Origin of the sequence: Thermoactinomyces sp. CICC 10521 (genome assembly GCF_016055135.1) — a bacterium.
Taxonomy (GTDB): Bacteria; Bacillota; Bacilli; order Thermoactinomycetales; family Thermoactinomycetaceae; genus Thermoactinomyces_A; species Thermoactinomyces_A daqus.
Genome location: NZ_JAECVZ010000003.1, coordinates 115,343 through 172,285 on the forward strand (window position 1 = coordinate 115,343; position 56,943 = coordinate 172,285).

General features: G+C 49.0%; 62 protein-coding genes (2 of these 62 only partly in view). 11 read left to right on the forward strand and 51 right to left on the reverse strand.

The genetic code is table 11. The features are described 5' to 3' along the window. The 14 genes from I8U17_RS03795 to I8U17_RS03860 all read right to left on the reverse strand — a co-directional run. Positions 1-434, reverse strand: the 5' portion of a protein-coding gene (locus tag I8U17_RS03795) for a helix-turn-helix domain-containing protein (protein ID WP_052153853.1). It extends 4 nt beyond the left edge of the window; only the first 434 of its 438 coding nucleotides appear in the window; its start codon is at positions 432-434; its stop codon lies beyond the left edge, outside the window. 5 nt (positions 435-439) lie between these two features. Continuing rightward, on the reverse strand, positions 440-1,012 hold the full coding sequence (locus I8U17_RS03800) for a DUF6932 family protein (RefSeq protein WP_483316475.1): 573 nt from the start codon (positions 1,010-1,012) through the stop codon (positions 440-442). Positions 1,013-1,263: 251 nt separating this feature from the next. Then, the gene (locus tag I8U17_RS03805) at positions 1,264-2,007 is read right to left on the reverse strand and encodes an amino acid ABC transporter ATP-binding protein (RefSeq protein WP_198055000.1); all 744 of its coding nucleotides are present in this window, start codon (positions 2,005-2,007) and stop codon (positions 1,264-1,266) included. Positions 2,008-2,022: 15 nt separating this feature from the next. Then, positions 2,023-2,703, reverse strand: a complete 681-nt coding sequence (locus I8U17_RS03810) for an amino acid ABC transporter permease (protein ID WP_198055139.1) — start codon at positions 2,701-2,703, stop codon at positions 2,023-2,025. Positions 2,704-2,842: 139 nt separating this feature from the next. Next, the gene (locus I8U17_RS03815) at positions 2,843-3,472 is read right to left on the reverse strand and encodes a cyclase family protein (protein WP_033099342.1); all 630 of its coding nucleotides are present in this window, start codon (positions 3,470-3,472) and stop codon (positions 2,843-2,845) included. Positions 3,473-3,493: 21 nt separating this feature from the next. Further along, the gene (zwf, locus tag I8U17_RS03820; protein WP_081943627.1) at positions 3,494-5,029 is read right to left on the reverse strand and encodes a glucose-6-phosphate dehydrogenase; all 1,536 of its coding nucleotides are present in this window, start codon (positions 5,027-5,029) and stop codon (positions 3,494-3,496) included. A gap of 188 nt (positions 5,030-5,217) precedes the next feature. Further along, positions 5,218-6,006: a transporter substrate-binding domain-containing protein gene (locus I8U17_RS03825; protein ID WP_033099176.1), complete on the reverse strand. Its 789-nt coding sequence runs from the start codon at positions 6,004-6,006 to the stop codon at positions 5,218-5,220. 703 nt (positions 6,007-6,709) lie between these two features. Next, entirely contained in the window at positions 6,710-7,075 is a 366-nt protein-coding gene (locus tag I8U17_RS03830) for a hypothetical protein (RefSeq protein ID WP_033099177.1), read from the reverse strand. Between the two features lie 200 nt (positions 7,076-7,275). Beyond that, positions 7,276-8,607, reverse strand: coding sequence for an anti-phage deoxyguanosine triphosphatase (locus I8U17_RS03835; protein ID WP_198059053.1), 1,332 nt, complete (start codon positions 8,605-8,607; stop codon positions 7,276-7,278). Positions 8,608-8,722: 115 nt separating this feature from the next. Continuing rightward, positions 8,723-9,415, reverse strand: a complete 693-nt coding sequence (locus tag I8U17_RS03840) for a DUF4241 domain-containing protein (protein WP_198059054.1) — start codon at positions 9,413-9,415, stop codon at positions 8,723-8,725. Positions 9,416-9,594: 179 nt separating this feature from the next. Then, positions 9,595-10,155, reverse strand: a complete 561-nt coding sequence (locus I8U17_RS03845) for a hypothetical protein (RefSeq protein ID WP_198059055.1) — start codon at positions 10,153-10,155, stop codon at positions 9,595-9,597. Between the two features lie 85 nt (positions 10,156-10,240). After that, entirely contained in the window at positions 10,241-10,693 is a 453-nt protein-coding gene (locus tag I8U17_RS03850; protein ID WP_198055003.1) for an SMI1/KNR4 family protein, read from the reverse strand. A 196-nt stretch (positions 10,694-10,889) separates the two neighbouring features. Further along, complete coding sequence (locus tag I8U17_RS03855; protein ID WP_033099181.1) at positions 10,890-11,303, reverse strand: Imm1 family immunity protein; 414 nt, start codon at positions 11,301-11,303, stop codon at positions 10,890-10,892. Positions 11,304-11,542: 239 nt separating this feature from the next. Continuing rightward, positions 11,543-12,445 (reverse strand): LysR family transcriptional regulator, encoded by a 903-nt coding sequence (locus I8U17_RS03860; protein ID WP_033099346.1) that lies wholly within the window; start codon positions 12,443-12,445, stop codon positions 11,543-11,545. A gap of 119 nt (positions 12,446-12,564) precedes the next feature. On the opposite strand from I8U17_RS03860, the gene I8U17_RS03865 reads away from it, so the two are divergent. Next, positions 12,565-13,854, forward strand: a complete 1,290-nt coding sequence (locus I8U17_RS03865) for an amino acid permease (RefSeq protein ID WP_052153856.1) — start codon at positions 12,565-12,567, stop codon at positions 13,852-13,854. An 86-nt stretch (positions 13,855-13,940) separates the two neighbouring features. Further along, positions 13,941-15,761: a translational GTPase TypA gene (gene typA, locus I8U17_RS03870; protein WP_198059056.1), complete on the forward strand. Its 1,821-nt coding sequence runs from the start codon at positions 13,941-13,943 to the stop codon at positions 15,759-15,761. A gap of 100 nt (positions 15,762-15,861) precedes the next feature. Here the strand turns inward: typA and I8U17_RS03875 are convergent, their stop codons facing one another. Further along, complete coding sequence (locus I8U17_RS03875; RefSeq protein ID WP_198055006.1) at positions 15,862-16,500, reverse strand: flavin reductase family protein; 639 nt, start codon at positions 16,498-16,500, stop codon at positions 15,862-15,864. Positions 16,501-16,506: 6 nt separating this feature from the next. Beyond that, entirely contained in the window at positions 16,507-17,673 is a 1,167-nt protein-coding gene (locus I8U17_RS03880) for a homogentisate 1,2-dioxygenase (RefSeq protein WP_033099184.1), read from the reverse strand. A 208-nt stretch (positions 17,674-17,881) separates the two neighbouring features. On the opposite strand from I8U17_RS03880, the gene lepB reads away from it, so the two are divergent. Further along, on the forward strand, positions 17,882-18,430 hold the full coding sequence (gene lepB / locus I8U17_RS03885; protein WP_198055007.1) for a signal peptidase I: 549 nt from the start codon (positions 17,882-17,884) through the stop codon (positions 18,428-18,430). Between the two features lie 311 nt (positions 18,431-18,741). Here lepB and I8U17_RS03890 read toward each other — a convergent pair whose 3' ends face one another. From I8U17_RS03890 to I8U17_RS03930, 10 genes are all read right to left on the reverse strand, one after another. Further along, positions 18,742-19,374 (reverse strand): FMN-dependent NADH-azoreductase, encoded by a 633-nt coding sequence (locus I8U17_RS03890; protein ID WP_198055008.1) that lies wholly within the window; start codon positions 19,372-19,374, stop codon positions 18,742-18,744. A gap of 201 nt (positions 19,375-19,575) precedes the next feature. After that, entirely contained in the window at positions 19,576-20,208 is a 633-nt protein-coding gene (locus I8U17_RS03895; protein WP_033099187.1) for an FMN-dependent NADH-azoreductase, read from the reverse strand. Positions 20,209-20,509: 301 nt separating this feature from the next. Then, positions 20,510-22,819: a right-handed parallel beta-helix repeat-containing protein gene (locus I8U17_RS03900; RefSeq protein ID WP_198059057.1), complete on the reverse strand. Its 2,310-nt coding sequence runs from the start codon at positions 22,817-22,819 to the stop codon at positions 20,510-20,512. A gap of 133 nt (positions 22,820-22,952) precedes the next feature. Beyond that, entirely contained in the window at positions 22,953-23,090 is a 138-nt protein-coding gene (locus I8U17_RS03905) for a hypothetical protein (RefSeq protein ID WP_160173774.1), read from the reverse strand. A 140-nt stretch (positions 23,091-23,230) separates the two neighbouring features. Beyond that, positions 23,231-23,731 (reverse strand): GNAT family N-acetyltransferase, encoded by a 501-nt coding sequence (locus tag I8U17_RS03910; protein ID WP_033099348.1) that lies wholly within the window; start codon positions 23,729-23,731, stop codon positions 23,231-23,233. A gap of 99 nt (positions 23,732-23,830) precedes the next feature. Further along, positions 23,831-24,346 carry an adenine phosphoribosyltransferase gene (locus I8U17_RS03915; protein WP_033099189.1) on the reverse strand — a complete coding sequence of 172 codons (516 nt, stop codon included), beginning with the start codon at positions 24,344-24,346 and terminating at the stop codon, positions 23,831-23,833. Next, entirely contained in the window at positions 24,285-26,702 is a 2,418-nt protein-coding gene (gene recJ, locus I8U17_RS03920) for a single-stranded-DNA-specific exonuclease RecJ (RefSeq protein ID WP_052153857.1), read from the reverse strand. The genes I8U17_RS03915 and recJ overlap by 62 nt, the downstream gene beginning before the upstream one ends. A gap of 93 nt (positions 26,703-26,795) precedes the next feature. Then, entirely contained in the window at positions 26,796-27,713 is a 918-nt protein-coding gene (gene secF / locus I8U17_RS18280) for a protein translocase subunit SecF (protein WP_232330883.1), read from the reverse strand. After that, positions 27,694-28,920: a protein translocase subunit SecD gene (gene secD / locus I8U17_RS18285; protein ID WP_232330884.1), complete on the reverse strand. Its 1,227-nt coding sequence runs from the start codon at positions 28,918-28,920 to the stop codon at positions 27,694-27,696. Before secD ends, secF begins: the two co-directional genes overlap by 20 nt. Before the next feature lie 156 nt (positions 28,921-29,076). After that, the gene (locus tag I8U17_RS03930; protein ID WP_309485150.1) at positions 29,077-29,364 is read right to left on the reverse strand and encodes a post-transcriptional regulator; all 288 of its coding nucleotides are present in this window, start codon (positions 29,362-29,364) and stop codon (positions 29,077-29,079) included. Positions 29,365-29,521: 157 nt separating this feature from the next. Between I8U17_RS03930 and spoVB the strand changes: the two genes are divergently transcribed. Continuing rightward, on the forward strand, positions 29,522-31,123 hold the full coding sequence (gene spoVB / locus I8U17_RS03935; RefSeq protein WP_033099190.1) for a stage V sporulation protein B: 1,602 nt from the start codon (positions 29,522-29,524) through the stop codon (positions 31,121-31,123). A 35-nt stretch (positions 31,124-31,158) separates the two neighbouring features. Here the strand turns inward: spoVB and I8U17_RS03940 are convergent, their stop codons facing one another. Beyond that, entirely contained in the window at positions 31,159-31,845 is a 687-nt protein-coding gene (locus I8U17_RS03940; protein WP_033099191.1) for a DUF421 domain-containing protein, read from the reverse strand. A 196-nt stretch (positions 31,846-32,041) separates the two neighbouring features. Between I8U17_RS03940 and I8U17_RS03945 the strand changes: the two genes are divergently transcribed. Beyond that, complete coding sequence (locus tag I8U17_RS03945) at positions 32,042-32,440, forward strand: TIGR04086 family membrane protein (protein WP_033099192.1); 399 nt, start codon at positions 32,042-32,044, stop codon at positions 32,438-32,440. Between the two features lie 33 nt (positions 32,441-32,473). Here I8U17_RS03945 and yajC read toward each other — a convergent pair whose 3' ends face one another. From yajC to ruvC, 7 genes are all read right to left on the reverse strand, one after another. Then, complete coding sequence (gene yajC, locus I8U17_RS03950; protein ID WP_033099193.1) at positions 32,474-32,791, reverse strand: preprotein translocase subunit YajC; 318 nt, start codon at positions 32,789-32,791, stop codon at positions 32,474-32,476. 35 nt (positions 32,792-32,826) lie between these two features. Continuing rightward, positions 32,827-33,963, reverse strand: coding sequence for a tRNA guanosine(34) transglycosylase Tgt (gene tgt, locus I8U17_RS03955; RefSeq protein WP_198055011.1), 1,137 nt, complete (start codon positions 33,961-33,963; stop codon positions 32,827-32,829). A gap of 126 nt (positions 33,964-34,089) precedes the next feature. Next, the gene (gene queA, locus I8U17_RS03960; protein ID WP_033099195.1) at positions 34,090-35,124 is read right to left on the reverse strand and encodes a tRNA preQ1(34) S-adenosylmethionine ribosyltransferase-isomerase QueA; all 1,035 of its coding nucleotides are present in this window, start codon (positions 35,122-35,124) and stop codon (positions 34,090-34,092) included. A 47-nt stretch (positions 35,125-35,171) separates the two neighbouring features. After that, positions 35,172-35,390 carry a DUF2905 domain-containing protein gene (locus tag I8U17_RS03965; RefSeq protein WP_198059058.1) on the reverse strand — a complete coding sequence of 73 codons (219 nt, stop codon included), beginning with the start codon at positions 35,388-35,390 and terminating at the stop codon, positions 35,172-35,174. Beyond that, positions 35,387-36,385, reverse strand: coding sequence for a Holliday junction branch migration DNA helicase RuvB (ruvB, locus tag I8U17_RS03970; RefSeq protein WP_033099197.1), 999 nt, complete (start codon positions 36,383-36,385; stop codon positions 35,387-35,389). Before ruvB ends, I8U17_RS03965 begins: the two co-directional genes overlap by 4 nt. Positions 36,386-36,397: 12 nt before the next feature. After that, positions 36,398-37,012 carry a Holliday junction branch migration protein RuvA gene (gene ruvA, locus I8U17_RS03975; RefSeq protein WP_198055013.1) on the reverse strand — a complete coding sequence of 205 codons (615 nt, stop codon included), beginning with the start codon at positions 37,010-37,012 and terminating at the stop codon, positions 36,398-36,400. Continuing rightward, positions 37,009-37,515, reverse strand: a complete 507-nt coding sequence (ruvC, locus tag I8U17_RS03980) for a crossover junction endodeoxyribonuclease RuvC (protein WP_033099199.1) — start codon at positions 37,513-37,515, stop codon at positions 37,009-37,011. Before ruvC ends, ruvA begins: the two co-directional genes overlap by 4 nt. Positions 37,516-37,588: 73 nt before the next feature. On the opposite strand from ruvC, the gene I8U17_RS18555 reads away from it, so the two are divergent. After that, the gene (locus I8U17_RS18555) at positions 37,589-37,723 is read left to right on the forward strand and encodes a hypothetical protein (RefSeq protein ID WP_255517781.1); all 135 of its coding nucleotides are present in this window, start codon (positions 37,589-37,591) and stop codon (positions 37,721-37,723) included. Between the two features lie 134 nt (positions 37,724-37,857). Here the strand turns inward: I8U17_RS18555 and I8U17_RS03985 are convergent, their stop codons facing one another. Then, complete coding sequence (locus tag I8U17_RS03985) at positions 37,858-38,790, reverse strand: polysaccharide deacetylase family protein (RefSeq protein WP_232330885.1); 933 nt, start codon at positions 38,788-38,790, stop codon at positions 37,858-37,860. Positions 38,791-39,023: 233 nt separating this feature from the next. Beyond that, positions 39,024-39,608, reverse strand: coding sequence for a class I SAM-dependent methyltransferase (locus I8U17_RS03990; RefSeq protein WP_033099352.1), 585 nt, complete (start codon positions 39,606-39,608; stop codon positions 39,024-39,026). 244 nt (positions 39,609-39,852) lie between these two features. On the opposite strand from I8U17_RS03990, the gene I8U17_RS03995 reads away from it, so the two are divergent. After that, a complete protein-coding gene (locus I8U17_RS03995; RefSeq protein WP_198059059.1) occupies positions 39,853-40,788 on the forward strand; it encodes a DMT family transporter in 936 nt (311 codons plus the stop codon). A 44-nt stretch (positions 40,789-40,832) separates the two neighbouring features. Here the strand turns inward: I8U17_RS03995 and I8U17_RS04000 are convergent, their stop codons facing one another. The 8 genes from I8U17_RS04000 to I8U17_RS04035 all read right to left on the reverse strand — a co-directional run bounded on the left by I8U17_RS04000 (position 40,833) and on the right by I8U17_RS04035 (position 47,010). After that, positions 40,833-41,006: a hypothetical protein gene (locus tag I8U17_RS04000; RefSeq protein ID WP_160173775.1), complete on the reverse strand. Its 174-nt coding sequence runs from the start codon at positions 41,004-41,006 to the stop codon at positions 40,833-40,835. Between the two features lie 111 nt (positions 41,007-41,117). Next, positions 41,118-41,846, reverse strand: coding sequence for a sporulation protein (locus I8U17_RS04005; protein ID WP_198059060.1), 729 nt, complete (start codon positions 41,844-41,846; stop codon positions 41,118-41,120). Between the two features lie 257 nt (positions 41,847-42,103). Further along, positions 42,104-42,640 carry a DUF1572 family protein gene (locus tag I8U17_RS04010; protein WP_033099201.1) on the reverse strand — a complete coding sequence of 179 codons (537 nt, stop codon included), beginning with the start codon at positions 42,638-42,640 and terminating at the stop codon, positions 42,104-42,106. Between the two features lie 197 nt (positions 42,641-42,837). Further along, on the reverse strand, positions 42,838-43,593 hold the full coding sequence (locus I8U17_RS04015; RefSeq protein ID WP_033099202.1) for a YebC/PmpR family DNA-binding transcriptional regulator: 756 nt from the start codon (positions 43,591-43,593) through the stop codon (positions 42,838-42,840). 24 nt (positions 43,594-43,617) lie between these two features. Further along, complete coding sequence (locus I8U17_RS04020; protein WP_081943630.1) at positions 43,618-44,469, reverse strand: NAD+ synthase; 852 nt, start codon at positions 44,467-44,469, stop codon at positions 43,618-43,620. Next, a complete protein-coding gene (locus I8U17_RS04025; RefSeq protein ID WP_198055016.1) occupies positions 44,469-45,323 on the reverse strand; it encodes a nitrilase-related carbon-nitrogen hydrolase in 855 nt (284 codons plus the stop codon). The genes I8U17_RS04020 and I8U17_RS04025 overlap by 1 nt, the downstream gene beginning before the upstream one ends. 70 nt (positions 45,324-45,393) lie before the next feature. Then, positions 45,394-46,338, reverse strand: a complete 945-nt coding sequence (locus tag I8U17_RS04030) for a phosphotransferase (protein WP_198055017.1) — start codon at positions 46,336-46,338, stop codon at positions 45,394-45,396. A gap of 18 nt (positions 46,339-46,356) precedes the next feature. Then, positions 46,357-47,010: a LysM peptidoglycan-binding domain-containing protein gene (locus I8U17_RS04035; RefSeq protein WP_033099205.1), complete on the reverse strand. Its 654-nt coding sequence runs from the start codon at positions 47,008-47,010 to the stop codon at positions 46,357-46,359. 155 nt (positions 47,011-47,165) lie between these two features. On the opposite strand from I8U17_RS04035, the gene I8U17_RS04040 reads away from it, so the two are divergent. Genes I8U17_RS04040 through I8U17_RS04050 form a run of 3 tightly spaced genes read left to right on the forward strand, consistent with a single transcriptional unit; the run spans position 47,166 to position 49,870 of the window. Beyond that, a complete protein-coding gene (locus I8U17_RS04040) occupies positions 47,166-47,984 on the forward strand; it encodes a GDSL-type esterase/lipase family protein (RefSeq protein ID WP_198055018.1) in 819 nt (272 codons plus the stop codon). Next, positions 47,968-48,906, forward strand: a complete 939-nt coding sequence (locus tag I8U17_RS04045) for an ABC transporter ATP-binding protein (RefSeq protein WP_033099206.1) — start codon at positions 47,968-47,970, stop codon at positions 48,904-48,906. Before I8U17_RS04040 ends, I8U17_RS04045 begins: the two co-directional genes overlap by 17 nt. Continuing rightward, positions 48,887-49,870, forward strand: coding sequence for an ABC transporter permease (locus tag I8U17_RS04050; RefSeq protein ID WP_198055019.1), 984 nt, complete (start codon positions 48,887-48,889; stop codon positions 49,868-49,870). The genes I8U17_RS04045 and I8U17_RS04050 overlap by 20 nt, the downstream gene beginning before the upstream one ends. Before the next feature lie 57 nt (positions 49,871-49,927). On the opposite strand, the gene ilvE is transcribed toward I8U17_RS04050, so the two are convergent. From ilvE to I8U17_RS04075, 5 genes are all read right to left on the reverse strand, one after another. After that, entirely contained in the window at positions 49,928-50,836 is a 909-nt protein-coding gene (gene ilvE / locus I8U17_RS04055) for a branched-chain-amino-acid transaminase (RefSeq protein ID WP_033099208.1), read from the reverse strand. A gap of 293 nt (positions 50,837-51,129) precedes the next feature. Then, a complete protein-coding gene (gene pheA / locus I8U17_RS04060; protein ID WP_198055020.1) occupies positions 51,130-52,032 on the reverse strand; it encodes a prephenate dehydratase in 903 nt (300 codons plus the stop codon). 11 nt (positions 52,033-52,043) lie between these two features. Next, positions 52,044-53,015: a homoserine kinase gene (gene thrB, locus I8U17_RS04065; protein ID WP_081943632.1), complete on the reverse strand. Its 972-nt coding sequence runs from the start codon at positions 53,013-53,015 to the stop codon at positions 52,044-52,046. After that, positions 52,982-54,049, reverse strand: coding sequence for a threonine synthase (gene thrC / locus I8U17_RS04070; protein WP_033099210.1), 1,068 nt, complete (start codon positions 54,047-54,049; stop codon positions 52,982-52,984). The genes thrB and thrC overlap by 34 nt, the downstream gene beginning before the upstream one ends. A 29-nt stretch (positions 54,050-54,078) precedes the next feature. Next, a complete protein-coding gene (locus tag I8U17_RS04075) occupies positions 54,079-54,522 on the reverse strand; it encodes an ACT domain-containing protein (protein WP_198055021.1) in 444 nt (147 codons plus the stop codon). A gap of 289 nt (positions 54,523-54,811) precedes the next feature. On the opposite strand from I8U17_RS04075, the gene I8U17_RS04080 reads away from it, so the two are divergent. Next, on the forward strand, positions 54,812-55,282 hold the full coding sequence (locus I8U17_RS04080) for a low molecular weight protein-tyrosine-phosphatase (protein WP_033099212.1): 471 nt from the start codon (positions 54,812-54,814) through the stop codon (positions 55,280-55,282). A gap of 53 nt (positions 55,283-55,335) precedes the next feature. On the opposite strand, the gene obgE is transcribed toward I8U17_RS04080, so the two are convergent. After that, positions 55,336-56,628, reverse strand: a complete 1,293-nt coding sequence (gene obgE, locus I8U17_RS04085) for a GTPase ObgE (protein WP_198055023.1) — start codon at positions 56,626-56,628, stop codon at positions 55,336-55,338. Positions 56,629-56,643: 15 nt separating this feature from the next. Then, on the reverse strand, positions 56,644-56,943 hold the 3' end of the coding sequence (locus I8U17_RS04090) for a Spo0B domain-containing protein (protein WP_198055024.1). It continues 435 nt past the right edge of the window; 300 of the gene's 735 nt are visible here — the last part of the coding sequence; its start codon lies off the right edge, out of view — the gene reads right to left on this strand; it ends in the stop codon at positions 56,644-56,646.

Consider the following 56,943-nt stretch of genomic DNA (forward strand, 5'->3'; position numbering starts at 1 on the left):
CCCAGAGCGCGTTCATAATTGTTTGGCACAATCAAAACATCCATCTCCAAGGCCTTCAACACCTGCTTGATCTTTTCCATGCTGGCTCCGCCATACTCATTCCGCTCATCCCGCGAAACCTGCGGCGGCGTGACCCCCAGGCGCTTGGCCAGTTCCGCCTGTGACAATCCCTTGTAGATCCGAAAAGCGATCAGCTTGCGCCCGATATTGTCAAAGGTGCAAGTCATATCGAAATCGCCCGCCTTATGCCGTTCGTATTCCCTGATCTCCTGTTTCAGCCGTTCGCCAAAAAAGCGGGACGGGGCCAACCCTCTTTCGATCTGTTCCTCGCTCAACCCCATCTGTTCCAATTCCCGCCTCTGTTCTTCCAACAGCCGCTCCTGTTCGCGAATCCTCTCCAAACTACGCTTGTATTCCATTTCCGTCTTAATCACAGTCTTCATCCTTTCACCAATTTTACAATGCCCTTTTCAATTCCAAAATCCCTGTCCTTGCGAAAAAACTCGTCAAACTTCATGTTTTTCCCCTCTTCATTGGTAATCCCGGAATATACCCCCGTACAGTGCGGAAACAGTTCCACCCGGTAGCGATACCACATCTCCAGTTGCAAGTTGCCGTATTCATCAAACCGGTGGCGATTCCATCCCCAGCATTTGTAAGGATCAAGCTGGTTTAACTTTGCGAGCAGCGTTCCGTCAAAAATTTCCTGTTCATTTCGCGGGACAAAATAACCGTCAATGTCTTCCGGCTGATACTTATCCGTGACAAAGGAACCGTCAATGTAAATCTCTTCAATTCCGCATGCCCACAGCTGACGGACACAAAACTCCAAATTATCAACCAGCCGGTTTCGCCAATATGCATCCCATGGCAAAAGCGAATTTTCTTCCCCTTTCACCAGAATCGATTGCCGGAGCTTGTCGAATGTCATAACATAATCCCCTGGATCCAATAACCCGTATTCATTAAACCTCATCCGTAAGGGTATCCTCCTGTTGTCTATCTTATTCATGAATCAAGGAAAACTCTCCTGCACACCTTTACTTATATGTTAACATACCGGACAAATAAAAGGGACTTTTTGCTGAAAACGCCGCCAGTTTCTCAAGCCGGAATGAAAGCGATATTCGGACGGGAGAGGGCTCACCGCTCTCTCAAATCCGAAATAAAAAACGATTGGCAAGCACCCCCTTTTTTAACCTTTTCCTGAATCGCTCTCGGAAAAGTAATCTCCACTTGGGCTGTGCAAACCAATCGCTATCTTCAACGTTCCAGGAGTTTGGCCAGAAATTGCCGGGTCCGCTGTTCCCGCGGAGAGGTAAACACTTCTTCCGGCCTGCCCATCTCCACAATTTTCCCGTGATCCATAAAGACGACAAGATCGGCGACATCACGTGCAAAGGACATCTCATGCGTCACAATCACCATCGTCTGTTTCTCCTTGGCCAGTTCTTTCATCGTCTTCAACACTTCGCCCACCAATTCGGGATCAAGCGCAGAGGTAGGCTCATCAAAAAGCAACACTTCCGGCTCCATCGCCAGAGCGCGGGCAATGGCCACACGTTGCTGCTGGCCGCCGGAAAGCTGTCCCGGAAATACATCTTTTTTCTCTGCCAATCCCACTTTTTCCAAAAGTCGTTCCGCCTTTTTGCGGGCTTCGGCCTTGTCCTCCCCTTTTACAACAACCGGGCCTTCCACCACGTTTTCCAAAACGGTACGGTGTGGAAAGAGGTTAAAACTTTGAAACACCATTCCCGTTTTGGCGCGCAGTTTTTTAATCTCTTTCGGCGATACTTTTCCGCCGGCAATCGAGATCGTTTCCCCGCCGATGGAGAGTTCACCCTGATCGGGAATCTCAAGCAGATTGAGGCAGCGCAAGAAGGTCGACTTCCCCGAACCGCTGGGCCCGATGATGCAGACCACTGAACCTTTTTCGATCTCCAGGTCAATCCCGGTCAAAACTTGAAGGTTGCCAAATGATTTTTGCAGATTCTTCACTTGAATCATCGCCGTACCTCCCTTCTATCCCGCATATCGGCCATAACGTTTTTCCAATTTTTGCTGTGCATAATTTAACACCGTGCAGACGATCCAATAATAGACGGCGACGAGAATATAAGGCGTCATATAATCAAATTCCCGTCCACCCACGATTTTGGCGCGATAAAACATCTCGTTCACTGTAATCATCGCCAACAGCGAGGTATCTTTCACCAGGCTCAAAAAACTGTTCATCAACGAGGGCAAGGCGACGCGTGCCGCTTGCGGAATAATGACGCGGCGCATCGTCTGCCAATAGGTCATGTTCAGCGAAGCAGCCGCTTCCCACTGCCCTTTGGGAATGGAAGCAAGCGAACCGCGAATCGTTTCGGCCGCATAAGCCCCCACGTTCACAGAAAGGCCAATCAGCCCCGCTGCTGTCGGTGTCAGGGTAACTCCGATGACCGGAAGGCCAAAATAAAGAATAAAGAGTTGAACCAACAACGGTGTTCCGCGGATGATCGAAATATAAATACGGGCAATTCCTTGCAAAATCCATCGTTTTGACATCCTGGCCATGGCGGTGAAGAGACCGATCAACAAGCCGATTGCCATCGCAGTGATGCTGATCCAAACCGTTGCCACGATGCCATTTAAAATAAACGAAGCATTTCGCTCAGCCAAATCAATATCAAACAAATTCTGCCACTGTATCGTTCCCAAAAAGTCCATGTTGGTTTCACCTAATTCAATCTTTTTTAATCGGTTTTCTTCTATTTAATAATGTTATCATCTTAAATTCAAAACATGTTCTTGTCAATAAAAATGGCGGCCACTATGGTGAATAGGGCCGCCAACATTCTTATGCACCGATTCCTTCAAAAAGCAAAACGCGTGCCGGTGCTGCTTCTGTATGAACCAACTTGATCGGGGCAGCAACCATAAAATAGGTTCCGGCTGGAACCTCTTTCAACCGAAGCCCTTCCATGATTAAAATATCTGCACGGAACAGGCTTTTATGCGTCGGATGACCAGGCTGGGCCCGTTCGATACCCAGCGCATCGGTTCCAACCCCTCTGACCCCTTTTTCAATTAAGTACTTGGCTCCGTCTTCGGCTAAAAACACAAATTCAAAATCAAATACATCTTCCCAGGAATTCCGCGTTTTAAAGAGAAGAAACTCGCCTTCTTTGATTTCATGTTTTTCCAAATCAGCACGAGTAATGCTTTCTTTGACATCCGTCAAGTCAAGCACCCGGCATTGCCCAACCAATCGCTCAATTGGTATGGTTGACATGGTCCCGCCTTCCGGAAGCATATGGAGCGGGGAATCGACGTGAGTTCCGCAGTGCACATCCATTTCGATGCGGGATTCGCGCGCGGTGGCCGTATCAAAGTCCTGAACGACGCGAATGCTTGGTTTCTTTGTTTCCTTATTTTTATATACGGGCATCTCCTCTGTGATCGGCATGGAAACGTCATAAATTTTCATGGTCAACTCAACTCTCCCTTTTTATCTGGTTACAACCTCATTGGCTTTGACAATCCGGGAAATATCTTTGGCGATGGCAGGCCGCCAGACATGTCCATTCGCCGCCAACAGATCATGTGCTTCTTGCGGTCCCCACGAACCGCTCCGGTAGAAAGTCAGCGGATGCCTATTTTCATCCCAGGCTCTGCGAATCGGATCGATAAACTTCCAGGCGAGCGAGACCTCCTCCCAATGCGTGAAGAATGTTTGATCACCAACAATCGCATCATAGATTAACGATTCATACGCTTCCGGCGAACCTTGCTCACAGTTGTTGCAGAATTCCATCGAAATCGGCATCACCTGGTTGTCGGAACCCGGTTTTTTGGCGTTGAGGATCAGATTGACGCCTTCCTGCGGCTGAATGCTGATGACCAACAGATTGGGGCCGAGATTGTTATCTTTGTTGAAATAGAGATTTTTAGGCATTTCCTTGAATTCAATGATGATCTGTGTCATTTTTTCCGGCATGCGTTTTCCTGTGCGGATATAAAACGGTACTCCGGCCCATCGCAAATTGTCTACGAACAACTTGCCGGCGACAAAGGTTTCCGTCATGGACCCGGGATCGACATTTTTCTCATTCCGATATGCCGGAACCGGTTTTCCATTGATTTCCCCGTCAACGTATTGGCCCCGTATCATATATTTTCCCGCCTCTTCCTCCGTATACCTGCGAAGCGAACGAAGAACCTTGATTTTTTCGTCATGAATCGCTTCGGTTTTCAGGCGGCTCGGCGGTTCCATGCAAACCATCATCAGCATTTGCAACATATGGTTTTGCACCATGTCCCGCAATGCTCCCGCATGATCATAATAACTGGCCCGATCTTCGACACCGACCGTTTCACTGGCCGTAATCTGTACGCTTTCGATGTAATGATTGTTCCAAATCGGCTCGAACAGCGAGTTGGCAAAGCGCATAACCTCAATATTTTGCACCATTTCTTTGCCGAGATAATGGTCGATCCGGTAAATCTCTTGCTCCGTAAACGTCTGCTTGATTTGTTCATTCAGTTTTTTGGCCGAGTCATAATCATGGCCAATCGGCTTCTCGATGATCAGGCGTTTCCAGCCTCCCGTTTCCGTTAAACCGGACAATCTCAGGTTGGTGGAAACAGTCGCAAACAAATCCGGGGCAAGTGATAAATAAAACAGGCGGTTCGGCGGCACTTGATATTTGTTTTCATATTCCTCGACAAGGTCCTTGATCCCCTTATATCCTTCCGGATTCGTCACATCCGCCACGGCGTAATAGAAATGCTGGATAAATTGCTGCCATTCATTTTCATCCGCCACTTTCAGGCGTCCGAACGAATCAATCGATTCCCTGACTGACTGGCGAAAGGCTTCATGATCTCGTGTGGAGCGGCCAACCCCGATCAAACGAAAGTGTTCGGGAAGGAATTTATTTTTGTATAAGCTGAACAGGGCAGGGAACAATTTCCGTTTCGCCAAATCCCCCGTCGCGCCAAATAAAACCATCGTAAACGGTTTTGCCATTGCAGACTGAGTCATTAGTTACACTCCTTCAATCATACCGACATTTCTTTGCTTAATATGCATCCAGATGCACTAGCTCATTCCAGCCATGCTCATACAATATAGTAACAAAAGGAAAGAGAAAATAGTTTATTATGGAAGAAAAATAAGATCTTGTTCTTCCTTTCCATAAGAGAGGACAACAACAAGATCTTAGTGCAATTCTATTGAGTTACATCCACACCAAACCATTTTTCTGAAATCTTCTTCAACGTACCATCTTTTTTCATACTGTCTAACGCTTGGTTAATCGCTTTCACAAGCTCAGGATTTCCTTTCGGCACCGGGAAGGCACTTTCAGAGCGTTCCATCTGTTCGCCGACCGTTTTCAAGGGCAAATTCGTCGTTTTCATCATTTCGGCCACTGCCAGGCGATCGTTCATGCTGAAATCGATGCGTCCGGCAGCCACATCTTTCATCGCGCTCATCATGTCTTCATAAGCGACGATGGTCGCCCCGGCATCTTTCGCCATTTTCCCGTAGTTACTGGTAGGCGTTTGCCCTGCTTTTTTTCCTTTGAGATCTTTTACGCTCTTGATCGAATCATTATCCTTGCGGACGACGATCTGGGCGTAAGAAACGGTATACGGCTCGGAGAAATCGAATTTTGTTTTGCGCTCCGGCTTAATGCCGACCTGGTTGGCAACCATATCGATTTTCCCCGTTTTTAAGCTGGTCAGCATACCATCCCAGGGGATTTCGACAAACTGGGCCTTCACCCCCATGCGCTTGGCCACTTCCGTGGCGACATCTACATCAAACCCCGTCAGTTTTTCCGTTTTTTCATCGTGAAAACTGAAAGGTTTATATGTCCCCTCCGTACCGATTCGGATCGTCCCGCGCTTTTTAATTTGTGTGAGCAGGTCACCATTTTGCACACTGCAACCTGTCGCAAATGAGAAAACGAGAACCAAACCGATCAGTATGGATAGCAGCGCTTTTGCTCTCTTCATCTATTTCACCCCGATTCAATCCCTAGTTAATAGGGTTATTTTTATGTTTTTGCAGTATTATTTATGGTACAGTTTGCCGGTTAATCTTGTCAATATCAAATGAATTGATTTTCATTAATCTGGAAATTTTTTCATTATCCGGCTTAAAAACCTGTCTCTGACTCACTTAGGACATGGTGTCCAACGTAGGCCCTTTTTTCCTTGATCGCTGTCATTCATCTTCTAGCATGCTCATTTTTACATTGACCATTCCCCAGTCTCAGAGGAGGGAAAACCTTTCTTCATCTCCTGCAACCGGGAAACCAAGTCAAACCGCGAGCTCCACGGCGATCAGTCTTAACTTTCCTCGCAGAATGTTTTTGGGCGATGCTGATGTCCCGATTGTGCTGCTCCAACATGACGGCAAGCTCAAATCAGGGCGCATCCGCGATGAATCTTTCCATCTTGTGGTTCTTCACCATGTACCTGACATGCAAGTCTATGGCGGAAACACACCATTCACACAGCAGGGAAACAAAGGTTTCCTCCATCCTTTTGGTGCAAAAGAAGAGAGCAAAAGGTGGTCAAGCATGCGAAAGAGGTGAAAATCAACTCACACCCTCACCTGACGCCGGCTCTCATCTCCACAGCCGAAGCCAGGTGAATATCTCGCTCGCAAAAATATAAAAAAACTACATCCAATAAGAGAATGCAGTTTAAGCAATCACATCATTGAATTGGTTCGACACCGTTCCATCCGGTGCTGGTAAAGCTCGTAGAGTGAACGCAACAATGAACTGTACCGCTGATTTACTTCCTGCAAATAGACAGGAAAAGATTCACCGCGCATGTTCAACAGGCTGAAACAGGTCAAATCCAGGTAGTAAATCAGTTCACGCAACTCGGAGTGGATTTCGACCCATTCACGGCCAATCACTTTTTCCAGGGTCCACTCCACTTTTTGCCTTACCGCCCGCGCCATGGCCAGTTCATTTTCTTTGGAGACATGATTCAACAGTTGCACACTCTCATCCAGCACGTTTAAAATCTCCCCCAACTCGTTGGAACAATTGTTCATTCCCCAAATCATGAACACACCACCCCGGAAGAAAACTTGCAAACGTTGCCGTAATAAACGAAAGATTAAGACTATGAAAGCCAGGGGACTTTCCGGGACGAAATCCCGGTTGATGCCAAGTCCCTGATCAGCTTTTGCTGCTGCCCAAAAAAACACAATATTTCTATATATTTACAATTACTATATCACCCCAGGGTCTGCCGAGCAAGAATTTAATAATCAAAGAAGTTTCGGCTTTGTCCGTACAGGCGCGCAAACATTTTCATGGCGAAAGAATCCGTCATTCCGGCGATATAGTCACAGACTATTCGCGCTCTTTCAACCTCTGTCTCCACCTGTTTCCACATGTGACGGTCGTGTTCGGTCAGGAGCCGGTCATCGTTCATAAAGGCGGAAAACAGTTTTTCAATCACATAAGCCCCGCGCCAGGCAATCGTTTGCACCCGTTGTGATTCGATCACTTCATCGGATACCCAGCGTTTGAGGCTGTCCAGAAGATCGCGCAGCTCCTTCGGCAGTTCGACACGGTATAAGAGGCGTGGCGAAGAAAAAGTATCATACGTCTTCTCCGCCCGGATCTGGGTGATGAAAGTGGAAATGACGGCAGCGATCACTTTTTTCAGCCGATACTTCAGCTGATCATGCTCCGGGTCAAGCCTGTCCAATTCGCGCCATGCCTCCATCAGTTCGGGGTATTCCAGCCGTTTTTTGAATGGATAGAGCAATTCTTTGAGGTGGTTTAAGCGAATCAGCCGCAAATTGAGCGCATCTTCGACATCATGGGTACCGTAGGCGATGTCGTCGGCCAATTCGATAATCGAACACTCCAGTGTTTTGTGCAGTGTTTGCGTGTGACGTTCCGGGTCAGGCGCAACTTTTGTCAGGTACGCTTTTTCCTCATCGGTAAATGAAGCGAGAACCCAGGCAAATGCTTCCTGATCACAGCTGAAAACACTCGCTTTTGGGGGAATGGCCTTCTTTTCGCGGTCATACTGCTTTTCGTTCACTGCTTCGTCCAACAGGATCGGGTACTTGAGGATGGAGAGCAGCAACCCGCGCGTCAAATTGAGGCCGTACTCCCCTTTCTCCCCCTCCAGCCGGGTCAAAATCCGGAAAGTATGGGCGTTTCCTTCAAATCCGCCAAAAGCGCGCATGCATTGATTCAACGCCACCTCTCCCCGATGCCCGAAGGGTGGATGCCCCAGATCATGGGCCAGAGCAGCCGCTTCCACCAATGAGCCGTCAAGAAGCGCATGCTCATGAAAAAAGGGATGGTTGGTGTTAAGATGAATGGCAATCCCCCTTGCAATCTGGGCCACTTCCATTGAATGGGTAAGTCTCGTGCGGTGAATATCGCCCGCATAGCCGCCGATCACTTGTGTCTTTGACTGCAACCGGCGAAAAGCGGCACTGTGAATAATCCGCCCATAATCCTTTTCAAACGGATCACGGGCGTCGCTAGCGGATCGTCCGGCAGACGGTTTTCTTCGTTCCGTGTCAGCCGGGCCATATAAACGATTTTGCTTGGGACGATATATGATCATTTTGCTCCACCTCTAACCCCATTGTACCGGAATTTGGATACGACAACAAAAACGTTCACACCTTGCGTCAAGGTAAGTGATGTCCCCGCCGGCAATACAAAAACGCCGAACGCGCTTATTTCGGGTCAAGCAGTTCGGCGTTTTGGTTTAACAAAGCAGCCTTTCGATTTTTATTCCCTTCATACAGACCGAAATCAGTCACTAAACAGCAGATTTCATCTTTCTCATCATAACCCCAATACGATACATAATATCCATCACCTAATCCGCTTGAAAAAATTACAATGTTACCTAACGGGTCTATTTTTAGATTGGCCCAATCTCTGGTATCCACGTAATTTTTCTCCATTTCCTCTATTATGAAATCATCGTATTCAGGATTTTCATCCAATATACTTTTGTATTTTTTGTAAATTCCATCATCCATAAAACAGCCAACACCACAGTCAACAGGGTAGCCAAAAGCCTCACCCTCTTCCAATTCACTTAAATCCTGACCTTCCTTCAAAGCCATTTCCCAGCGTACTGCCTGACTTTCTTTAAACCTGATCATCGCCGCACCAATGCGTTCGTCGTCATCATCGAGATAATGAACAACGTTTAATACTACTGGATACTCTCCCGGATTTACTTTATTTATAAACGGTTCGGTACTTTCGTAAACGAAAGGATCACATGCGACAATTTGGCCAGAAGGTAAACTTATATTACCAGCATAAATATTTCTTGTAACCGCTTCTCCATTATATGTCTTGAACTTTACATTTCCCCGGTAAAAATGGTGAAAATCAGGAACTTTGATGTTCATCAAACTGAACCCTTTCCAATTAGAAAAATTTACTTTGATACATTGGGATCACCTTAAAATGCTTCACTGTTCCGATACTGTAAAAAGCGGCCGTTTTGCAAAATCATTTTTACCTTGCTTCATTTAGCGTTAATTCATCTTATGACGGGAAGACCCCAACTCATCATTCAATTGAAAAGTTACTCTAAAATCAATATCCAGCTTTTCACGCACTCATCAGGCAGAACCGTACCTAACTTCATCCCGATTTCTTGCAAAATCTTTTTATCAAACTCCCATTCATCGTTCAGAAAATGACCTCCGTATTTTAAATGACAAATCTCACCAAGCACAGTCAAAGTTTCAATAAAACCTTCAAGATCAGGCGCAATTTTTCTTAAATTTACACTCCTTTGTCCATGCCACGTATGGTAAATCTTTTCCGTTTTCTGCTCAAAAATGAAAGGGTCTGACCCTTTATCGGCGATTACAATCCAATCCGGGTCCTTTTGCATATTCCGCAAATTGTGGCTGAAATTCATCTGTAAATCGACCAACTCTTCCGGTTCATACAATTGGATAGGATTCCCGCCAAAATCCAATTCCCCCATTCTCGGAGCAAACTTTCTATACCAAGTTACGAGTTTCTCACTAAGATGCAAGGATTTTTTAATCTCACTAATCACATGCTCATCTATTGAACCGACTGTAAAACCACACTTTGTCATGACTTTGTGCCATTTACGCAAAACCGGTTCCATTCCTCATCCCCGCTCGACGATCATATTTTTAATTATTGCATTCAGCCCGCTTCGTCAATCAGATGCAAAAGTAACATCTGGCCTTTTAACCTTTTTTCAGTAGCTCAAGAAACTCCCCAAAGGAATCACAAATCGGGAAAAGTCCTTTCTCTTTGTCAATGGCCGCTTCTTCATGATCCCATAAAACAATTTTCGGCTCTTCTTTTTCATTGCGGTAGTCAAAGCAAAGACAATCTCCAGATGCTTCGTATACAAAAGGATAAACATGATCGACTAATCGATCTTTTATATATTCATAAATCAGTAGGATATAAAGATCGTGTTCCGCATCGGGATTGAACGAAGCAAAGTCGGTCAATACAATATCTCGAACACCTGGTAGGTAAAGAACATCGGGAGATACTGTAATAGGATGATACTTTAAAATAATATCATTATATTCGCTAGGAAATCGGATTCCTAATTGTTTCTCAACTTTTCTAATGTCATCTAACTGAATCTCTCCATGAGAATATTCCCATTCCAATTGCTTACTCAATTTTTTCACCTACTTAATCTATAAAATCAGGATAACGATCGTCTCCAACTCTTCCACTTGTCCGTGCGACGTTGCCTCCTCCCATATATCTCTTCCCCCACATGCCCGATTTGGCGATGTAAGGAAGTTGAAACTACATTTAAACTGCATTAGATTTTGTCCTTGATGTATTTCAACAAGATCCCTGAGCCTTGCTTTATAAGTCAGGACCACCCGCAAGGTACTCCCAAGAATGATCTTGACACCGTGATCCATTCTCATAAAAATACCTGATTGCTTCGACTGCCTTATCTTGTGTAACACACCATTTGGCAGGATACAGTTCACTGGTTTGTATCGTCAACTCATAATATTCTTCTTCACTTTCAGCGGGATCAATCAGACTGCAATTCACTTCTCCGTCTTCTGAAACATAATTCACAATATATCTTTTTTCCCCTTTAATTAAATTACCGCCTCCACAATACAGCGTCCCTGCATCAACCAATTCCAACGTGAAATTTGTCGCTTCTTTTCCATCCAAACTACAAATGCATTGACAGATCCTTTTCCAACTCGGGTTTTCTTCCTCAGGAATTTCATGATCTTCAGTAAGTAAAATCCATTCCATTCTCATTTCACCTTATTCATTTCTTACTGCTGGGGGATTCCGCGTGAATGGGGGAAATTCTCGCAAAACCAAAGTGGTAAAATGCTCGTAAAGATGATTGCATCAACGCGGAGAAGGGCACCGGCCGGCGCGTAAAATCTTCGATCCGACCGATGCCCCATCATGTGCAATCGCCTCCTGTTTCAATCATAACAGGCTGAAAAAACAAAAACAAGAACATTCGTTCCCGAATCTTCCTTTCAATTGCTCCGCCAGTGTTCCGCCCGGTTCCGGACAAGCTCAATCCATTCTTTTACGGCCGGAGAAAGCCATTTCTTCTTGTGATAGGCCATTTTCGTAAACACACCGCAAGTTTCATCCCGCCAGTTCAGTCTCGACAATCGTCCTTCCTGCAACTCTTTCCTCACTGTGATCATCGGCAAAAAAGCCAAACCCAGACCGACCTGTACGCAATTTTTGATCGCTTCGATACTCCAGAATTCTTCCCCCTGGGTTGTGTTAATCCCGTTGCGCATCAAATATTGCTCAAACAAAGTTCGGTAGCTGCACCCTTTTTCTGTTTGCAGAATAATTTCATTCTGAATATCCTTCGGCTTCACTTCTTCTGCCCTTGCCAACGGATGATCCGGGGCCGCCACAAGTGCCATCTCTTCAAATACCAGCGTCTCGACCGCAAGATCTTCCTCTTCCTCATGTTCCGCTTCCAGCAAAAATGCGAGATCCAGTTCGCCCCGTCGCAAAAGGTTTCGCATCTCCGTGCACAATCCGGGATTGATGATTAACTTCACCTTCGGAAATCTCTGTTTGTATTCCTGGAGCAACGCCGGCAGCCGAAAAGCGGCTAACGATTCCGGTGTCCCAATTGTCAGCGTTCCCGCCGGTTCCGTCTGGGCACGGATCTCCGCCAAAGCTTCATCATGGATGTTCAATAACCGGACGGCATAATGCAAAAGTTTTTCGCCCGCCGCCGTCAAAACGAGCTTTTTGCCCAGGCGGTCAAATAAAGGGATTCCCAGCTCTTCTTCCAACGCATGGATCTGCATCGTCACACTGGATTGCGCATAGCCGAGCTGTTCGGCGGCCCGGGTGATGCCCCCTGCCTCCACCACCGTTTTCAATGTTTTTAAATGACGGAACTCCAAACAATCTTCCTCCCCTTTTATATCGTTTTGATCGATCATCTCTATAGAATTTATCTATTTTACTGATAGTAACATCCTTTTTAAAATAAAAGCAACCGAACACAGGAGAGTGAAGAAATTTGAAACAACTGAAGAAAACAATCAGTTTGCCACAGATCATCGCCTTATACACGGCAGCTGTTTTGGGCTCCGGAATTCTTATCGTCCCCGGGTTATCCGCCCAGATCGCCGGCCCTTCCTGCCTGATCGCCTGGGCAGTCATGGCCGTCTTTACTTTGCCCATGGCCATTACCATGGGATGGTTATCCGCCAAATACCCTCATGCCGGCGGGGTCTCTCATTTTGTCACCCTTGCTTACGGAAAACAAGCCGGCATTTACATCGGATGGTTTTTTATCATGTCTGTCATGATCGGGGCTCCGGTTGCCGCCCTCACCGGGGCAGGCTATCTGAGTTCCGCGATGGGCTGGGGGGAAAGCGGACGAATCCTGGCAGGAGTGGCAATGGTTTTGGGAGCTTTAATTCTCAACTGCCGTGGGATGGAATTGGGAGGAAAAATACAGGTGGCGATCGTCAGCAGTATTTTAATCGTCCTGCTTCTTGCCATCTTCGGGGCAGTCCCTTTTGTGCAGGCATCGAATTTTAGCCCGTTTTTGCCACACGGATGGATTCCCGTCGGAGTGGCGACCACCATCCTGTTCTGGTGTTTTATCGGATGGGAAGCCGTCTCGCATTTATCGGAGGAGTTTGCCAATCCGCAGCGCGATTCGATCATCGGGGTGATCTGCGCGGCAATCATTGTTGGCACCATCTACTTTTTCACCGCTTTTGTCACCGTCGGAACCGGGAGTTACACCCATGCGGATACCGCCATCTCTTTTCTCATGCGCTTTACGTTTGGGAAAAGCGGACAATTGCTGACGGCCATCTTGTGTTTTCTCATCTGCAGCGCCACCGTCATCGCCTATACGGGTGCGGCGTCGCGCTTGGCTTTTGCTTTGGCACGGGCGGGTAATGCACCTGTTTTTTTAAGCCGGTTATCCAAACGGCAGACACCGACAGGCGGACTGGCACTGATGGCTGTCGGCTTTACGCTTTCTTTCACTTTTTACTCCACGGGAGTAATCTCCTTGGCCCATCTGCTCCTGCTCCCAAATGCTTCGTTTATTCTGACTTATGCCGGGGGATGCGCTGCGGCCATCAAATTATTGAAGGATTCCAAGTGCCGGCAGCTGATCAGCTTGCTCTCCTTTCTGCTGACAGTATGCATCCTGCCATTTGTCGGTTGGGCACTGCTCTATCCGCTCTTCATCGCCTTTCTGGTCACTTTTTACCTCCTGTGGCGGAAAAAACATACCGCCCCGGTCAAACATGGGATTTTTCCGGGTGATTCTGATTCCATCCTCTAGCGCTCCCCCATCTCGGTATGGTACGATTCGATTTGGAATCAGATTACGAAAAGGGAGGTTGGGGGTCAAAGACCTCCTCACCAGAGATGTACACACCAGAAAACATACGAAATATCGCGATTATCGCTCACGTAGACCACGGTAAAACAACATTAGTCGATGCGATGTTAAAACAGAGCCGGATCTTCCGCGAAAACCAGCAAGTGGAGGAACGGATCCTGGATTCCAATGATTTGGAGCGCGAGCGGGGAATCACGATCCTGTCCAAAAACACGGCGATTCAATATAAAGGGGTCAAAATCAATATTGTTGACACTCCGGGACACGCGGACTTTGGCGGCGAAGTGGAACGAGTGATGAACATGGTGGACGGTGTCCTGCTCCTGGTTGACGCAGTGGAAGGGCCGATGCCGCAAACGAAATTCGTCCTCCGCCAAGCGCTGGAGCGCGGACATAAGGCGATCGTCGTCGTAAACAAGATCGACCGCGAAAATGCCCGCCCGGAAGAAGTGGTGAATAAAACGTTCGATCTCTTCGTCGATTTGGGCGCCACGGATGAGCAGTGCGATTTTCCGATTTTATATGCGAGCGGCTTGACCGGTGCCTCCGGCTTTGAACCGGATCAGTTGACACCGACGATGGAGCCTTTGTTTGAAACGATTCTCTCTTATCTTCCTTCGCCGGATGTGGACGATCAGGGGTATACCCAGATGCAAGCCACATTGCTGGGATACGACGAGTACAAAGGTCAGATCGTCATCGGCCGCCTGAACCGCGGCACAATCCGTCGCAATCAATCCCTGCTCCTCATCCCTGCCGAGGGTGAACCAAAAGCAGTCAAAGCCGGGCAGGTCTTCACCCACGAAGGCTTAAAAAGGGTGGAAGTCGAAGAGGCGCATGCCGGGGATATCATCGCGTTGACCGGGCTTGGCAAAGTGGGCATCGGCGACACGATCACCGATCCCGCGCACCCGGAAAGCCTGCCGCCGATCAAGGTGGAAGAACCTACGTTGCGGATGATGATCGGAATCAATACCAGCCCCTTCGCAGGGCAGGACGGAAAATTTCTCACCTCCCGTAAAATCCGGGAACGGCTGATTCGTGAATCTGAAAAAGATGTCGCCCTTCGGGTCGAAGATACGGATTCAGCCGACAATTTCCTGGTTTCCGGGCGCGGTGAGCTGCACCTTGGCATCCTGATTGAAAACATGCGGCGCGAAGGATATGAATTTCAGGTGAGCAAACCTGAAGTAATCTTTAAGGAAGTCGACGGCCAACTGATGGAGCCGGTGGAGCAGGTGGAAGTTGAAGTGAGCAGCGAGCAGCAGGGAACCGTAGTTGAACTCTTGGGGAAACGGAAAGGCCAGTTGCTGGACATGACCGTTCTGGACAGCGGCAATATCCGTTTCACCTATCAGGTGCCGTCGCGCGGATTACTCGGATTTCGACTGCAACTGCTTACCGCGACCCGGGGAGAAGCGATCATGAACACGTTATTTGCCGGATATGAACCCTATGCCGGAGAGATTGAAACACATGAATTCGGCTCGCTGATCGCCTGGGAATCAGGCACGGCCACCACTTACGCCCTGCATTCGGCCCAGGAACGCGGACAGCTGTATATTACGCCTGGAACCGAAGTATATGAAGGAATGGTCGTCGGCCAGCATATCCGGGAAAATGACCTTGAGGTAAATGTCTGCAAGAAAAAACATTTGACCAGCATTCGCAGGGCGACCGCGGAAGAAGCGCTGCGCCTCGATGCTCCGCGCCGCCTCTCCATTGATGATGCCCTTGAATTGATGAAAGACGATGAACTTTTGGAAGTAACGCCGAAAACATTCCGTCTGCGCAAAAAATATCTTTCCAAAAATGAACGAGCCCGCCACGCGAAACAAAAGAAATAAAACCTTCGCGTCCTGACCGGCACAACCCGGGTGGATAAAAGCTTTCACATAAAAAATTTCGGAGGCAAGCATCAACACTTGCCTCTTTTTTTGCATTGCTTTATGTGTTCCGCGCCCGCCATTCTTCATAAGTGAGACGCGGCAGCGAAAACGTTTCGCCGATCTTTCCGTACTCCGTTCCCGCCATCCGTCCCACCGGCCTCAGGCGATCGGTATCAATCTTGCCTTCGAAATAAAGCGAATCATCCACGTGAAACTGGACGATTTCCCCGATGATAAAATCCGCGTTCGGAGTATCTCTTCCACCCAGTTCCAATATTTGCTGCAAACGGCATTCCATTTGAATTTTCCCCTCTGCCAGACGCGGTACCTGCACAATCTTCCCCGGCAGGACATGAAAACCGATCTTTTCCGCTTCACTCACATCGGGCGGAAAATCGACTGACGTCTCATTGACCATCGATACATTATCCTCATCCACCACATGGACGACAAATTCTTTTTTCCAAGCGATATTACGGGCAGTATCTTTCCGGTCGCCGTTCGGTTTTCTCGACACACTGAACCCGATCAGAGGAGGGTCGGTGGCGATCACATTAAAAAAACTGAACGGAGCAGCATTGACGATTCCTTCCGGGGATAATGAAGTGACAAACGCGATCGGCCGGGGTAAAATGCTTCCAATCAACAGCTTGTAATTCTCTTTCTTGCTTTGTTTGCCAGGATCAATTGTACGCATAAGGCATCACCTTTTTTCATTTTCCAACCAGCTGTACATATAAGCTGAATCTTCAATATTCAATGCCGCCTTGGCCACCTTCAGGGGGCGGAATGTATCCACCATCACCGCCAGTTCCTCCGTCCTCTTTTTCCCGATGCTCCCCTCTGCTTTTCCCGGATGGGGGCCGTGGGGCAAACCGCTGGGGTGCAGCGTGATCGAACCTTCTTTTACCCCTTTGCGGCTCATGAAGTTCCCCCTCACATAATAAAGAACCTCATCGCTGTTGACATTGCTGTGATAGTAAGGGGCAGGGATCGCCAGTGGATGGTAATCGTACATCCGCGGAACGAACGAACACACGACGAAATTGGGGCCGGCAAAAGTTTGGTGAACGGGCGGGGGCTGATGGATCGAACCCGTTATCGGTTCAAAATCATGGATGTTAAACGCCCATGGATAAAGGTACCCGTCCCAGCCGACGACATCGAATGGATGGAAGGCATACGTATAGCGATGGAGTCGGTTGCGCGCCTTTACCCGCACCTCGAACTCCCCTGTCTCCCGATGCGGATGAAGGGTTTGCGGCACACGGATATCCCGCTCGCAAAACGGGCTGTGCTCCATCAATTGACCGTATTCATTTCGGTATTTTCGCGGAACGGTAATTTCACCGCTTGATTCAATCACAAAAAATCTCGTATTCTTCGTCTTCAATGAAATCCGGTAAGTGGTTCCGACCGGAATGACCAGATAATCGCCCGCCCGGTACGGAAGATCGCCAAAAATGGTCTCCAGCACGCCTTCTCCTTCATGGACAAAAATAATTTCATCGCCATCGCTGTTGCGGAAAAAATAAGACATCTCTTCGGTCGGACACACGGTGGCCAAGGCGACATCCTCATTGGCCAGCCAATGGATCCGCCCGTCAATCGGATCACCGCCCTTTCCGGCGGCAAATGTGAGGAGGTGCCGATGGCGGTTGGCTCCTTCCTCTTCCAAAGGGATTTCCCAATCACGAATCCACTCTGCTTTGCTTACGGCGGTCGGGGGGTTCATATGGTATAAAATCGACTGGATGCCGGAGAATCCTTTTGTTCCCATCACTTGTTCCCGATAGAGCGTCCCGTCTTCCTGATAAAACTGAATATGCCTTTTAGCGGGGATCTGTCCCAAGCGATGATAAAAAGGCATGCCCTTCCCCTCCATTCTAAATAACCAAAACAGATTCTCTTTGTATTTTAGCAAAATAATCATTTTTCGCGCCAATAGCTGCTTTAACGCGGAAATGCACAACTACATGACCATAAGGCCCAGTTGACAGGAAAAAGGAGAAAAAAGTCTAATTAATAGGTATCTGTCCAACCATTTTCCAAATCCTACAAAGGAGATCGAGTTTTCAATGAGGTTATTAAAAGAAGGAGTGGCTTGGTTCAGTTCTTTGTTTACCGGGATGGCAATCGCGCTCATCATCAGTATTTTTATTCTGCAACCGACCAAAGTTCTCGGCCATTCCATGGAACCGACACTCATGCCGGATCATCATATTTTTGTGTCCAAACTCCCCTGTGTCCTGCAATACCACCCTCATCACGGGGATATTGTCATCATAGATAGCCGGATTCACCATCAGCGCACCTGGGTCGACGATTTGATGGACAGTCCCCTCTACGTCTGGATCACCGGGACTTCACCCCATAATATTTGGGTGAAACGCGTGATCGGAGTCCCGCGGGATGTCATTGAAATCAAAAATAACCGGGTCTATCGCAACAACCAGTTGCTGAAGGAAAGCTATATCAAGGAAGAGATGAACAATACGCCTGACATGAAGATCACGGTTCCCGATAATTGCATCTTCGTCATGGGCGACAATCGCAATTACAGCATGGACAGCCGGGAAATCGGCTGCGTTCCGATCGATCACGTGCTCGGGGTAAAAATATTCTGATTCATGCCGGAGAATTTTTTTCTTTTTATGCAACCTGGACAACCGAAGATGAGTCTAATATAGCAAACAACTTTTCAGGCAAAAGGATGGGTCATGATTGGATAAGGATCTCGTCGTTTCCGGTTTGTCACTCTTTTTTCTCTTTTTTATCACGTGCTGCGTGATCTGGTTTACGGATCAACCGGCAATCCATTAAAGATGATGTTGAAACGACCTGCCAATTTTCAATCCAGGAGAATGCGCCATAAAAAAAGCGCCGACCTTTGGGAATCGGCGCCTTTTGTCCATGGGAGAGAGAATGTCTTGCTCTTTTATTTTGCGAAGGAAGCAGCAACGTCCTGGCCGTGTGCAATCGCTTTTTCCAAAATGGCATCGGCCTGCTCCGGAAATGCTGCCATTCCTTCAGCAATAACCGATTCAACGTCCGTAATGCCGATGAATTGCAAAACGGTGCGCAGGTAGCGGTCACTGAATTCCACTTCCCGGGCGGGACCTTCCGAGTAAACGCCGCCGCGCGCCTGAATGTGAACCGCTTTTTTTCCTTTGAGAAGCCCCACCGGGCCGTTTTCGGTGTATTTAAAGGTTTTACCGGCAATACAAATCGTGTCGATATAGGCTTTCAGCTTTGGCGGAAATAAAAAGTTCCAAAACGGAGTCACAAATACATATTTATCCGCGGACACAAATTGTTCGGTCAATTCATTGATGCGATCCACTTTTTTCTTTTCTTCGGGGGTCAAATCCGCCCCTTTTGCCAATTTTCCCCATCCGCTGAAAACTTCTTCATCAATGTAAGGAATTTCTGTTTTGTACAGATCCAATTCCACAATTTCATCTTCCGGGCGAATCTCTTTATAACGCTCCAAAAAAGCCTTGCCCACCCGCAAACTGAAAGATTCATCAACCGGTTTGGGATTCGCCGTAATATACAGGACTTTGGCCATGAAATGATCCTCCTCTGCTCAAGTTTAGTAACTAACTTTAAATACGTAAGTATAATATGATAAAGAACTGCGAAAGTCAAGAAAAACCATTGAGCCGGAGCCATTGCACCGGTTTGGAAATTCATGACACCCCAGTGTCCTGGAAAAACTATTCTGCCAATCATCCCTAGTTTGTACTGCTTCTTTCCCGATTATCCACCATTAATTTTTCGCAAACTCCACTGCGGTTCGCTTCGCCAGATGAATCGCCTGCTGCAAAATCTGGTCGTACTGTTCTTCGTTGGACGTTCCTTCGGCAATAATTGATTTCACATCCGTAATTCCCATGAAACCAAGAATCATTTTGACATAACTGTCAGCAAACTCCATCGCCTGACCCTGTCCTTGTGAAAAAATACCGCCACGGGCCTGAATATGTATCGCTTTTTTGTTGATCAACAGTCCCACCGGCCCCCGGCTTGTGTATCGAAACGTTTTTCCCGCCATGCAGACGAGATCGATATAAGCTTTAAACATCGGCGGCAGACCGAAATTCCACATCGGGGTGACAAATACATATTTATCGGCTGAAACAAACTGCTCAACCACTTCATTGATGCGGTTCAATTTTTTTCTTTCCTCCATCGTCAGCGGCACGTGCTCCACCATTTTGTTCCATCCGTTAAAAACATCATAATCCAATAAGGGGATTGATTCGCGATATAAATTTAATTCAATGATTTCATCAAGCGGATTGGTTAATTCGTATGCATTTAAAAAAGCCCGGCCTACTTGCAAACTAACAGATTCATGCTCCGGTTTGGGGTTGGCGGTTACATAGAGGACAGCTGCCATGTTTACACCTCCAGTTTTCGTCATTGTCTCAATCCAAAGCCACAACCCTGGGTTGCGGAGACCTCCTGTCATAAGAACGGCTGCCACCGCATGAAACAGAGATCGCTCATCACCTGGCTCAACCCGGGGATGAAAGCAGATCTCTCACAGGAAAAAAGCAACACCCCGATTATATCCATCTTTATAGACTGACTGCATCATATGATGATATTTTTATATTTGTCAAGAATAAAATAATTTTTATTAATAAGCATTACCACGCCACAAAAAATCCGACCCCAAGGCCGGATCACTTCAAATGTCAATTTGTCTTCCCTTCCCTTGACCGATGGCTTTGTTTCTCCTCCTTCATCAAAGTCTCAATCCACTCCGGATCATGAGGCAAAACTTCTTCTTCCTTCTTCACGGCGAGATCTTCGGGCAGCAAGAGGGTCAGCAGTTCCCTGGTGCGCTCTTCTTTCGCGATTTTTGCACATCGCTGACCGTGACGGTATTTCACCATTTGAAAAAAATGGCGAACCCGTTCCGCCCGGCCTGCTTCCGCATTTTCCCGGCAAATCCGGTTCATCTCCTGCCACAGCCGACGCCGGGCCGACTCATCAATCCTGTAATTTTCTTCTTCCGCCATCCGCTCAAACAATTGAACCAGTTCTTCCGGAGTATAATCGCGAAATTCAAACCAATGCTGAAACTTTCGAGCCAACTCGGGAACATGATTCAACCACTCCTTCAGTGGGTGCTCAGGCCCTGACAAAATCACAATCCGGTCGGCGCCTTCTTCATTGACCAATCGAATCAACCAATCAACCCATGATTGCCATTTGCCGGCAGAAACGGCATCCGCTGCCCAGGATTGCGGGTTGCGCAAATACAACACCCCTCCCTCGGTCCGGGCTGTCACTTCCCGCCTTCTCTCCTCCGCTTCCTCCGGCGGACTTTCCAGCAATTCCGCCGCATCGACGGACACCAGATGGCCTTTGCTCAAAAAATGAAGATGATTCATGGCCAACCCGTAAAACTCTGCCCATTTCCGCTTACCGATGCCCGGCGGACCGCAAAAGACGGCATGTGGCGGAGCGGGTTCCAGTTTTTCGATTCCCAGGCGCTTTCGATCGGACAAATAATCATAATATCGGATGAGATCCAGCAGCTTCCGCTTCATTTCCGTTTGTCCGATCATCCCCGCGCTCCAATTTTGCCAGAGGAGCGATAACGGATCAGGCCGACGGTCGGGGTCAGCGGAAGTCCCGTGTTCGATATCAAGAATCACCGGCCGGCTCTCCACCACATTCCAGTTGCTTTCCCTAATCTTGTCAAAACGGCACCTGTCAAAGGAACCGCGACCGTTTTCCACCACTTCGACCCCGTTGAGGCTGTCATGAATCGAACACTGAATAAACTCCGGATCCGCTGCTTTTGAAACATGTACTGCGGCGGCATTCATAAAGTCGTAAATCTCTGTATCCCGGATGGTTCCCGTCGCCTTTAACGACAGTGAAACTCCATGTCGTTGCCCGCGATAAATCCGACAACGTAGCAGATCGAGATTGGCTTCCGAGCGAATGGAAACGAGATCCCCGTTAAACCCGAACAACTCGCAATTCTCCATGATTCCCCTGCCGCCCTTTTCGCAGAAGACCGCTTCTTTGTTTCCATCATGAATTCGCGTCTGCAAGATGTGTGGGGCAGCTTCGTTCAGAATCCAAATGGCCGGTTGACGGCTGAAACCGTATAAGTCACACTGGTCTATCATGCCACCAGCACCATTGGTAAAGAAAAAGGCACCTTGCGGACAATTTTTGATCGTACAGGCAAAAAAGCGGGGTTCGGCCTGAGCCAGCACCCGGATGGCCGGCTCGATTTCGCCTACCGAAAAGATTTTGCATTCCTCAAATTTCGCCTTTCCCCCCGACATCACCATCCCGCTTGTTTTTCCGTCATGAATCAGGGTGCGGATAAACGCCGGACTGCCTCCATCAATCCCGATCGCCGGACTGTGATCAAAACCAAACAAATTGCATTCCTCAAAAAGCCCTTTTCCATTTTCTTCCACAAACACACCGTAACCCTTCGTGCCGGTTATCGTACACTGACGAAATACAGGGTCTCCTGAGGATACCAGAATGGTCGTCATCTCGCTTTCGCTGTGCAGACTGCATTCCTCAAATAATACCTTGCCGCGGCTCCGGCTTAATATGGCGGCGTTTTTTTGACTGCTGATCCGACAGCGGCGCAAGATCGGTTCCGCTTCATCCACGGCAATGGAAATTCCCGGCCCCTTTTCGCCCCGCACATCGCACCCGTCCAGCACCAGCGCTCCCCTGTGAACGGCCACAACCGGTGAATCATTGGTGCGCGCCTGGCTTAAAGTGAGATTTTTAAGTACCGCATAACCTGCGCTCATTTCGATGGTGGCATATTTTTTTCCCACGATGACCACTTCTTCTTTGGCTCCTGTCCCAATGATTTCGATCATCCGGTCGATCCACAAATCTTCATGGTAGACTCCAGGTTCAACCTCAATCACGCTGCCGGAAGGCGCCTGATCAAGAGCGGATTGTATGGTTCGATACCTGCTAAACCATCTGCGTGATACCCGAATTGTCGACACTTCCGTTCAACCAACCTTTCCTGTTTTCCCCCTTCTTATTTTTCAATATGTCACGATCTGTCCCTTTCCACTCATAAAAAAAAAGACCGGCGATAAAACCGGCCCGATTTGGTCCCCGCACATGCAGCGCTCTTTATTCATAATATTTCAATATGCACGCGCGTACTTCATTCATTTCCTGGTTTTCCTCCACTTCGGACAACTTTTTCCCTACTTCGGCACCGCAAATTTCACAATATTTCGGTTCATGTTCCTTTACCTGCCCATCCATCGCTCTCCACCCCATCCTCTTTATTATAATACCATTATATTATAACAACACCTGTTATGCAACAGTTTGTATTAGTACAACTCTTGCTTTTCATATAAAAGGCGGGAGCCGGATTGCACAAGCTGGAAAAGGGAGGGATTTCACCTTTTGATCGCATAAATATGAACCAGGGTCATACGAAACACCGTCTCCTTTTCTTTCTCCATTCCTATTTTACGTGCCACCTTGATTGACGCTTTATTCCCGGGCTGAATAATGGATATCAGCCTCTGCAATTTCAATGTTTCAAATGCGTAGTCGCGAAAAGCTGCCGCCATCTCTGTGCCCAATCCCTTGCCCCAATATTTCGGCAACAGCCAATAACCGATTTCCGCTTCGATCCGTCCGTCAACAATCTGTTCTATTACACCGGAATGCCCCACCTTTTCCCCGCTTTTCCGGTCAATGGCCAGGCAAATGCCCATTCCGCCTTTTTGCGCATTCAGCCACTTCTGAAGCATCTCTTCCGTTTCCTCCGGCGTCTTTACTTTTCCGATATAACGCATCACCTGCGGATCACTGCACAACGAGATCAAAAACGGCAAATCCTTTTCCTTATACGGCCGGAACCGCAATCTTTCTGTCTCGATCAAAAGACTCATACCATCCTCCAAATCGAAATTGAATGAATATTCAATCACAAAATGGTTTAAGAATACCACCCGCCTCCCGGGAGGTAACGGGTGGACATTCAGCCTGCATTATTCGTATTTCACCAGGGACACAACTTCAAGTCCATTCAGCTTCTCCCTGCCTTGAAGATAAGCCAGTTCAATCAGGAATGCCGCACCGACCGGCTCCCCTCCCAACTGTTTGACAAGGTCAAGTGTCGCGGAAATCGTGCCGCCGGTTGCCAGCAGGTCATCGGCAATCAACACTTTTTGTCCGGGCTTAATGGCATCCTTATGCATGGCCAATGAATCTTTTCCATACTCGAGGCTGTAATTGGCCTGAACGGTTTCGGCCGGAAGTTTTCCCGCTTTGCGAACGGGAACAAACCCCACACCAAGCGCATAGGCCAGCGGGGCTCCAACCACAAACCCGCGCGCCTCCGGGCCGACGACCAAATCGATCGATTTGCCGTTTAACCTGGCAGCGAGCTCATCGATTGCTGCTTTGAAGGCTTTTCCCTCTTTGAGCAAGGTGGTAATATCTTTAAATCGAATCCCCGGTTGCGGAAAATCGTTGATCACTCGAATTTTCTCTTTGAAGTTCATGTTCATGTCCTCCTAAATGTTTGAAAGCGATCGTTGAAAACAAATACCTGCACAATTCCGTGTATGAAGAGTAGACCAATGTTTGCAGAACTTGTTGTCCGGCGAGCTGCCTTTGGTATAATTTGGAATCTGTTAACGGTTTTTTAGCCGGGTTTGGATGAATGCGTATTTCTCCATGCTCAACCCTTAAAAAGCCCAATTCCTCAAACACTTGAATGATAAAGGAAAGCGATCGTTTTTGCAATCCCGTATGGCGCATAAGTGCGGAAAAATGTTTGGACAGGGAGATTTTCTCCCGGCCGGCAAGCAAGCGGTACAAACGTTTAAAATCATCCCGGGTGGGAACTTTGGCCAGCAAATCGTCAAATTCTTTATCGCCAAACAAAAAATAGAGCCGCTCTGCTTCTTTTACCTGATTCAACCCTTTTGTGAACACTTCCAAATCAGGCGGCGCATCCACCAAAACTACAAATTTGGCAGCACGAACCTCCGCGGGCCAATCCCTTTCCGCAAGCTGATCCCAATAGACAACGGTCCCTTTCAAATCCACCGCCTGCAAGGGCTGTTTGATCATACCGGAACAAACATAACAGACACCGTCATGATCCAATCCCTTCAGCCTTTCCCAATCGCGACGGTTGCTGCGCCAGTCAAAAACCTGCAAATGGGGAATCATTAAATCCCGGATAATAAATTGGGGCGAACGTTGTCCGTTCCATTCATTCATCTGCAATTCTCCGAGCAGGCGAATCCGGGACAAGGGTGCGATTTCCCTGGCTGCCTCACCAATCCGAAAACCGACCGCTTCCACGGTTCCCCCGTCCGTTTGCAAATAAATCTTCATATGTTCTTTATCTTTCCCCATCAATTGAACCCGGGCGACAGGAGCATCTTTGAGAATAAACAGCGGTGTGGGATTTCCCACTCCATAGGGAGCCAATGCTTCCATCTGTTCGATCAGGGCCGGCTCGATCCGCTCCAGTTCAAGCTCTCCCTCAGCGTGCAAAAGCGGGATGTAATCTTCCGGAGTCAGCCATTCCTGTGCCAGCTCCGACAGCCGCTCGTGAAGCAAATCCAAATCTTTAACGGCCAAGGTCATCCCGGCCGCCATCTCATGTCCGCCAAAATGGGGCAGCAAATCCCGGCAAGCGCTCAGGGCCTGAAACAGGTGAAAACCTTTGATGCTGCGCGCGGAGCCCTTTGCCGTCTGCTTTTCCTCATCGATGCCCAGCACGAGCACCGGCCGGTAATATTTCTCCACCAAACGGGAGGCCACGATTCCCACAACGCCCACATTCCAGCCCGGTTTCGCAACCACAATCACATGGCGATGGCGTTCCGGATTTTTTTCGACTTCGCTGATCGCTTCGAGCGTCATCTCTTCCACCAGCTGTTGCCGCTCCCGGTTCATCGCATCCAATTCCCTTGCCAGGCTTTCCGCTTCCCGCACATCCCCGGAAATGAGCAAACGAACGGCTGTATCCGCCGAATCCAGCCGGCCGCTGGCATTGATACGCGGGCCCAGAGCAAATCCGACATGCCCGGCTGTCACTTCGCGCCCGATATCTGCCGCTTCGATTAAAGCGCGAAGGCCCACCGATGTCTCTTCATTCATTTTCCGCAAACCATGATAAGCAAGGATGCGATTTTCTTCGATCAGCGGGACGAGATCGGCAATTGTCCCCAGGGCGACAAGATCGAGCCATTCCACCGGTACCCGGTTCAGCAAAGCAGTAGCCAGTTTAAAAGCAACACCGACACCGGCCAGCATTTTAAACGGGTAGGAACATCCCGGTTTTTTGGGATTGATCACGGCCAGGGCATCAGGCAATATTTCCGGCGGTTCATGATGATCGGTAATGATTAAACCAAGGCCGAGTTCTTTGGCATAATCTGCCTCTTCAACGGCACTGATGCCCGTATCCACCGAAACCACCAGTTCAAACCCCTGTTCTTTAGCCGATTGTAACGCTTCTTTGTTTAATCCATATCCTTCTCGAAAGCGATTGGGAATATAATAATCGACATTGGCCCCCAGTTTTCGAAAAACATGCATCATCAGACTGGTGCTGCTCACTCCGTCGGCATCATAATCACCATAGATCAAAATTTTTTGTTTCCGTTCCAGCGCATGCCTGATTTCCTCCACTGCGGTTTTCATCCCGTCAAGAGCAAAAGGATCGTGCAAATCTTCCAGCCGGGGCTGCAAAAATCGTTTTGCCTGATCATGATCCCGGATTCCCCGTCGAAGCAAAATCCGGGCCAGCAGGGGATGAATTTGGCAATCACGGGCCATTTTATCAGCCAGGGCATCATCCACCTGTTCTGCCTTCCAACGCCCCTTTGCATACAGCACGGTTCCGTTCACCTCACTTTGCGTACTCAATTATAGCACAAAGAAGTTTTCTCCCATCACAAAAAAACCGTGGTTTCCCACGGCCTGACATTTTTATTCGGTTGCCAAACGCTTCTGTTTCTGCTTTTGCAGCGAATGCCATTTCCACACGATCCAGATCGGGCTGGCGACAAAAATCGAAGAATAAGCGCCGGAGATCAATCCAAACAAGAGAGCGAGCGAGAAATTGCTGATGCTTTCCCCACCGAGGAGCCAGAGTGCAAATGCGGCGAAGACGACAGTCAAAACGGTGTTGATCGAGCGCACCAGTGTCTGATTGATACTGGTATTGACCACTTCCGCCAGCTCGTCCCACGTTTTGGGTTTGTGTAAATCCATGTTTTCGCGGATACGGTCGAAAATTACGATGGTATCGTTAATCGAATAACCGACGATGGTCAACACGGCCGCCACGAAGACGAGATCCACTTCGATGCGGAACAGTGAAAACATCCCCATGATAAAGAGTGCATCGTATAACAGGGACAATACGGCCGCCACGGCAAAGCGATATTCAAATCGTAAAGAAACATAAATGATGATGCAAACCGCAGCGATCAAAACGGCAATCATCGCATTGCGGGCCGTCTCCAATCCGATGATCGGATCGACTTTTTGCTCCTGGACGCTGACATTTTTGTTAAAGGCCTTACTGAAATTATCGCGGATTTTTTTCACTTCATCCGGTGACAAAACCTTATCCGTGCGGAAGATCAAAATCTCTTTTTGCGGTCCGCCCACGCGGATATTGGGCTTTTGATACCCTAAATCTTCAAGAACGGTCCGCGATTTTTCCAAACTGACATTTGGTGCGATAGTAATATCAATCCGCGTACCGCTCTTAAAATCAACCCCGAGGTTTAACCCTTGCACGAGAAGAGATAGCACCGACACCAGCACGATCGCAATCGTAACGATGAAATACTTGTTCCGGTGTTTCACGATATCCAACTTATAGGTCACTGATCTCATCCTCTCTTACCCTGAACAGGCCCGGGCTTTTCAGCACATTGGAACGGACGAGCAGGTTAATCAAGATCCGGGACAAGGCAACGGCCGTGATAAAGCTGACCACAATGCCGGTGATGAGCGAAACGGAAAAACCTTTGACCCCTGCCGTACCGTAGATAAACAAAACGGCGCCGGCAATCACCGTCGTGATGTTGGAGTCGAAAATGGTGAGGAACGAACGCTTTGATCCGGAGCGAACCGAAGCCGCGATGCTCTTGCCCGCACGGAGTTCTTCGCGAATCCGTTCATTCATGATGATGTTGGCATCGACGGCCATCCCGATTCCCAGGATAAACGCGGCAATTCCCGGCAGTGTCAATGTAACATGGAGCAGCATGAATGCCAGCAGAACGAGGTAGCTGTAAGCGATGAGCGTAATAACCGCGATGAACCCCGGTAAACGGTAAAAACCGATTACGAAGATGAAGATCGCCAGCACAGCCAACAATCCGGCAATTAAACTCTGCTTCAGCGAATCGGCACCCAGACTGGCGTCGACCGCATAACTGGAAATTTCCTTCAGTTTGAGCGGAATCGCACCGGCATTCAAAAGGTCGGCCAGTGTTTGCGCCTCTTTCACCGTCTTCTGGCCGGTAATCTGCGCTTCTCCGGCGGTGATCACCTGTTGCACGACCGGATCGCTGATCTTCTGGTCATCCAGATAGATCCCGACCGGTTGCCCAAGGTAAGTGCGCGTCACATTCTCAAACTTGCTCGGATTTTTGAATCGAATGGAGACGACGGGGGCACCCGCCTGGTCATACTCCAATTTGGCGCTGCCCGGCTTGATATCAGTGCCGGACAAGAGCACTTTCCCATCGGGAGAACGGAATGTCAGTTTGGCTTGTCTGCCCAGAAGCTCCCGCGCTTTGGCCTGGTCTTTCACCCCGGCCAGTTGCACCCGAATCCGGTTCGGAGGTTCAACCGTGATATCCGGCTCGGACACACCCAGGACGTTTACCCGATTGTTAAGCGCAGCGGCAGTATCTTTAAGCGCTTCCGTGCCCGGGTTTTTCTGTTCAGTTTGATAAAGCACCTCAAACCCGCCTTGCAGATCCAGCCCTTTGGTAATATGGTTCCATATGTAGCTAGTGGTTGTTGCGACCAGAGCGAGAATCGCAACCACTAGGAGGATGAAAATGGTCAATTTTCCCTTTCGCACACTCATTTAAAGCTCCTCCTTTATGTAAAACACCATAATTCTAATTATCCTTTCTAGCCTGGGCAATGTCAATTTAGAAGACCGAGATGACTTAATTCCATTTCAAATCAAAAGAAGCGGCTCCCCTAACGAACCATAGGGCGCCGCTTTATTCAAGTCGGATCAGTCTTTATATACGGAGAGCATTAACCAGTTCATAAACCGATTTGCTTTCAATGACATGATATCGTTAACCAAACGGTTTAAGCGCGGCCAACCCCTGCGGTAGTTTTCCGACACACAGGCCCAGATTTGCTCACCCGTCACATTTTCATACCCGTACATTCGAAACTCTTCCGCTTTGATGTTACAAAGATCTTCAATACATCTCATCAGTTCCTTTTCGCTCAGAAGCTCGACCGAGTGGGTTTTTTGGTGGCTTACCGGTTTTAGTGCACCATATTTGGCCATAGCGTTCCTCCTCACCTGTTATGACTTCTCTTTCTTACATCGTTTTCGTTTTGGACTATTAAAAATCCTACTTTCCATTCTACCTGATTTTTTAGGTATGAGCGGCCCGGACAAGTCATAGATTTTAGTAACCTTTTGTGAAGGAGGGGCCAGAAGGGTGAACAAGGGTTTCCTACGCGGTACACTCATTCTCGTCGGAGCAGGTCTGATAACCAAAGTTCTCGGGTTCGTCTACCGGATCGCTCTTTCCCGGATCATCGGTGACGAAGGAATGGGACTGTTTCAAATGGCCTTTCCGATTCTGGTCTTTACCATCGTCGTCACCACCGCAGGATTGCCCGTGGCCATTTCTAAACTGGTTTCCGAAGCGGAAGCCAAAGGGGAAGAAGAACGGATTCGCTCCATTTTAATCGTATCGGTCTTTATTGTGATCATCACCAGTACCGTGATCACCGCTTCTGTCCTGCTGGGCGCCCCATGGATCGCCAAAACATTGCTCACGGATGAGCGGGCCATCTATGCGCTCCTGGGCATCGCGCCGATTATCCCGATCATCGCCGTCTCGTCCATATTTCGCGGGTATTTTCAGGGCAGGCAAAATATGAGCCCTTATGCTTTTTCCACCATCGTGGAGCAATCGGTTCGGATTTTCACTGTGCTCCTGCTGGCAAAATATCTGCTTCCCTACGGAATCGAATTCGCCGCAGCCGGTGCGATGATCGGGATGGTGATCGGAGAGTTTACCGGTATGGTTTATCTTCTTTACTCGTTTAAGAAAGATCCGACGCGCCCCCGGTTGCGCCTGATCTTTTCCAGACAGCCTTCGGTCAGCACACGCGGGAAAAAGGGCTCTTATCTCAGTGCTTTTGGCCGGACTGTTCGCGCTCTCTTGCGCTTGGCCATTCCCGTCACGGCCAGCCGCCTGGTTGGTTCGTTTTCTTATGCCATTGAGCCGATTGTCGTCTCCCAGAGTTTGGCTTTGGCCGGATATGTAACCGCCACGGCGACTGCTCTCTATGGACAACTGGAAGGAATGGCCATTCCGATTACCTTTTTTCCGGCGTTTATCACTTATGCCTTGTCCGTTTCACTCGTTCCGGCGATCAGTGAAGCAGAGGCGCAAAACAATCAACGTCTGGTGGAACACCGGCTGCAACAGGCGATCCGGCTCTCCTTAATTGTGACGGCTCCCTGCGCCCTTCTCTTGTTTCTCTTGGCCGAACCCTTATCTGTTTTACTCTTTCGTCAAGCCGATGTCGCCCGTCTGATTCAAATCATGGCCCCCTTTACCATCATTCACGCCTTGCAAGGCCCGTTCGCCTCCGTTCTGCAAGGATTGGACCGGGCGAACTTACCCATGCGAAACTCGATTATCGGGGCCTTGATCAAAACCGTTCTCATCTTATTGCTGGCTTCCAGACCTGAACTCGGGATCGACGGAGTGGCACTGGCGATCAACTGCGGCATCGTGATTGTGACTTCTCTTCATTTTATTGATATCGTCCGGCTCATCCCTTTCAGCATCCGCGTCAAAGAGTACGGAAAACTCATTCTGGCCGTCGTGGTGACGGGTTTCGCCGCCTATCAGGGAATGGCATTAACCAAGCAAATGTCCTTGCTTTCAAGCACTTTGCTCATCATGGCTATGAGCATGGGAGTTTACCTCTGCTGCTTAATCTTTTTATCCCTCATTCGCAAAGAAGATGTGCTTCGGATTCCCGTCATCGGAAAATGGATGGCGTTCCTGCTGCCACAATAAGCAAAACGGGCCGGTTTTTCATGACCGCCCGTTTTTTATCTGGTTTGATTATCTTTTCCATCAATGAATAATTTCCCTTCATAGTTGATGCTGGCATAATAGATTTCTTTAAAATCCCTGTACCCTTGTTTTTGAATCTCGTTTTTCAGCCAAAACCGCGTTTTCCCGATCTGTCTGAGCCCCTGTTCCTGCACTTTTCCGTCCAAAATCAATGTGATCGGCATTTGAAACGGCCGCAGTAACGGAAGAACATCTTCCTTCATCACCGGCCGCTTTTCCTCCCGGGGGAAAACGCTTAATCTTCCTGTAGTTTCCAATATTGCAAACTCTACATCTGAAACATCCGCGATATTCTTTTCACGCAACTGCAATAACAAATCATCAATGTTATAACGGGCTTTGGCCATCTCGGCATCCAGGATTTTCCCGTTTTTCACCAGGACGAGCGGCTTCCCGTCAACGAGCTGTCTCACTTTCCTGCTCTTGAGCGACAAATAGGAAAGAACGATTTGCAAAGCGGCCAAGGTGACGATGGCAATCATGCCATTGATCAGCGGTTCATGGGATCGCTCAATCGCCATGGCTGAAATATCGGCAATCATGAAGGAAACAATCAAATCGATAATGGTTAATTTTCCGATTTCCCGTTTCCCCATTAAACGCATGATAATGAGAAGAAACAGATAGATAAAAACCGTTCTCAGCAATATAGAACCAATCACCCCGGCACCTCCTTTCCCCCATAGGTTTCACCAACGAAAACCGTTTTATGAATGACGCAAAAGGTGATATTTTAATCCAAGCCTTCATAACATGTACCAGTGCGGAAGATCTTTTCGCGGAAAAGGAGGTGCAGCCTGCTGCGTGGAATTCTCGGCACAAAAGGGCCGGACCCACAGTGACGGCAGGTGAACTTGTATGAAAGAAGCCTGGTTCGATTCCGCCAAAAAAGGGTGGCAATCCCCGTGGATTATCGGACAATTGTTCATTTGGGGCATCATCTTTATCGGTTCCTTTATCGTCGCCATCTTTTTGCGCTACTCTTCGCTCGAATCCGCTGACATCCCCATACTCTCTTACATATTAAACGGGCTGGCCTTATTTGCCGGAGGTTTTGTCGCCGGCAAAAAGTCGGGAAAAAGAGGGCTGTACTATGGCGCTGCCCAAGGCATCATCTATGTAGCCATCCTTTTGTTGATCGGATTTCTCGCCTTTGATTCCCTGACAACGTTTCATCCTTTTATGTTCAGCGCCTTCGCAATCGGCCTCAGTTCGCTCGGGGGAATTTTGGGGGTAAATAACAGCAAAAGCTCCTGACCCAGTTTTGGGCCGGAGCTTTTTCTTTCACGCTTAACTTTCTTTCACTTCTTGCGGTTTTGCCTCCGCTTTCTTTGTTTCCTGCTTCTCCTCGACATTGGTGACACGGTCGATCGCGTGACGTTCAAAGGTAATGCGTGTATTGTCGCTCACTTTCAATGTGACTTTCTCTTCGTTCAGATCCACGACGGTGCCGTGAATGCCGCCTGCCGTGATCACCTTGTCCCCTTTGCGCAAATTGTTCAGCATTTCCATCTTCGCTTTTCGCTGGCGGTTGTTGGGACGGATGATCAGGAAATAGAAAATGAGCAGAAACAAAACGAGCGGGGCCAATTGAGTGAGCATATTCATTTACAAAACTCCTTCCATCAAATCATTTGCTGGAATCAAAAGGCTCTCTCCGGAGTGAGTGAACCATAATATTTCATCATAAACGAATCACGGAAATCGAGAAGCCGGTCTTCCCTGATGGCCTGTCGCACTTTCTCCATCAGCCTCAGGAGGAAATACAAGTTGTGATAAGTGGTAAGCCTCAGTCCAAACGTCTCATCCGCTTTAATCAAATGCCGTAGATACGCGCGCGAGTAGTTGCGGCAGGTATAGCAATCGCATTCGGGATCAAGCGGGGTAAAATCGCGAGCATATTTGGCATTGCGCACAACGACTCGTCCCTGACTGGTCATCGCCGTCCCGTTGCGGGCAATTCGCGTTGGCAAAACGCAGTCGAACATGTCAATTCCATAAACAGCTCCCTGAATCAGCGCGTCAGGAGAACCGACTCCCATCAGGTAACGCGGTTTATCCTTTGGCATGAGCGGCGTGGTATAAGACAGCACTTCATACATTAATTCCTTGGACTCCCCTACGCTAAGGCCACCGACCGCGTAACCGGGCAAATCGAGTTCGGCCAGCTGCTGTGCGCTCTCTTCGCGCAAATCCTGATGCATTCCCCCTTGGATGATCCCGAACAGCGCTTGCTCCTCCGGTCGGCGATGGGCCTTGATGCAGCGTTTCAACCAGCGGTAAGTCCGCTCGGTCGAAGCTTTCACGTACTCCCTGTCGGCCGGATAAGGCGGACACTCGTCAAATGCCATAATGATATCGGCACCCAATGCATTTTGAATCTCCATTGCTTTTTCCGGCCCGATAAACAGTTTCTCGCCGTTTAAGTGTGATCGGAACGTGACGCCTTCTTCGGTGATATCGCGCAATTTGCTCAGGCTGAACACTTGGAAACCGCCGCTGTCGGTCAAAATGGCACGATCCCAGTTCATAAACGAGTGCAGCCCGCCTGCTTCTTTCACGATCTCGTGCCCCGGCCGCAAAAAGAGATGATAGGTATTGCTCAAAATAATGCCCGCTCCCATCTCTTTCAATTCTTCCGGGCTCATTGTCTTCACCGTCGCCAACGTTCCCACCGGCATAAAAATCGGGGTATCAATCACCCCGTGCGGAGTATGTAAACGTCCCAGCCGGGCACCGGACTGCTTACATTCTTTGATTAATTCATATCGAACGGCCAAGATGCTTCCTCCTGTTACAAATCCCATTCTAACTTAATTCACATTCTCCTGCTACCCATTATAGAAAAGACTGATCCCAAATAACAAGTTCGCTTCTTTAAAAATTGCTTCAACCCGGAATGCAGGCTAAATGATCAACATGGCATCCCCAAAACTGAAGAAACGATAACGCTCCTTCACGGCCTCCTCGTAAGCGGCCAGAATCAGTTCGCGTGAAGCAAAAGCGCTGACAAGCATCAACAAAGTGGACTGGGGCAGGTGAAAGTTGGTCAACAGCGCATCCACAACTTTGTATGTAAATCCCGGATAAATAAAAATATCCGTCCAGCCGCTGTCAGCACGCACTTCTCCGTCAAATCGTCGCGCCACCGTTTCGAGCGTGCGGACGGAAGTGGTTCCGACCGCCACCACTTTGTTTCCCCGCTGCTTCGCTTCCCGGATCACCCCGGCTGCTTCCTCGCTGATCTCATAATACTCGGCGTGCATGTAGTGATCCTCGATGCGCTCCACCGTAACCGGGCGGAATGTTCCCAAGCCGACGTGCAGGGTGATAAAGACCACCTTGACCCCCATGGCACGAATTTCATCCAACAAGCTTTCGGTAAAATGAAGCCCGGCTGTCGGCGCGGCGGCTGAACCGACCACTTTTGAAAACACCGTTTGGTAGCGTTCCGGGTCATCCAACTGCTCGTGGATATAGGGAGGCAACGGCATTTGCCCCAATTCCTCAAACAATTTTTCCACATCTTCCGCCTCATATTGCAACCGGAAAATGCGGCCGCCTGCCACTTCCGTCTGTTCTTCGGCGATGGCCTGCAACCGGCCGTTTCCAAAACGGATCCGGGTCCCTTCTTTCACCCGTTTGCTCGGCCGAACCAATGCTTCCCACCGGTCATTCCCCAACGGTTTTAAAAGAAGCAATTCGATTTTGGCTCCGGTCTCCTCTTTTTCCCCGATCAGGCGGGAGGGACGCACCCGGCTGTCGTTTAACACCAAAACATCGCCAGGATGCAAATAGTTGATGATATCGGGAAAACGGGCATGCGTCCATGTTCCCGTCGCCCGGTTGACTACCATCAGGCGAGAGCCGGTGCGTTCGGGAGCAGGCTTTTGGGCAATCATTTCTTTCGGCAGTTTAAAGTCATACATTGATACATCCATGTCAAATCCCCATCCTTCCGAGCCTCAAAAAGAAATCGCCCGTTTGCTTAGCGAAACAGGCGAAAAAAATAGCTGATCAACGTTAAGATCACACTGATGACGATACAAGTGACAATCGGAAAGTAAAATTTCACATTTTCCTTTTCGATCACAATATCGCCTGGCAAGCGGCCCAACGGAAAAAATTTGCCTCTGGTCTGCCAGAGAAGACCGAGCAAAAACAAAATAACGCCGGCCAGCATCAACATTTTTGCCACCGAATTCATTTTGGCCACTCCATTCCAAAATGCTTCAGGCAACGCTCTGTTACCATCCGCCCGCGCGGCGTTCGCTGCAAAAAGCCGATCTGCATCAGATAAGGCTCGTACACATCTTCAATCGTGTGCGCTTCTTCTCCGATGGTCGCCGCCAACGTATCCAGACCGACAGGGCCGCCGCGAAACTTTTCAATGATGGACATCAACAGGCGATGGTCCACATGGTCAAGCCCCATCCGGTCAACCTGAATCCGGTCAAGAGCATCACGGGCGCTGTCACCGGTAATGACTCCGTCACCGGCCACCTGCACAAAATCGCGCACCCGCTTGAGCAGCCGGTTGGCAATGCGCGGTGTCCCCCTGGCCCGGGAAGCGATTTCCACCGCTCCGTCTTCCATGATCTTTACTTGTAACAGATCTGCTGCCCGTTCCACAATCAGCGTCAGCTCATCTATCGTATAGTATTCCAATCGGGCGACGACTCCAAACCGGTCTCGCAACGGAGAAGATAGCGAACCGGCGCGCGTGGTCGCCCCGACGAGCGTAAACGGCGGCAAATCCAGACGGACGGAGCGTGCACTCGGTCCCTTGCCGATCATGATATCCAGGGCAAAATCCTCCATGGCCGCATATAACACTTCCTCCACGGACCGGTTTAACCGGTGGATTTCATCGATAAACAACAGATCATGGGGACCCAAATTGGTCAGGATCGCCGCCAAATCCCCCGGCCGTTCAATTGCGGGCCCCGAGGTGATGCGAATGGACACGCCCAATTCATTGGCGATAATATTGGACAACGTGGTCTTCCCCAGTCCGGGCGGGCCGTATAAAAGCACATGATCGAGGGCTTCCCCGCGCATTTTCGCTGCTTCAATATAGATCTTCAAATTTTCCTTCACCCGGGACTGTCCTATGTATTCGCTGAAATAACGAGGGCGCAGGCTGTATTCGACCATCTCATCTTCACCCGTCATCTTCGCGGAGATGATCCGTTCCTCCATGTCTCACCCTCCTCATTTTTTCATCATCAACTGCAGTGCTTTTTTAATCCACTCTTCGGTGCTCAGGCTTGACTCCGCTGATTTTTCTGCTTCTTGCGCTGCCCAATCCGCTTCTTCCTCATTATAGCCGAGAGCCAACAAGGCGGCAATCACATCGAGACGGGCGCTGAAGTCACTTGGTGGTTCACTGTTTTCTTGCAGGGGCAGTGTGCTTTCGGAATACCCCCATGCCAGCTTTTTCAGTTTATCCTTCAGGTCCAATATCAGGCGTTGCGCCGTTTTTTTGCCGACACCGGGCAGCTTCGTCAATGTTTTAAGATCCTCCAGTTGAATGGCGCTGATCAATTGTTTCGGTGTCATCCCCGATAACATCGCCAGCGCAGCCTTGGGGCCCACGCCTGACACTTCCAGCAACAGCCGGAACAAATCCCGCTCGCTTCGCGTTGGAAAACCGTACAGCAACTGGGCATCTTCACGCACGACAAAATGCGTCGACAAATAAACCTCCTCCCCTTCCTCAAACCGGAAAGGGTTGGGCACAAACACCTGATAACCCAGGCCGTTCACGTTGATAGCGACATAATCCGATTCCCGGTATTCGACCGTTCCTTTGACAAACTCAATCATCGTTTCGCTCCCCATTTGCTCCATTTATGTATAACAGACGACGAATGGGCTTCGCAGATGGCAATGGCCAATGCATCCGCCACATCATCCGGTTTCGGCACTCTTGGAAGTCCAAGCAGCACCTTCACCATTTCCTGCACTTGCTTTTTCTCGGCCTGGCCGTAGCCAACGACAGCCATTTTCACCTGAAGCGGCGTGTACTCGGTAATCGGGATGTTCGCTTCTTCCGCGGCCAGCATCATCACCCCGCGCGCCTGGCCGACTGTAAAAGCGGTGGTGACATTCCGGTTGAAAAACAGCTTTTCAATGGCCACCACGTCAGGACGATGCTCCGCAAACAACTTCGTACAGGCGTCGTAAATCTGCTTCAGCCGTGTGGCAGTGCTTAAACCCGCCTCTGTTTGAATGCTTCCGTATTCGACCGGTTTTAACTGATTTCCCTTCTGATCGAGAATACCGAAGCCGACGATGGCAATCCCCGGGTCGATCCCCATTATACGCATGTTTCTCCCCTCTCCTGAAGCGAACACTCATTCTCTTCGGACGATTATACCATAAAACAGGGAGCGCCGGGGGATGAAATGGAATAAAGCCGGGCAAAGCATCGGCCGGACTGAAGATCGGACCCGATCGTTTATTGATTTCGACCGGCCACCACTGGCCGACTTAAGAACCTTGGCAGATCAAAAGCCGGCCAGCAACGCGCTTTGACGGAAAAAAAGCGGACGGCAGAAGATCACTCTCCTGCCGTCCGCATCTGCCCGGTATGTTCCGATCATTCGCTTCGAAATGGCAGGCACTCTTTTGGCGAACCAAACCATTTCTCTTATGTTCACTTGTCGTTCTCATTGACTCACCTTGTTCGTATACTCTTCATAAGCAGGGATATTCAACAATTTGTCCACTGTCACAAATTCATATCCCTGCCCCCGAAAGTAATCGATCAAACCGGGAAGCACCTGAACCGTGGATTGCAGCTGCTTGCCCCCGGCGCAATGCTGCAGGATGATTCCGCCAGGGTCCGCTTCCCGTTTCACGGTGGCCATGATTTGCTCCGGAGACTGTCCGGCCCAATCGCGCGTATCAACACTCCACTGGATAATTTTAAAGTTTTTCTGCCCGAAGTGCTGTTCCAGCTGATCATTAATGGCTCCGTAAGGCGGGCGCAACAATAATGGCGATTTATGGATCGTTTGATAAATCAACTGATTGGTTTGGCCGATTTGCCTGTCGGTTTCCGGGTGTTTTAACTTCGTCAATTGAGGATGATTAAAAGAATGATTCCCGATCGTGTGCCCGTCGCGATCGATTTCCCTCAACATATCCGGATATTTCTTCACCATATTCCCGACGACAAAAAATGTGGCCGGAACCTGCTTCTGTTTAAGAATCTTCAAGATTTGCGGTGTAAATTCCCGATCCGGTCCGTCATCAAAAGTCAGGGCAATCTGTTTTTTGAATTTCGGGCCTTTAAAAACCATGGTCTTTTCTTTGATCCGATCCAATTCCGCCATCTGATCTTTGGTCATCGCCTCCTCGGGTTTGGCGACGGCCGGTTGCGCCTCACTTACCTGATGTTCGGGCGGCGGAAATCCCTTCGCTTGATTTTGCCGGCTTTCCTCTGCCATCTGACCCGCCTCTTGCGAAGACTTCCGCGAAACTTCAGATGGTCCGCGGTCTTTCGGCAGGGAACTCTCCTCCTTGGCACAAGCCGACACAAACAAAACCATGGCGAGCATAGCCCCCGTTACCCCTGCCACTCTCTTAAAACCGGTCATGTTGTAAACCACTCCCAAAGAAAAAGAAAGTGCGGCCAGTCACGCACTTTAAAAGAGACAAAATCCCTTCTATGATAACAAATTCCTTTCATATACGGGTTTATTCTAACACATCCGTTTCTTTTCGACAGCACTATTTTTATTTCCTAATGATCCGGTCTGTTGCAGCATTCTTTTAACAACAAATAAAAAAGGCTTTCTTTTTGGTCGAAAGCCTCAGGATAAACCTGTTGTCAACCCTTTTTCCGGCAATGGTAGACAAAGGCTGGCGGAAGATTGAAGGGGACAAAGGACAGATCCACCGTATGGAAACGATCCAGCAATTGTTTTCTCATCTGCAACGAATATTGGAATGTGATAAAGATGCCATCCGGTTTTAAGGCCCGGTACACACCCGTCAAAATCTGGTCCCGCAATGGCTGCGGCAAAACAGCAAAAGGCAATCCCGACAGAATTACGTCCACCTGCCCGGGTTCAATCCCGTTATCCGCCAACGACGGAATCAGTTCACAGGCGTTGTCACCAATGATAAAATCCGGAAAACGACGGATTAATCGTTCACGCAAATGGAGATCTTTTTCAAAAATCATCTTTTTGGCGCCTGATCGGGCCAATTTTTTTATGCCTTCAGTAAAAACCCCTGTTCCCGCTCCCAATTCCACCACTATCTCCGTGCGGGCCCAATCGACTTCCTTTAACATCGCCCGGGCCAAAAATCGGGAACTGGGAGTGACGCTTCCAACTGTTCTTGGAGAACGGAGAAATGAATAGAAAAAACGAAGGCGATCTGCAATCGCATGATCCATGAGCTGCAACATGAAAAACACCTTTCCGGCCACTATAAATCATAGTATTTTTATTGGATTTATGAGTATATAATAACACGAATAATTGTTAAAAAATATCCTTAAAACCCTTAAATCTGTCCAAAAAAGCCTTTTTTTAAATATTTTCCTCAAAAAGGAAATTCCATTCATCCCCAACACTGGGCAAAATCCCGGAAAAAGTTTCTTGAATGAAGCGGATCTTTCCGGGAAAATGGAATCGAAAGGAGAGAAAACCATGCAAAAACGCTGGGTTGCCGATTTAACGTTGACAGGGATTGCCTTTGTCTGGGGAATTACCTTTGTGCTGGTGCAAGATGCAATTGCCACCCTTCCTCCGTTTCATTTCTTGATGATCCGCTTTGCCTTGGCGGCCTTTTTTCTTTTCATCTACCTGCTTTGTCGAAAACCGGAAAATTTATCAAAAAGCGACCGTAAACGAAATTGGACTGCCGGAGCCCTGTTGGGCTTGTTTCTGTTTTTGGGCTACGCCTTGCAAACCTTCAGCCTGCTCTATACCACTTCAGGCAAATCGGGATTTCTCACTGGCACTTCCGTGGCTCTGGTTCCGGTTTTTGCCCTTTTCATTCTGAGAGAAAAAATGAAATTTTCGTCCGCCATTGGAGCATTGCTTGCTCTTTGCGGCTTGTATCTCCTCGCCTTTACTGATTTCAGTTCTGTTAACTACGGAGATGTGCTCGCCTTTCTCTGTGCTATTTTTTTCGCTTTGCAAATTATTTATACCGGGAAATATACAAATTCCACTTCGATGATGCACCTGGTCACGATCCAACTGGCCACGGTGGCCGTGCTAAGCGGAATTTGCGCACTGTTCACTGAGCGGCGGACCATTTTCGCAGGGCTCGGGCACCTGTTCACGCCAGGGGTGATCATTGCGCTTGTGGTTACCTCTTTGTTTTGCACTTCACTCGCCTTTATCGCCCAAACTCATGTACAAAAACAAACGAGTCCGACAAGAGTAGCGCTCATCTTCTCCCTGGAACCCGTCTTTGCGGCGTTGGGAGATTACTTCTGGAACGGAATCGCATTGACCGGACGCTCCTTCCTCGGGTGTCTGTTTATTTTGGCCGGGATGATTTTGTCCGAACTTCCTGCCTCGTCATTCAGTTTTTTAAAAAGAAAAGCGGGGAAGAATCTCAAAAAAAACGGGTGACCTCCAAATGTAAGGTCACCCGCTTCACAAGTGAAGACCCAGGATCAGCGTTTTAACCAACCGAGCAGGGCAAAGATTTTCATCTCTTTTTCCGCTTTCTCTCTAACCTCATCGGACCATCGTTTCTCCCACTCTTCCCAGTCCCCTTTTCCTTCCTGGATCTCCAATACCTCCTGCAGGGCTTTTTCCAACTGAAAGTTTTTGATCAACCTGCCCATAACCCGTCTCTCCTGTTCCTGTTACACCTATTCAGGATCATATGCGCCAGCGCATGGGAACATGACGGGATTAAAAAAGCAGGAGAAGGACATTCTTCCCCTCCCGCCGCCTTATTTTTGCTCCAACTGTTTTTGGAAGAACGCAGTCAATCGGGCTCCGTTATCCTGCAAATCCTCTTCATCCACGGTGAGGTTAACCCTTCTACGATCATCGACCGCATGATTTTCTTCATCTTTTTGCTTATGTAATTCCAAGGCCATTATGCCTCCTCCAAAGTTGACCAGCCGCACATCGGACAGGTAATCATATTGCGACGGCAGCGAAAAGACAAACTCCTGATGGAAGGGACAGCCGCGCACTTTGTCGCCGGCAAATTCAGTCGTATGTCCGACATAGCTCAGATCCAGATCGAGGCGCTTCAGCGATTCGATGGCCAAATTCAAAAAGGGATGCGCTTCCACTGCGATAACATCGCGATCTTTCGGGTCGATGGCATAATCGATGGCCAATTCGGTACGCAATAAAATTTTGTAGTTTGGCGTAGTGATTGGCACATTTTCGGCCAGTGCAAAAGCAAACGGGATGGATCTTTTTTCATATGGGGCAATCACGCCGATCGGATTGATTTTTTGCTCCTGCCAGATGAAAGGAAAATGCTGGTCACCCACAATATCGACCAACAGCTGCAGATTGATCTCCTTGATCTCTTGTTCGACATCGCCCCCTTCGATCTCGATCAGGCCTTCAATCTCCTCCTCCTGGCGAAAGGTGGTTTTGTCCAGAACGGCATTTACTTTGGCCGAGCCGATTTTCATGCTGGCTAATATCTCTTTAAACATTGGTTCACTCTCCTGGCATGTCATGAATCAATGTGATGAAACGCAGTAATCGGGAAAAGCAGGGGCAGCCGGTTTGCATCAGCAAGCCTTCAACCCACCCCTATTACAGAATGGGGGCAAAAGGAACAAGGATATGCAAAAATGAAAACAGGAATGTTTTTACAGATGTTGACCGCTGAAAATCGGCGTTGCGCAGCCCGAACCGCAAATGATATGCGCGTCCTCCAACAATCCTTTGTTTTCAAACGGACGGCGCATCAATCCCGCGCCTCTTTTTGTTTTTGCCGGTTAAATTCCTCTGATTTTCCCTTGGGAATCGTCAAGCTGGCCCAATCCCGATCTTTCAGGGCTTTGGCGATAAAAACGATTTGCCCGATATGATAGGAATAGTGGTACATCTGACGCTCGATCGCCTGGATCACACTGTGTTTTTCACCACGAATGGTCACCGTTTTTGCCAGATCTTCTTCCGTCAGCGAAGTGAGTGCGTCAAAGACGGTTTCCCAGCCTTTGTCCCAATCAGCCATCATCGCTTCCAAGCTTTGATATCCATCCGTGAATTCCTCATCGCGGTTGCGCCATGGTTTTTCCCCATCCGTTCTTAAAAAATCCGTCCAGCGCGACAGCATATTTCCATGTAAATGCTTCACGATGACGGCAATGCTGTTGCTTTCCAACCCGATCTTTTTTTGGAGATCAGCGAAACTGCATTGCGCCATCGCACTTTCACCGGTTTGCTTCATTATGCGAAATTGCTTGATCACAACTGCAAGGTATTCGGTTGCCAATCCCATGTGCTTCCTCCTCGCCATCGGGTTGCCACTACGCAAAATGATATCATATCATTCAGAAAAAACAATCTCTTCCTCCTGTATCTGAAAAATATTCTTTTCTTATCTCAGACTCAATCCGGTCAACAGCATGCTTTCATACTAAAAAACCTCCCTCAAACCCGCAAGATCTGAGGGAGATCTTCCTCTGTCCGCTTTTTTTAGTCCGCATACTTGGCCAACTCGTCTTCATCCACTTCGATGTTGGCATAAACGTTTTGCACATCGTCATGGTCTTCCAGCGCTTCGATCAAGCCGATCACATCTTTGATCACTTCGCCGTGAAGCTCCACCTTATTGGAGGGGACGAATGTGACTTCAGCGGTGGAGAAGGTGAGATTTTCAGCTTCCAGAGCCTGTTTTACCTCTTCAAAGGATTCCGGGGAAGTGATAATTTCATAAGTTTGCGGATTCGCTTCAAAATCATCTGCCCCGCTCTCGATCGCCAACATCATGATCTCTTCTTCATCCAGATCCGTCGAGTCGCGTTCGATGACCAATATCCCCTTCCGTTCAAACATCCAGGCAACACAGCCCGATTCTCCCATATTTCCGCCGCGTTTGGAAAAAATATGGCGGATGTCGGCGGCCGTGCGGTTGCGATTGTCCGTCAACGCTTCGACCATAATCGCAGTACCGCCGGGGCCGTAGCCCTCGTAAGTGATTGCTTCAAAGTCCCGGCCTTCTCCTGCACCCGCAGCTTTTTTGATGGCCCGTTCAATGTTGTCGCTCGGCATGTTTTGCGCCCTCGCCTTGGCAATGGCCAAACGCAACTGATGATTGTTCGCGGGATCTTTATCCCCGGCGCGAGCAGCAACATAAATTTCCCGTGACAATTTGGCGAAAATCTTTCCACGAAGCGCATCCTGACGCCCTTTTCGGTGCTGGATATTTTTCCACTTGGAATGACCTGCCATTTTACCAAACGACTCTCCCTTCTGTCATAAGCCCCAATCGCGCAAATAGCGGAAATCCATTCCCACGGTCCGCGTACCTGTTTTCAAAATGATCGGCATGGTCCGTTTGTATTGATTGCGGATGATCCGTTTGCTCACCCGTTCAATAAAATCATCTTCAAAACCGAGCGCACGCAGCTGATCAAGCGTATAACGCTGATCAATCATGAAATAGAGCAACCGGTCGACATCGAAATAGCTGAATCCCAGTTCGCTTTCGTCAGTTTGGGCCTCCCACAGGTCAGCGCTCGGGGCTTTGGTAATAATTTGCTCGGGCACGTTCAGATACGCCGACAGTTGACGTACCTGCGTTTTATACAAATCGCCGATCGGGTTGATCGCAGAAGCAGTATCCCCGTATTGTGTTCCGTAGCCGAGCAAAATCTCCGTGCGGTTGCTCGTCCCAACAACCAGGGCATCGTACGCCGCCGACAAATCATACAGAATGGTCATGCGTTCACGTGCCATCTTGTTTCCGCGTCTCAACGGTGTCGCTTCGGGAAACTGCTCAAAATAGGCATCGATTTGCGGCGTGATATCAATCGTGATCGACTCCACCCCGGTTCCATCAATCGCCGCCTGAGCATCTTCGAGGCTGGCCGGGCTGCTCGTTTTGTACGGCATCCGCACCGCCACGACATTTTCCGGCCCGAACGCCTTCACAGCCAGATACAGAGACAGAGCTGAATCAATCCCGCCGGACAATCCGATAATCACCTTGTTAAAACCGGCTTTGTTCACCTCTTCGCGCAAAGCGGTCGTCAGGAGGGTCGTGGCCAGTTCTTCATTCAGCCGCAAATACGGCGCTTGTTCCAGCATTTCTTCGATCATCTGCATTACCATGTTCCCTCCCCTGTCCGTTTACGCTTGATCCGATTCAATTCGCGAATGGTGAGATCCAAATTTTCATCCCGCAGCAGCGGCATTTGGAATCGGGCCTTTTTCACTTTTTCCATGTCGATGTCAACCACAAGCAATTCTTCTTTGAACAAGCCTGCCTTCTTCTCGATTTTGCCGAACGGGTCGACGACGGCTGATCCGCCATAGAAGGTAATGCCATCTTCTGTCCCGACACGGTTGGCAAACAACAGGTAAGTGCCGCTGAGCAAGGCATAATTTTTCAGCAGGGAATACCATGATTCCTGCGCTCTCAATTCCGGCCCGGTCAGATCCTGTCCGGGTGAGTTTGACGGAACGATGATCAGATGGGCTCCATCCTGTGCCAGGAGATAAGGAGCGGACAGATGCCAGAAATCCTCGCAAATCAGCATGCCAAACTGGCCAAACCGCGTCGGGAAACTGCGGATCACCTGGCCTTGTCCAACGTAACGCCCTTCGTCAAACATTCCATATGTAGGCAGATATACCTTCCTATGCAAATAATGAAGATTCCCGGCGGTAAGATAGGCCGCCGAATTATAAAGAATATGCTCAGGGCTGTGTTCGATGAAACCGATGACGAGATCCATTTCGCCTGCTTCCTGGGCCAGCCTTTGGATTTCCGGGCTAAACGGATCCATCGCCATCTCATACGTCAAATCCAACAAGTTATATCCCGTTAAACTGAGCTCGGGAAAAATAAGAAGATCCACTTGTTCTTCACGGGCCCGGTGGATCATTTCCCTGTGCAATTCCACATTGATATCCACTCGGCCCAAGTGTGGTCTGATTTGTGCAAGTCCTACTCTCATGCTTTGGCCTCCTCAGGCAAGAACAAGGCTTAATAAAACCAATCTAAATCATACCATAAGCCCATACGGACTACCAATAGGCGATTCCTTTGCAAAACTCTTTCCACTTATCCCGGTGTTCTATTATTTTAACCAAATAAGGGAGGGAATGTTGAGTATAAAAATTACGTTTTTTTTCAGCCAAGCCCACTACTTCCCGAAAGAAATCATTCGGAAATTGAAACAGAGTTGCAATGATTTTTTTCTCAAGCCATGAGAGAGGACGCACGGATTCGTATGCATTCAAAAACATCTCGCCGCAATCTTCATTCCAGTCGTTTTCCGTTAACATCCGGGAGGCCATTTGCCAGACATCACCGGCTTGGCAATCATAATCTGCCGTCTCAAAATCAATGAGCCAGATGGTCCGGTCTTCTCCGATTAACCAGTTATGGCTTGCCAGATCACGATGAGCCAGACATCTTCTTTCATATTCCTGATAGCAAAATTCTTTTAACGGTAGCCGCTCCAACTTTTCCCAGCAACGCAATCCTTCCAGATAGAAATCTTTTCCGACTTTCACCAGCAGTTTTCCCAGATCCCCCTCCACCTTGTTGACGCGCCTCAGCACCTGATAAAAACGCGCGAGGCGTTCTGCCACGCGCTGATAAAGAAGAAAAGCCGCCTCTTTTCGGGGAGGCGTCCATAGTTCCCGTCCTGTCTGATGGAAAGCGGCGAGTATTTTAACCATGCTTTTTACATCTTCAAGCCGTGAATATTTCCCTGACTTTCCCTTAATAAAAGGAGTGAGCAGCCAATTTTGCCCATCAGAGCAAATTGGCAACATGGCCTGAAATCCCCGTTGCCTCAATTCATTGTCCACCCTGCACCACCACTGGAGGCGGCCTGTGTGCATACGCTTGGCAATCCAGTGCATCTGCGCCGTTTCTATATACCAATTCCTTCGATAAGGAGTAATATTACGTACCTCAGTATGTAATATCCGCTCCAATAACTCCCGCCGGGGTCGTTTCATTTTCTTCCCCTTCCCGTGTTACCCTTCGCTTGAAGAGCTTTCTTTTACTGGCCAGTTTGCTGAAACCGGACTGCTGAATGCCGGAGTTGCCTGCTCTTGCCCACCGTAGGGATCTGGCTGATAAGCCTCGGGACTGTAGTTTGACACAGACGGAAAATAGGGAACATGATAACCATATCCTGACCCATAGGGATAGGGAAAAGCGGAAACAAACGGTGTCGGCCCGTATACTGGCTGCGGCCAAAAATGGGATATATGATAAGGATAAGGGCTCACTGGCGGAACCGGGGTCTTGCGGTAACCCCCTTCATCAAAAAACGAAGATTCCGGTGAGTCAAACGATGAAGAAAATCCCTGATAATAAAACGGCATTTCCGGAATATGCGGAGGTTTTGGCAAAAAATCCATCTGTTGCTTACGATCCTTTTCCGCTTTTATTGTTTTCCGTTTTTCTTCCTCAGCGGGGACATCCCCGATCTTCGTCTCCATTTCCTTATTTTTCGAAGAAGAGAGGAGAAATTTCCCTGTCGGCACCCGTATTTTCATGCCCGGTTCCAATTCATTTCCTTCAGTCAATTCCGGATTCACTTCGCGCAGCCGTTCAATCGGTGTGTTATACTTTTGAGCGAGTACCCAAAGCGTATCCCCGGGTCTTACAATATGAATCTTCATGAAACAACCCCCTTAACAAATGCTGATCATTATCATCCTATGCACAATTAAGCATTTTTTTGCCTTACAGAAATTTTTGTTTAAAAATTGCTTTAAAATAAGAAGGTACTCAAAAAATCCTGCTCAGATCAACTCGACGGAAAGAAGGATCGCTTATGGTAAAAAAATCGCTCTGGAACACAATCTATTTCCTGTCTGTCTGTTCCTTTCTGTTTTTGGCGCTGGGATGTGCCTGGGGCATCCGGGATATTCTTCAGCCGTCCGGTTCCGAAAGCGTGAAGGCCTCATCAAAGCCAAATGAAACTCTTCCCGTCCCGGCCGGCGGATTGCTGCTCGGGCTGGGCGATTCACTGACGCGGGGAATTGGCGACCCCGGCGGGCAGGGGTATTTTGGCATTGTCAAAACGCAATTAACCTTAAGGGAAAAGGAACCGATGAGCAGCGTAAACCTGGCTGTCAGCGGGCTGACGTCCGATGAGTTGCGCCGGCAGATCAAACAGCCGCACATACAAAATCTGCTCAAAAACGCGAAGTGGATTGTCATGACCATCGGAAGCAATGATTTGTTTCAAAGCAGCGGCAGTCTGAAAAAGATCGATGTGGCTGCCGCCGAGAAAAGCCGGCTTCAATATCAGCAAAACCTGACCGATATCCTGACGGAAATACGAACATGCAATCCCAAGGCAACGGTCTATCTGTTTGGCATCTACAATCCATTCGGCGACTTGCCGGAAGCAAACCTCGCTTCGCGTCTCGTGACTGCCTGGAACAACACAATTTCGCAAACAGCGGTGCAATTTGATCGCGTGGTCGTCATCCCCACGTTTGACCTGTTCGCCATGGATCCGGGGAAATATTTGTACAGTGACCATTTCCATCCGAACCATCTGGGCTATGAGCGCATGGTGGAACGCTTGTGGCAAGTGATCCAAGACCCGCCGAAGGAGGAAACGACTGATGGCCAAACAAAATAAACCGGTGTTGTACGTCGAAGGTTTAAGCAAAACGATTCGCAGGAGAACAATTGTTCAGGATATCTCCTTTGAAGTGGGCGAAGGGGAGATTTTTGGTTTTCTCGGGCCCAACGGAGCGGGAAAAACGACGACGATCCGCATGTTGGTCGGACTGATCCGCCCCAGCAAAGGAAAGGTAAAAATCGGCGGCTATGATTTGCAAACCGACTTTTTAAAAGCGATTTCCCATGTGGGCTGTATTGTCGAAAACCCGGAATTATACCCGTACCTAACCGGAAGGGAAAATTTGGAATTGTTTGCCCGGATGGCCCGCATCGATCATGCCCGTATCCGTGAGGTGGTGGAACAAGTCGAACTGACGGAACGCATCGATGATCCTGTCAAAACCTATTCACTCGGCATGAGACAACGTCTCGGCATTGCGCAGGCATTGTTGGGAAAACCGAAACTCCTCATTCTTGATGAACCGACTAACGGCCTGGATCCGGCCGGAATTCGCGAATTGCGCGCCTTCATTCGCAAACTTGCCCGCAAGGATGGAATCAGTGTTTTTGTCTCCAGCCATATTTTGCATGAGGTGCAGTTGATGTGCGACCGTGTGGCCATCATTCACCAGGGAAAGCTGGTTCAAACCGGCCCCATCGGCGAACTCGTCGGAGACCAATCCATGGTCGAATGGAAAATCGAACCGGCCGACCGCGGGCTGAAAGTGCTGCAATCCCTGCCTTATGTCACCCGATGGGAACAGCCGGATGACGGGCGAATTCTCGTTCATATGCCGGCTGAAAAAATAGCGGAAACCAATCGCTCCTTGGTTGATAAGCAGATTCTGGTCCATGAGATCCGCACACACCGCCCGACCCTTGAGGATATTTTTTTGCAAATGACAGGAGGAGTGGAAAGTGCAGCATCTGATCTATAACGAAATGATGAAGCTGATTCGCAAAAAGCGGATCTGGGTCATCGCCCTGATTTTGCTTATTTTGATTCCCATTTTTACATATGCCCAGTACCGGACGACAAAAGAGACCATGGAACGATTGGGCACTTCCGATTGGCATGCGCTTCTGACGCAACAAATCGTTGATGCGCAAAACCGCCTGTCATCCAATCAGATCCCGGATGAATGGAAAAAATATCTGAAATTGAACATTGAGCAGCAACAATACTATTTGGACCATGACATCAATCCGACCGCGCCGGGAGGACCGACCTTTATCCGCAAATTTGTGGAACAGGCGGTCGAACTCTTTTTGCCGCTGCTTGTCGTCATCCTGGCTGCGGATATTGTTTCATCCGAACATTCGGCTGGGACGATCAAGCTGTTGCTAACCCGGCCCGTGCCCCGTTTCAAAATCTTGCTCAGCAAATATATCGCCTTGTTGCTGGGAACTTCTTTCCTCATTCTTATGACGGCCGTTCTCGGTTATGTCATCTCTGGCGCGGTTTTCGGCTATGAAGGATGGACCATGCCGGTTTTAACAGGCTTTTCGCAAAACGGAAACAATCTGGTCACCACCCATGTCCATCTTTTGCCGCAATGGAAATATGACTTAATGGCTTACGGATTGGCCTGGTTTTCCTGCTGCGCGATCGGCACCATCTCATTTATGGTCTCCGTTTTGGTCAGGAGCACGGCTTCAAGCATGGGGATCATGCTGGCAGCCGTGATCTCGGGAGGCTTGCTCAGCCAGTTGGCCCCGTCCTGGGAAGCGCTGAAATACCTTGCCTTTACCAATCTGGGCTTAACCGATTATCTCTCAGGGCATCCGACCCTGGTCGAAGGAATGAGTCTTCCTTTCTCTCTCGCCGTTTTAAGCATATGGTCGCTTCTTTCCCTTCTGGTAGCCTTTGTCGTCTTTACCCGCCGCGACATCCTCGCTTGATGGTATTGAAATAAAAAGAGGCTGTATCGCCGGATTGGCAATACAGCCTCTTTTGGCTCATCTCACTTGAGCCTGATGCCCGCCGTAGGCATGAATTCCGTCCACCTTGACGACTTTGGCAAATTCCTCCATTAACTGTTTGGCAATAACCCCCGGTACTCCGGTTCCAATGGAACGTCCGTCAACTTCGACCACCGGAATCACTTCCGCTGCCGTTCCGGTGAGGAACACCTCATCAGCCACATAGACATCGTGGCGGGTAAAAGGCTGTTCTTTGACGACATACCCCAATTTTTCCGCCAGTTCCATGATCGCGTTGCGCGTCACTCCCTCCAGCGCACCGATATAGCAGGGAGGAGTATAAAGAACGCCTCGTTTCACGATAAAAACGTTGTCTCCCGAACCTTCAGCCACATACCCGTTCATTCCCAGCATCAACGCTTCGGCAACACCGGCCTTGTTGGCTTCTATACGAACAAGAATATTATTGAGATAATTTAAGGATTTGATTTTTGGATCGAGCGCATCCGGGATATTTCTCCGCGTCGGCACCGTGATCACGGAAATCCCCTTTTCATACATCTCACGAGCAAACAAGCGGACTTGATCAACAATGATGATCACATTCGGCGACTTACACTTGGAGGGATCAAGCCCGAGATCTCCGGGGCCACGGGAAACGACCAGACGAATGTAAGCATCGCGCAACCCATTTTTGCGAACCGCCTCGCAGACCAGATCCTCCATCTCTTCCCGGGTATACGGCAAATGGAGCAAAATCGATTTGGCAGAGTCGTACAGACGCTCGATATGTTCCTTCAATCTGAAAATATTTCCGTCATAAACGCGAATTCCTTCAAAAATACCGTCTCCATAAAGGAAGCCATGATCGAAAACGGAGACCACAGCTTCTTCTTTCCTCTTGTACTCCCCATTGATAAATACCCAGCGCTCGTCAGCCGTCATGTTGCCTTCCTCCTCGTTTTGGTGATTTTTGTTTACTCAATGACACGATGCAGCGGATATTCCCCAACATCAGAAATTAGAAAAAGCCTCCGACGGCACAGTTTGATCCCTTGCATCAGAACCTGCCGCTGGAGGCTTTTATCCCCACGGTGTACACCATATCCCGGTGCCGATACCGCTTGGTCCAGACTCCCTTGAATCAAATGGACGGAACCCTAGGTACCCTTCTGATAAGACTGAAAATTTCCTCTTAATAAATTTGTAAATCATTATATCCCCATGCTATAAAACTGTCAATCATTTTGTGCAAAATTTGATTTCGACGCTATTTTTTCATAACTTTTTTTATAAAAACAGGGGAAGGAACCCAGTATCCGCACTTGGCACCCCAACACTTCAATTTCAGAAATGGCCCCCTGCATCAACAGATGGTCAACAGGCAACTCAGCATCGATGATAAAATAATAATTTCCCAGCCCCGTCTTCGTCGGCCGTGATTCTATCCGGCACAAATTGATCTTGCGCCATGAAAAAGCGGCCAAAACCTGATACAACGCTCCCGGGTAATCTGAGGGAAGCGTAATCTGCAAACTCGTTTTGCAAAAATCGGCAGATTGACGGTTTTCCTTCTCTTTCCACCCGACTGCGAGGAAACGCGTAAAATTATTTTGATGATCCTGCATATTTTCCATCAGGATCGACAATCCGTTAAATTCCGCCGCTTTGGCCGGACCGACGGCCATCCATGGTTGATCAGGCTGTTCCTTTATGAGTCCGGCCGCTTTGGCCGTACTGTCGGTAAAGACAAATTCAGCCATGGGCGCTTTTTGCCGAAGCGTCCGTTGGCACTGCGCAATCGCTTGGGGATGGGACAAAATTTTTCCGAATTCCCGCAGCGGACGGTGCTTTTGCGACGGATGAACCATCAGGCATTGCGCAATCGGATAAACCAGTTCGGCAACGATCGGGACATCAATATAATGAATCAGCCAATCCAATGTTGAGTTGACCGATCCTTCGATGGCATTCTCCACCGGAACGACGGCAAACTGAACTTCTCTGTCCGCAACTGCTTGCAAACAGTCGGGGATCGTGGAATACGGCTGCAAAACCGCGTGTTTCTCCGGGAATAACCACTCTGCAGCCGCATGGGTAAAGGTTCCAGCTGGTCCCAAATAGGCTACGACTTCTTTCATAACCCTGCTCCTTATATTTTTCCCAAGACTCTACTACGTTTTTGCTCTGCTGTCAACTGGACAAATGCCCCCGTTTGTGACGCTTTCAGGTCAGTGATGTCCGCCGGGATATTCATTTCCGAAAAAACGCTTTTAAAATATCTTGTCAAACGTTCCCCATCCCGGGCAAACGCAAGGATCGTCGGCCCCGCTCCGCTCAAAGCAGCTCCGTACGCACCGTTTTTAACCGCATTTTTCAGAATTTCCCGCAATCCGGGAACCAGCGTTTCCCGATATGGCTGATGAAATAAATCCTGCATGGCAACTTGGAGCAAATCCCACCGTTTTTGCAACAGGGCGGCTACCAGCAGGTTGGCCCTGCTGCTGGATAAAACGGTCGTTTCCTTGTCATAAAAACTGGGTAAAACATGCCGGGCCAGTTTGGTGGAAAGAGGGCGTTTGGGTATGGCAACGACGATCGGCAGATTAGGCGCTTCGCTGGAAAGCAGGTGCGCCTTCCGCCCATCCCACGATCCGATCACCACCCCGCCAAAGATCGATGCCCCGACATTGTCCGGATGCCCTTCGTACTTTGTAGCCCGCTTAAGTATCTCCTCCCGGTCCCATCCAAACTGATACAAATGGTTAACCGCCATACAGGCTCCAACGATGGCGGCCGCGCTGCTGCCCAGTCCGCGGGCAAGCGGGATCTCATTTTCGATCTCCAGTTGAAATGGAATAAGAGAAAGTCCCATTTCAGCGCAAGCCTGCTTCATGACGGAAACAATCAGGTTATCCTGATCCAGTTCAATTCCGGCTCCATACGGCCCGCTGACGGAAAGGCTCAACTCCTTCGCCGGTGAAAAACGCAAGCGCAGATACCGGTTTAATGCCATACCGATCGAATCAAAACCGGGGCCCAAATTCGCCGTACTGCAAGGCACAACCACCTCAAACGGCGCAAACTCTCTCATACGGCCGAATCCATTTCCACATTGATCCATTCCAAAACCGCCTTCATTTCTCCGGGAATCACCTTGGGTTTCACTTCGGTGGCATGAAGCGCCGTTTGCGGATCTTTTAATCCGTTTCCCGTCAATACGCAGACGGCTTTGCTCCCCGGTTTGCATTTCCCAAGCTGCGCCATTTTGATCAGACCGGCTACCGAAGCGGCTGAAGCGGGTTCACAGAAAACCCCTTCCCACTCGGCTATTTTCCGGTAAGCCTCCAAAATTTGCTCATCAGTGACAAAGTCGATGCATCCTCCTGACTCATCCGCCGCCGCTTCCGCCTTTTTCCAACTGGCCGGATTGCCGATGCGAATGGCCGTCGCAATCGTTTCCGGTTCACTAATTGGTTCACCGCGGACGATGGCTGCGGCTCCTTCTGCCTCAAATCCCCACATTTTCGGCAGTTTGCGAGCCTTCCCCGCCTGAACATACTCCTTAAACCCTTTCCAGTACGCGGTGATGTTTCCGGCATTCCCCACCGGAATCGCCAGGATATCCGGTGCTTCGCCCAATTGTTCACAAATCTCGAAGGCGGCCGTCTTCTGCCCCTCAATCCGGTAGGGGTTTAAGGAATTGACCAGCGTAACCGGATACCGGTCCGCGATTTCCCTCACCATGGCCAGCGCCTGGTCAAAATTCCCTTCAATTGCCAATACTTCTGCTCCATAGATGACTGCTTGCGCCAATTTCCCCATCGCGATCCGCCCGTGGGGCACCACGACGTAACACTTCAAACCGAGCCTGGCCGCATAGGCTGCCGCTGATGCGGATGTATTGCCAGTCGAAGCACAGATGACTGCGGTGCTTCCTTCTTCCTTCGCTTTGGCGATGGCCATTACCATCCCGCGGTCTTTAAACGATCCGGTGGGATTGGCTCCTTCGTGTTTGAGATAGACGTTTACACCGATCTCAGCGGACAGCCTTTGTGCATGATAAAGCGGTGTTTCTCCCTCAAACAGGGTCAGATGCGGCGTATGCTCCGTTACGGGCAAATAGGCGCGATAGCGTTCCAAGATTCCTCTTCTCATTATTCCTCTCCTTTGCTGACTCTCTCTTCTCACTCACCTGTTCCTACGACAATAGCCCGTCTGACGCCCGGTAAATCAACGAGCCCCTGTAAGAGTTCATTGATCTCCATCCCTACCTGTGCCGTATCGACAGACATCGAAACATTGGCTTCCCCCTGCAGCGGGATCGTTTGGTGAATGGTTAACACACTGGCACTTGCTGATGCCAAAAAGCTTAAAACCCTGGACAGAATGCCGGCCCGATGCTCCAGGATCATGGAGATGGTCACAATTTTTTCCTTGACCATCGCATGGAACGGGAAAACACCATCCTTGTATTTGTAAAATGAGCTGCGGCTGATTCCCACTTTCTCCACAGCTTCTTGAACTTTGGATACTTTTCCTGTCTCCAGCAGCTTTTTCGCTTCCAATGTTTTCTGGATCGCCTCAGGCAGCATATCGATTCGAACCAAAGCATAAGGATCTTGCGGCATTATATGTGTCCTCCAATAAAATACATATGTTTCCCCATTACGGACATTTTAACGTGGACTGGTACTGTTAGGCAAGACCCTTTGTAAAACTTTTTCTATGCGAGATCGCTGATCAACCTGGTGGCACAAGGACCTCCCGATTTTGTTCAGATATCTGTCTCATGATTGGGCCGGCAATTTTCATCGATCCGCTTCCATTCTTTTACAAAAAGGATTGTCTGCATTTGCTTATGGTATAATAAATGGCCGGAACGCCACACATACACCATCGAGATAAGGAGTTGGTATCGTGATTTCCGTTCTTTTTGTCTGTTTGGGAAATATCTGCCGTTCACCGATGGCTGAGGCGGTTTTCCGCCATTACGTCCGGGAGGAAGGCCTGGATGACCAGATTCGCGTCGACTCCGCAGGCACCGGCGACTGGCACACCGGTGAACCTCCGCATCACGGGACGCGAAAAAAACTGGATCAATACGGAATTTCCTATGAAGGCATACGAGCCCGGCAGGTGAAAAAAGAGGATTTTTCCAACTTTACATACATCATCGGGATGGATAACCGCAACGTTGAAAACTTGCACAAGCTTTCCGGCAATTCCGGGGACAACGTGTATCGTTTTGTCGACTTCATTCCGAACACGACCTACACTGAAGTGCCCGATCCATGGTATACCGGTAATTTCGATGAAACGTATGAGCTGGTATCGGCCGGATGCCGCCATTTACTTGACAAAATCAAGCGTGAACATCACCTGGAATAAAAAAAGCAAGCGGAGCTCCAATTTCATTTGGGAGCCGCTTGCTTTTTTCTTGCTCAGTAATCCGCACCATCGCTTAATTCAAATTCCATCTCTCCGATGCGAATCGTATCCCCTTCTTTGGCACCACGCGCTCTCAACGCATCTTCAATCCCCATTTTGCGGATCGTGCGCGCAAAGCGAAGCACACTGTCATGGTATTGGAAGTTGGTGCGCTGAACCAATTTTTCCACCCGCTCTCCTTCTACGACATAAACTTCATTTTCGCGGCGGATGGTGAAGGCGGGTTCCTCTTCGGTACTGCGATACACTTTTCGTTCCACAGGCGCTTCCGACACCGGCCGGGCAGACTCTTCCTGTTCCACCTGATCCAGCAACCGGCTGACGGCAAACAACAGTTCCTTTACTCCTTGTCCCGTCGCAGCCGAGATCGGGTAAACCGGCACATCGCCGATTTTTTCTCTGAACCGTTCAAGATGCTCCTCCGCCTCCGGGAGATCCATTTTGTTGGCAGCGACAATCTGCGGGCGATTGATCAAGTCCGCGCGATACTGTCTGATTTCCTCATTGATTTTCAAATAATCCTCATAAGGGTCGCGCCCTTCCGAACCAGCCATGTCAATCACGTGAACAATCACTTTGGTTCGTTCAACGTGACGCAAAAATTGATGCCCCAAGCCGACACCTTCATGTGCCCCTTCAATCAGGCCTGGCAGATCGGCCATGACAAAACTGCGCTCTCCCACCTGAACCATGCCGAGGTTGGGAACCAATGTGGTAAAATGATAAGCCCCGATTTTGGGCTTTGCCGCAGAAACGACCGATAACAGCGTCGATTTCCCCACGCTCGGGTAACCCACCAACCCGACATCAGCCAACAGTTTCAGTTCAAGCTCAACCCAGCGTTCCTGGCCGGGATCTCCGTTTTCCGCGATTTCCGGTGCCGGATTGGCCGGTGTGGCAAAACGGATATTGCCCCGCCCTCCGCGTCCTCCTTTGGCGATCACCGCTCTTTGTCCATCTGTCGTCAGGTCAGCAATCCATTCTCCTGTTTCCGCATCTTTTACAACCGTTCCGGGCGGCACTTTCACGACAAGATCTTCCGCCGATGCACCGTGTTGGGATTTGGAACGCCCGTTCTCCCCGCGTTTTGCTTTGAAGTGACGTTGAAAGCGAAAATCCATCAGGGTACGCAAACCCTCATCCACTTCAAAAATGACATCGCCGCCAGCGCCGCCGTCTCCACCCGCGGGGCCCCCGTACGGCACGTATTTCTCGCGCCGAAAGGCAACCATCCCGTTGCCGCCGTCTCCGCCTTTTACATAAACTTTTACTTTATCCACAAACATGTCCCAGTCACCTTCCTACTCTTGCCGGCTCAAACAACACGCGACCTCCATCCCGTTTCGTCCGGACAGGGTCTCCATTTTCGCTTGCCACCGTTGCAGTTTATTCTTTAAGGTCTTTTCATCCGTTTCCGCAATTCGAAAAGGGAGTTCATCAAGCTGCCAGTTGATTTTCACATGGACCCAAGGGTCATTTTGAACCAGAGAGATCTGAAGTTTTCCGTATCCTTTTTCCGCTTCCCCTTTTGCTTCGAGGAACTGAAACAGCGTCTCCAGAAGTTGAAACAACTTTTTCTCGGCGGCAACTTCCGAAAACCG

Excerpts from the sequence above, each read along its gene's own strand:
- I8U17_RS03910 (WP_033099348.1), bottom strand. The coding sequence starts at position 23,731 with ATGAGTCTTTTGATCGAGACAGAAAGATTGCGGTTCCGGCCGTATAAG.
- ruvB (WP_033099197.1), bottom strand. The coding sequence starts at position 36,385 with ATGGAGGAACGGATCATCTCCGCGAAGATGACGGGTGAAGATGAGATG.
- secD (WP_232330884.1), bottom strand. The coding sequence starts at position 28,920 with ATGAGTGTGCGAAAGGGAAAATTGACCATTTTCATCCTCCTAGTGGTT.
- zwf (WP_081943627.1), bottom strand. The coding sequence starts at position 5,029 with ATGACTCAGTCTGCAATGGCAAAACCGTTTACGATGGTTTTATTTGGC.
- obgE (WP_198055023.1), bottom strand. The coding sequence starts at position 56,628 with ATGTTTGTGGATAAAGTAAAAGTTTATGTAAAAGGCGGAGACGGCGGC.
- I8U17_RS03825 (WP_033099176.1), bottom strand. The coding sequence starts at position 6,006 with ATGAAGAGAGCAAAAGCGCTGCTATCCATACTGATCGGTTTGGTTCTC.
- queA (WP_033099195.1), bottom strand. The coding sequence starts at position 35,124 with ATGGATGTATCAATGTATGACTTTAAACTGCCGAAAGAAATGATTGCC.
- lepB (WP_198055007.1), top strand. The coding sequence starts at position 17,882 with ATGAGGTTATTAAAAGAAGGAGTGGCTTGGTTCAGTTCTTTGTTTACC.
- I8U17_RS03905 (WP_160173774.1), bottom strand. The coding sequence starts at position 23,090 with ATGGATGGGCAGGTAAAGGAACATGAACCGAAATATTGTGAAATTTGC.
- typA (WP_198059056.1), top strand. The coding sequence starts at position 13,941 with ATGTACACACCAGAAAACATACGAAATATCGCGATTATCGCTCACGTA.
- I8U17_RS04045 (WP_033099206.1), top strand. The coding sequence starts at position 47,968 with ATGGCCAAACAAAATAAACCGGTGTTGTACGTCGAAGGTTTAAGCAAA.
- I8U17_RS04075 (WP_198055021.1), bottom strand. The coding sequence starts at position 54,522 with ATGCCGCAAGATCCTTATGCTTTGGTTCGAATCGATATGCTGCCTGAG.
- pheA (WP_198055020.1), bottom strand. The coding sequence starts at position 52,032 with ATGAAAGAAGTCGTAGCCTATTTGGGACCAGCTGGAACCTTTACCCAT.
- I8U17_RS18555 (WP_255517781.1), top strand. The coding sequence starts at position 37,589 with ATGAAATGGAATAAAGCCGGGCAAAGCATCGGCCGGACTGAAGATCGG.
- I8U17_RS04025 (WP_198055016.1), bottom strand. The coding sequence starts at position 45,323 with ATGAGAGTAGGACTTGCACAAATCAGACCACACTTGGGCCGAGTGGAT.
- yajC (WP_033099193.1), bottom strand. The coding sequence starts at position 32,791 with ATGAATATGCTCACTCAATTGGCCCCGCTCGTTTTGTTTCTGCTCATT.
- I8U17_RS03840 (WP_198059054.1), bottom strand. The coding sequence starts at position 9,415 with ATGAACATCAAAGTTCCTGATTTTCACCATTTTTACCGGGGAAATGTA.
- thrB (WP_081943632.1), bottom strand. The coding sequence starts at position 53,015 with ATGGATCAATGTGGAAATGGATTCGGCCGTATGAGAGAGTTTGCGCCG.
- I8U17_RS03945 (WP_033099192.1), top strand. The coding sequence starts at position 32,042 with ATGAAAGAAGCCTGGTTCGATTCCGCCAAAAAAGGGTGGCAATCCCCG.
- ruvC (WP_033099199.1), bottom strand. The coding sequence starts at position 37,515 with ATGCGTATAATGGGGATCGACCCGGGGATTGCCATCGTCGGCTTCGGT.
- I8U17_RS03895 (WP_033099187.1), bottom strand. The coding sequence starts at position 20,208 with ATGGCAGCTGTCCTCTATGTAACCGCCAACCCCAAACCGGAGCATGAA.
- I8U17_RS04005 (WP_198059060.1), bottom strand. The coding sequence starts at position 41,846 with ATGTTTAAAGAGATATTAGCCAGCATGAAAATCGGCTCGGCCAAAGTA.
- I8U17_RS03815 (WP_033099342.1), bottom strand. The coding sequence starts at position 3,472 with ATGAAAATTTATGACGTTTCCATGCCGATCACAGAGGAGATGCCCGTA.
- I8U17_RS04035 (WP_033099205.1), bottom strand. The coding sequence starts at position 47,010 with ATGAAGATTCATATTGTAAGACCCGGGGATACGCTTTGGGTACTCGCT.
- ruvA (WP_198055013.1), bottom strand. The coding sequence starts at position 37,012 with ATGATTGAGTTTGTCAAAGGAACGGTCGAATACCGGGAATCGGATTAT.
- I8U17_RS03930 (WP_309485150.1), bottom strand. The coding sequence starts at position 29,364 with ATGGCCAAATATGGTGCACTAAAACCGGTAAGCCACCAAAAAACCCAC.
- I8U17_RS03985 (WP_232330885.1), bottom strand. The coding sequence starts at position 38,790 with ATGACCGGTTTTAAGAGAGTGGCAGGGGTAACGGGGGCTATGCTCGCC.
- I8U17_RS03800 (WP_483316475.1), bottom strand. The coding sequence starts at position 1,012 with ATGAATAAGATAGACAACAGGAGGATACCCTTACGGATGAGGTTTAAT.
- I8U17_RS03890 (WP_198055008.1), bottom strand. The coding sequence starts at position 19,374 with ATGGCCAAAGTCCTGTATATTACGGCGAATCCCAAACCGGTTGATGAA.
- I8U17_RS03835 (WP_198059053.1), bottom strand. The coding sequence starts at position 8,607 with ATGATCATATATCGTCCCAAGCAAAATCGTTTATATGGCCCGGCTGAC.
- I8U17_RS03915 (WP_033099189.1), bottom strand. The coding sequence starts at position 24,346 with ATGAACTTCAAAGAGAAAATTCGAGTGATCAACGATTTTCCGCAACCG.
- I8U17_RS04010 (WP_033099201.1), bottom strand. The coding sequence starts at position 42,640 with ATGGGATTGGCAACCGAATACCTTGCAGTTGTGATCAAGCAATTTCGC.
- I8U17_RS03995 (WP_198059059.1), top strand. The coding sequence starts at position 39,853 with ATGCAAAAACGCTGGGTTGCCGATTTAACGTTGACAGGGATTGCCTTT.
- I8U17_RS03845 (WP_198059055.1), bottom strand. The coding sequence starts at position 10,155 with ATGGAACCGGTTTTGCGTAAATGGCACAAAGTCATGACAAAGTGTGGT.
- I8U17_RS04040 (WP_198055018.1), top strand. The coding sequence starts at position 47,166 with ATGGTAAAAAAATCGCTCTGGAACACAATCTATTTCCTGTCTGTCTGT.
- I8U17_RS04030 (WP_198055017.1), bottom strand. The coding sequence starts at position 46,338 with ATGAAACGACCCCGGCGGGAGTTATTGGAGCGGATATTACATACTGAG.
- I8U17_RS03830 (WP_033099177.1), bottom strand. The coding sequence starts at position 7,075 with ATGATTTGGGGAATGAACAATTGTTCCAACGAGTTGGGGGAGATTTTA.
- ilvE (WP_033099208.1), bottom strand. The coding sequence starts at position 50,836 with ATGACGGCTGACGAGCGCTGGGTATTTATCAATGGGGAGTACAAGAGG.
- I8U17_RS04000 (WP_160173775.1), bottom strand. The coding sequence starts at position 41,006 with ATGGGCAGGTTGATCAAAAACTTTCAGTTGGAAAAAGCCCTGCAGGAG.
- I8U17_RS03805 (WP_198055000.1), bottom strand. The coding sequence starts at position 2,007 with ATGATTCAAGTGAAGAATCTGCAAAAATCATTTGGCAACCTTCAAGTT.
- I8U17_RS03965 (WP_198059058.1), bottom strand. The coding sequence starts at position 35,390 with ATGAATTCGGTGGCAAAAATGTTGATGCTGGCCGGCGTTATTTTGTTT.
- I8U17_RS03990 (WP_033099352.1), bottom strand. The coding sequence starts at position 39,608 with ATGTTGCAGCTCATGGATCATGCGATTGCAGATCGCCTTCGTTTTTTC.
- secF (WP_232330883.1), bottom strand. The coding sequence starts at position 27,713 with ATGAGATCAGTGACCTATAAGTTGGATATCGTGAAACACCGGAACAAG.
- I8U17_RS03855 (WP_033099181.1), bottom strand. The coding sequence starts at position 11,303 with ATGGAATGGATTTTACTTACTGAAGATCATGAAATTCCTGAGGAAGAA.
- thrC (WP_033099210.1), bottom strand. The coding sequence starts at position 54,049 with ATGAGAAGAGGAATCTTGGAACGCTATCGCGCCTATTTGCCCGTAACG.
- I8U17_RS04020 (WP_081943630.1), bottom strand. The coding sequence starts at position 44,469 with ATGCAGATGATCGAAGAAATGCTGGAACAAGCGCCGTATTTGCGGCTG.
- I8U17_RS04015 (WP_033099202.1), bottom strand. The coding sequence starts at position 43,593 with ATGGCAGGTCATTCCAAGTGGAAAAATATCCAGCACCGAAAAGGGCGT.
- I8U17_RS03880 (WP_033099184.1), bottom strand. The coding sequence starts at position 17,673 with ATGCCTTTTTATCATCGCTTGGGACAGATCCCCGCTAAAAGGCATATT.
- I8U17_RS03875 (WP_198055006.1), bottom strand. The coding sequence starts at position 16,500 with ATGCGTACAATTGATCCTGGCAAACAAAGCAAGAAAGAGAATTACAAG.